Source organism: Actinokineospora globicatena, assembly GCF_024171945.1.
Classification (GTDB): domain Bacteria; phylum Actinomycetota; class Actinomycetes; order Mycobacteriales; family Pseudonocardiaceae; genus Actinokineospora; species Actinokineospora globicatena.
In genome coordinates this window covers 807,402-865,072 of record NZ_JAMTCR010000004.1, presented here as the reverse complement: position 1 = coordinate 865,072, position 57,671 = coordinate 807,402, and the positions used below count along the sequence as shown (strand labels likewise).

At 70.4% G+C, this 57,671-nt stretch carries 49 protein-coding genes and 2 pseudogenes (2 of these 51 cut by a window edge); 20 read left to right on the top strand and 31 right to left on the bottom strand.

All coding sequences use genetic code 11. From position 1 onward, the window contains the following. Both LV79_RS22785 and LV79_RS22780 read left to right on the top strand, forming a co-directional pair. Positions 1 to 411, top strand: the 3' portion of a protein-coding gene (locus LV79_RS22785) for a peroxidase family protein (RefSeq protein ID WP_253840213.1). The gene continues 1,284 nt to the left of window position 1, outside the view; only the last 411 of its 1,695 coding nucleotides appear in the window; its start codon lies off the left edge, out of view; it ends in the stop codon at positions 409 to 411. A gap of 231 nt (positions 412 to 642) precedes the next feature. Continuing rightward, on the top strand, positions 643 to 1,305 hold the full coding sequence (locus LV79_RS22780; protein ID WP_308208958.1) for a DNA alkylation repair protein: 663 nt from the start codon (positions 643 to 645) through the stop codon (positions 1,303 to 1,305). A gap of 1,124 nt (positions 1,306 to 2,429) precedes the next feature. On the opposite strand, the gene LV79_RS22775 is transcribed toward LV79_RS22780, so the two are convergent. Next, on the bottom strand, positions 2,430 to 5,213 hold the full coding sequence (locus tag LV79_RS22775) for a hypothetical protein (RefSeq protein WP_253840212.1): 2,784 nt from the start codon (positions 5,211 to 5,213) through the stop codon (positions 2,430 to 2,432). A 14-nt stretch (positions 5,214 to 5,227) separates the two neighbouring features. Then, the gene (locus tag LV79_RS22770; RefSeq protein ID WP_253840211.1) at positions 5,228 to 7,024 is read right to left on the bottom strand and encodes an HSP90 family protein; all 1,797 of its coding nucleotides are present in this window, start codon (positions 7,022 to 7,024) and stop codon (positions 5,228 to 5,230) included. 335 nt (positions 7,025 to 7,359) lie between these two features. On the opposite strand from LV79_RS22770, the gene pheS reads away from it, so the two are divergent. From pheS to LV79_RS22755, 3 genes are all read left to right on the top strand, one after another. Continuing rightward, positions 7,360 to 8,427 (top strand): phenylalanine--tRNA ligase subunit alpha, encoded by a 1,068-nt coding sequence (pheS, locus tag LV79_RS22765; protein ID WP_253840210.1) that lies wholly within the window; start codon positions 7,360 to 7,362, stop codon positions 8,425 to 8,427. Continuing rightward, positions 8,427 to 10,937, top strand: coding sequence for a phenylalanine--tRNA ligase subunit beta (gene pheT / locus LV79_RS22760; RefSeq protein ID WP_253840209.1), 2,511 nt, complete (start codon positions 8,427 to 8,429; stop codon positions 10,935 to 10,937). Before pheS ends, pheT begins: the two co-directional genes overlap by 1 nt. Positions 10,938 to 11,239: 302 nt before the next feature. Then, on the top strand, positions 11,240 to 12,862 hold the full coding sequence (locus tag LV79_RS22755) for an alpha/beta hydrolase (protein ID WP_253840208.1): 1,623 nt from the start codon (positions 11,240 to 11,242) through the stop codon (positions 12,860 to 12,862). Positions 12,863 to 12,927: 65 nt separating this feature from the next. On the opposite strand, the gene LV79_RS22750 is transcribed toward LV79_RS22755, so the two are convergent. The 15 genes from LV79_RS22750 to infC all read right to left on the bottom strand — a co-directional run bounded on the left by LV79_RS22750 (position 12,928) and on the right by infC (position 27,089). Next, positions 12,928 to 13,449: a GNAT family N-acetyltransferase gene (locus tag LV79_RS22750; protein ID WP_253840207.1), complete on the bottom strand. Its 522-nt coding sequence runs from the start codon at positions 13,447 to 13,449 to the stop codon at positions 12,928 to 12,930. Continuing rightward, positions 13,446 to 14,849: an ABC transporter ATP-binding protein gene (locus tag LV79_RS22745; protein WP_253840206.1), complete on the bottom strand. Its 1,404-nt coding sequence runs from the start codon at positions 14,847 to 14,849 to the stop codon at positions 13,446 to 13,448. The genes LV79_RS22750 and LV79_RS22745 overlap by 4 nt, the downstream gene beginning before the upstream one ends. Then, entirely contained in the window at positions 14,846 to 15,490 is a 645-nt protein-coding gene (locus LV79_RS22740) for an ABC transporter permease (RefSeq protein WP_253840204.1), read from the bottom strand. Before LV79_RS22740 ends, LV79_RS22745 begins: the two co-directional genes overlap by 4 nt. Positions 15,491 to 15,724: 234 nt before the next feature. Continuing rightward, entirely contained in the window at positions 15,725 to 16,678 is a 954-nt protein-coding gene (locus LV79_RS22735) for an ABC transporter permease (protein WP_253840203.1), read from the bottom strand. Further along, positions 16,666 to 18,201 (bottom strand): ABC transporter substrate-binding protein, encoded by a 1,536-nt coding sequence (locus LV79_RS22730; RefSeq protein ID WP_253840201.1) that lies wholly within the window; start codon positions 18,199 to 18,201, stop codon positions 16,666 to 16,668. Before LV79_RS22730 ends, LV79_RS22735 begins: the two co-directional genes overlap by 13 nt. Positions 18,202 to 18,217: 16 nt before the next feature. Continuing rightward, a complete protein-coding gene (locus LV79_RS22725) occupies positions 18,218 to 18,997 on the bottom strand; it encodes a class I SAM-dependent methyltransferase (protein ID WP_253840199.1) in 780 nt (259 codons plus the stop codon). Beyond that, positions 18,982 to 20,157 (bottom strand): MFS transporter, encoded by a 1,176-nt coding sequence (locus tag LV79_RS22720; RefSeq protein ID WP_253840197.1) that lies wholly within the window; start codon positions 20,155 to 20,157, stop codon positions 18,982 to 18,984. The genes LV79_RS22725 and LV79_RS22720 overlap by 16 nt, the downstream gene beginning before the upstream one ends. Further along, the gene (locus LV79_RS22715; protein ID WP_253840196.1) at positions 20,154 to 21,140 is read right to left on the bottom strand and encodes a dipeptide epimerase; all 987 of its coding nucleotides are present in this window, start codon (positions 21,138 to 21,140) and stop codon (positions 20,154 to 20,156) included. The genes LV79_RS22720 and LV79_RS22715 overlap by 4 nt, the downstream gene beginning before the upstream one ends. After that, positions 21,137 to 22,177 carry a PLP-dependent cysteine synthase family protein gene (locus tag LV79_RS22710; protein WP_253840194.1) on the bottom strand — a complete coding sequence of 347 codons (1,041 nt, stop codon included), beginning with the start codon at positions 22,175 to 22,177 and terminating at the stop codon, positions 21,137 to 21,139. Before LV79_RS22710 ends, LV79_RS22715 begins: the two co-directional genes overlap by 4 nt. Next, the gene (locus tag LV79_RS22705; RefSeq protein ID WP_253840193.1) at positions 22,174 to 22,971 is read right to left on the bottom strand and encodes a Rossmann-like domain-containing protein; all 798 of its coding nucleotides are present in this window, start codon (positions 22,969 to 22,971) and stop codon (positions 22,174 to 22,176) included. Before LV79_RS22705 ends, LV79_RS22710 begins: the two co-directional genes overlap by 4 nt. After that, entirely contained in the window at positions 22,968 to 24,218 is a 1,251-nt protein-coding gene (locus LV79_RS22700) for an ATP-grasp domain-containing protein (RefSeq protein ID WP_253840192.1), read from the bottom strand. Before LV79_RS22700 ends, LV79_RS22705 begins: the two co-directional genes overlap by 4 nt. 632 nt (positions 24,219 to 24,850) lie before the next feature. After that, on the bottom strand, positions 24,851 to 25,651 hold the full coding sequence (locus LV79_RS22695) for a TrmH family RNA methyltransferase (RefSeq protein ID WP_253840191.1): 801 nt from the start codon (positions 25,649 to 25,651) through the stop codon (positions 24,851 to 24,853). A 26-nt stretch (positions 25,652 to 25,677) separates the two neighbouring features. Beyond that, a complete protein-coding gene (rplT, locus tag LV79_RS22690) occupies positions 25,678 to 26,055 on the bottom strand; it encodes a 50S ribosomal protein L20 (RefSeq protein ID WP_253840190.1) in 378 nt (125 codons plus the stop codon). A gap of 63 nt (positions 26,056 to 26,118) precedes the next feature. Continuing rightward, positions 26,119 to 26,313, bottom strand: a complete 195-nt coding sequence (rpmI, locus tag LV79_RS22685) for a 50S ribosomal protein L35 (protein WP_253840189.1) — start codon at positions 26,311 to 26,313, stop codon at positions 26,119 to 26,121. Positions 26,314 to 26,405: 92 nt separating this feature from the next. Beyond that, positions 26,406 to 27,089, bottom strand: coding sequence for a translation initiation factor IF-3 (gene infC / locus LV79_RS22680; RefSeq protein WP_253840188.1), 684 nt, complete (start codon positions 27,087 to 27,089; stop codon positions 26,406 to 26,408). 317 nt (positions 27,090 to 27,406) lie between these two features. Here infC and LV79_RS22675 point away from each other — a divergent pair, with 317 nt between their 5' ends. From LV79_RS22675 to LV79_RS22665, 3 genes are all read left to right on the top strand, one after another. After that, positions 27,407 to 27,781 (top strand): DUF1844 domain-containing protein, encoded by a 375-nt coding sequence (locus LV79_RS22675; RefSeq protein ID WP_253840187.1) that lies wholly within the window; start codon positions 27,407 to 27,409, stop codon positions 27,779 to 27,781. Positions 27,782 to 27,862: 81 nt separating this feature from the next. Beyond that, complete coding sequence (locus LV79_RS22670; protein WP_253840186.1) at positions 27,863 to 29,281, top strand: cation:dicarboxylate symporter family transporter; 1,419 nt, start codon at positions 27,863 to 27,865, stop codon at positions 29,279 to 29,281. 115 nt (positions 29,282 to 29,396) lie between these two features. After that, a complete protein-coding gene (locus tag LV79_RS22665) occupies positions 29,397 to 30,599 on the top strand; it encodes a hypothetical protein (protein WP_253840185.1) in 1,203 nt (400 codons plus the stop codon). A 45-nt stretch (positions 30,600 to 30,644) separates the two neighbouring features. On the opposite strand, the gene LV79_RS22660 is transcribed toward LV79_RS22665, so the two are convergent. From LV79_RS22660 to uvrA, 4 genes are all read right to left on the bottom strand, one after another. Next, positions 30,645 to 31,886: a phytase gene (locus LV79_RS22660; protein WP_253840184.1), complete on the bottom strand. Its 1,242-nt coding sequence runs from the start codon at positions 31,884 to 31,886 to the stop codon at positions 30,645 to 30,647. A 47-nt stretch (positions 31,887 to 31,933) separates the two neighbouring features. After that, the gene (locus LV79_RS22655; protein ID WP_253840183.1) at positions 31,934 to 34,024 is read right to left on the bottom strand and encodes a TOMM precursor leader peptide-binding protein; all 2,091 of its coding nucleotides are present in this window, start codon (positions 34,022 to 34,024) and stop codon (positions 31,934 to 31,936) included. Next, positions 34,014 to 34,280, bottom strand: coding sequence for a hypothetical protein (locus tag LV79_RS22650; protein WP_253840182.1), 267 nt, complete (start codon positions 34,278 to 34,280; stop codon positions 34,014 to 34,016). Before LV79_RS22650 ends, LV79_RS22655 begins: the two co-directional genes overlap by 11 nt. A gap of 174 nt (positions 34,281 to 34,454) precedes the next feature. Beyond that, the gene (uvrA, locus tag LV79_RS22645) at positions 34,455 to 37,307 is read right to left on the bottom strand and encodes an excinuclease ABC subunit UvrA (RefSeq protein WP_253840181.1); all 2,853 of its coding nucleotides are present in this window, start codon (positions 37,305 to 37,307) and stop codon (positions 34,455 to 34,457) included. A 50-nt stretch (positions 37,308 to 37,357) separates the two neighbouring features. Between uvrA and LV79_RS22640 the strand changes: the two are divergent. Next, positions 37,358 to 38,371 (top strand): annotated as a pseudogene (locus LV79_RS22640) (maleylpyruvate isomerase N-terminal domain-containing protein); the annotation flags it as partial. Here the strand turns inward: LV79_RS22640 and LV79_RS22635 are convergent. Beyond that, positions 38,338 to 39,567, bottom strand: coding sequence for an acyltransferase family protein (locus LV79_RS22635; RefSeq protein WP_253840180.1), 1,230 nt, complete (start codon positions 39,565 to 39,567; stop codon positions 38,338 to 38,340). The pseudogene LV79_RS22640 and the gene LV79_RS22635 overlap by 34 nt on opposite strands. 103 nt (positions 39,568 to 39,670) lie before the next feature. On the opposite strand from LV79_RS22635, the gene LV79_RS22630 reads away from it, so the two are divergent. From LV79_RS22630 to LV79_RS22620, 3 genes are all read left to right on the top strand, one after another. Continuing rightward, entirely contained in the window at positions 39,671 to 40,348 is a 678-nt protein-coding gene (locus tag LV79_RS22630) for an MBL fold metallo-hydrolase (RefSeq protein WP_253840179.1), read from the top strand. Positions 40,349 to 40,624: 276 nt separating this feature from the next. Then, positions 40,625 to 41,461 (top strand): DUF4262 domain-containing protein, encoded by an 837-nt coding sequence (locus LV79_RS22625; RefSeq protein WP_253840178.1) that lies wholly within the window; start codon positions 40,625 to 40,627, stop codon positions 41,459 to 41,461. Beyond that, positions 41,437 to 42,708: an alpha/beta fold hydrolase gene (locus LV79_RS22620; protein ID WP_253840177.1), complete on the top strand. Its 1,272-nt coding sequence runs from the start codon at positions 41,437 to 41,439 to the stop codon at positions 42,706 to 42,708. The genes LV79_RS22625 and LV79_RS22620 overlap by 25 nt, the downstream gene beginning before the upstream one ends. On the opposite strand, the gene LV79_RS22615 is transcribed toward LV79_RS22620, so the two are convergent. Together LV79_RS22615 and LV79_RS22610 are read right to left on the bottom strand one after the other, a co-directional pair. Beyond that, the gene (locus LV79_RS22615; protein ID WP_253840176.1) at positions 42,674 to 43,711 is read right to left on the bottom strand and encodes a DUF4429 domain-containing protein; all 1,038 of its coding nucleotides are present in this window, start codon (positions 43,709 to 43,711) and stop codon (positions 42,674 to 42,676) included. The two genes, LV79_RS22620 and LV79_RS22615, sit on opposite strands and share 35 nt — an antisense overlap. A gap of 127 nt (positions 43,712 to 43,838) precedes the next feature. Then, positions 43,839 to 46,103: an ATP-binding cassette domain-containing protein gene (locus LV79_RS22610; protein ID WP_253840175.1), complete on the bottom strand. Its 2,265-nt coding sequence runs from the start codon at positions 46,101 to 46,103 to the stop codon at positions 43,839 to 43,841. Between the two features lie 64 nt (positions 46,104 to 46,167). Here LV79_RS22610 and LV79_RS22605 point away from each other — a divergent pair, with 64 nt between their 5' ends. Then, a complete protein-coding gene (locus LV79_RS22605; protein ID WP_253840174.1) occupies positions 46,168 to 46,932 on the top strand; it encodes a TetR/AcrR family transcriptional regulator C-terminal domain-containing protein in 765 nt (254 codons plus the stop codon). Here LV79_RS22605 and LV79_RS22600 read toward each other — a convergent pair. After that, the gene (locus tag LV79_RS22600; protein WP_253840414.1) at positions 46,919 to 48,013 is read right to left on the bottom strand and encodes a chromate transporter; all 1,095 of its coding nucleotides are present in this window, start codon (positions 48,011 to 48,013) and stop codon (positions 46,919 to 46,921) included. The genes LV79_RS22605 and LV79_RS22600 overlap by 14 nt on opposite strands. A 199-nt stretch (positions 48,014 to 48,212) precedes the next feature. On the opposite strand from LV79_RS22600, the gene LV79_RS22595 reads away from it, so the two are divergent. Genes LV79_RS22595 through LV79_RS22585 form a run of 3 tightly spaced genes read left to right on the top strand, consistent with a single transcriptional unit; the run spans position 48,213 to position 49,526 of the window. Then, the gene (locus LV79_RS22595; protein ID WP_308208957.1) at positions 48,213 to 48,713 is read left to right on the top strand and encodes a YdeI/OmpD-associated family protein; all 501 of its coding nucleotides are present in this window, start codon (positions 48,213 to 48,215) and stop codon (positions 48,711 to 48,713) included. 40 nt (positions 48,714 to 48,753) lie between these two features. Next, entirely contained in the window at positions 48,754 to 49,173 is a 420-nt protein-coding gene (locus tag LV79_RS22590; protein WP_253840173.1) for a helix-turn-helix domain-containing protein, read from the top strand. Then, positions 49,170 to 49,526 (top strand): DUF4180 domain-containing protein, encoded by a 357-nt coding sequence (locus tag LV79_RS22585; protein ID WP_253840172.1) that lies wholly within the window; start codon positions 49,170 to 49,172, stop codon positions 49,524 to 49,526. The genes LV79_RS22590 and LV79_RS22585 overlap by 4 nt, the downstream gene beginning before the upstream one ends. Before the next feature lie 37 nt (positions 49,527 to 49,563). Here LV79_RS22585 and LV79_RS34620 read toward each other — a convergent pair whose 3' ends face one another. The 4 genes and pseudogenes from LV79_RS34620 to LV79_RS22570 form a co-directional block, all read right to left on the bottom strand. Continuing rightward, entirely contained in the window at positions 49,564 to 50,352 is a 789-nt protein-coding gene (locus LV79_RS34620; protein WP_372495425.1) for an endonuclease I family protein, read from the bottom strand. Continuing rightward, positions 50,344 to 50,802, bottom strand: a pseudogene (locus tag LV79_RS34615) (DUF6359 domain-containing protein); the annotation flags it as partial. The pseudogene LV79_RS34615 and the gene LV79_RS34620, both read right to left, overlap by 9 nt. A gap of 298 nt (positions 50,803 to 51,100) precedes the next feature. Continuing rightward, the gene (locus LV79_RS22575) at positions 51,101 to 52,258 is read right to left on the bottom strand and encodes a sensor histidine kinase (protein WP_253840170.1); all 1,158 of its coding nucleotides are present in this window, start codon (positions 52,256 to 52,258) and stop codon (positions 51,101 to 51,103) included. Continuing rightward, positions 52,258 to 52,965, bottom strand: coding sequence for a response regulator transcription factor (locus LV79_RS22570; protein ID WP_253840169.1), 708 nt, complete (start codon positions 52,963 to 52,965; stop codon positions 52,258 to 52,260). Before LV79_RS22570 ends, LV79_RS22575 begins: the two co-directional genes overlap by 1 nt. A 153-nt stretch (positions 52,966 to 53,118) precedes the next feature. On the opposite strand from LV79_RS22570, the gene LV79_RS22565 reads away from it, so the two are divergent. Together LV79_RS22565 and LV79_RS22560 are read left to right on the top strand one after the other, a co-directional pair. Then, positions 53,119 to 53,826: a GAF and ANTAR domain-containing protein gene (locus LV79_RS22565; RefSeq protein WP_253840168.1), complete on the top strand. Its 708-nt coding sequence runs from the start codon at positions 53,119 to 53,121 to the stop codon at positions 53,824 to 53,826. 80 nt (positions 53,827 to 53,906) lie between these two features. Next, a complete protein-coding gene (locus tag LV79_RS22560; protein ID WP_253840167.1) occupies positions 53,907 to 54,281 on the top strand; it encodes an FKBP-type peptidyl-prolyl cis-trans isomerase in 375 nt (124 codons plus the stop codon). 64 nt (positions 54,282 to 54,345) lie between these two features. On the opposite strand, the gene LV79_RS22555 is transcribed toward LV79_RS22560, so the two are convergent. After that, positions 54,346 to 55,032: an alpha/beta fold hydrolase gene (locus LV79_RS22555; RefSeq protein ID WP_253840166.1), complete on the bottom strand. Its 687-nt coding sequence runs from the start codon at positions 55,030 to 55,032 to the stop codon at positions 54,346 to 54,348. Positions 55,033 to 55,481: 449 nt separating this feature from the next. Here LV79_RS22555 and LV79_RS22550 point away from each other — a divergent pair, with 449 nt between their 5' ends. Continuing rightward, positions 55,482 to 56,726 (top strand): helix-turn-helix domain-containing protein, encoded by a 1,245-nt coding sequence (locus LV79_RS22550; RefSeq protein ID WP_253840165.1) that lies wholly within the window; start codon positions 55,482 to 55,484, stop codon positions 56,724 to 56,726. A 26-nt stretch (positions 56,727 to 56,752) separates the two neighbouring features. Beyond that, positions 56,753 to 57,292 carry an NUDIX hydrolase gene (locus LV79_RS22545; protein ID WP_253840164.1) on the top strand — a complete coding sequence of 180 codons (540 nt, stop codon included), beginning with the start codon at positions 56,753 to 56,755 and terminating at the stop codon, positions 57,290 to 57,292. Positions 57,293 to 57,423: 131 nt separating this feature from the next. On the opposite strand, the gene LV79_RS22540 is transcribed toward LV79_RS22545, so the two are convergent. Continuing rightward, positions 57,424 to 57,671 carry the 3' portion of a helix-turn-helix domain-containing protein gene (locus LV79_RS22540; RefSeq protein WP_253840163.1) on the bottom strand. It continues 136 nt past the right edge of the window, so 248 of the gene's 384 nt are visible here — the last part of the coding sequence; its start codon lies beyond the right edge, outside the window — the gene reads right to left on this strand; its stop codon occupies positions 57,424 to 57,426.

Sequence of the window (57,671 nt, the reverse complement as noted above, 5' to 3'; positions counted from 1 at the left end):
GCCTTCCGGAACCTGACCAGGGCCAGCATGATCCGGCTCGCCTCCGGTCAACAGCTGGCGGCCCAGTTCGGCGTCACCCCGCTGACCTCCGAGCAGATCCTCACCGGCAGCGGCGGCGCGACCCTGGCGGGCCTGACCCCGCAGCAGCGCGCCTCCCTCGTCGCCGACACCCCGCTCTGGTTCTACGTCCTGCGTGAGGCGGAGCTCAACAACGGCCTCCTCGGCCAGGTCGGTGGGCGCATCGTCGCCGAGGTGTTCCACCGCGCCATCGAGGGCAGCAGGCACTCCATCGTCCGCGAACCCTGGTGGCGCCCCACCCTGGGCCCGGACAAGGCCACCTTCCGCATGACCGACCTCCTGCTGTTCGCCTTCGAGGGCAAGGCCGATCTCCTCAACCCGTTAGGCGACTGACAGCCCGTTCCCGCGACTGTGACAGGTCGATCGCGCACGGTCATCCACTCCGGTGGTTGGCCGTGCGCGGTGACCGGACCGCCTTCGGGGAGTGCTTGTGCGGTGACGGAAATGGGGGGTTGCTTTCTGCGTCTTGCAGGGAAGTCGAGAGGGAGGTGGTGCGTTCGAGGTCAGGCGGAAGTGGGTGGGTGCGCTGTCGGCGGGGAGCGTCGACAGCGGTAGCGTTCCCATGTGGACTTGGCAACTGTGGCCCGTGCGCGCCTCGCGGCAGCGGCGGACTCGACCCGCGCGCCGGATATGCAGCGCTACATGAAATCCGAGATGCCGTTCCACGGGGTTCCCAAACCCGCAAGGGATTCACTTGTCCGGCAACTGCCCGCCCTCACCTCCCGCGCGGAGTGGCTCGACGTCGTCGGCAGGCTCTGGCGCGAGGCCGATCACCGCGAGGAGCGGTACGTCGCCCTGGATCTGCTGCGCCGCTACCCGCGCTGGCAGGAACCCGATCTCCTCCCGCTGTACGAGGAGTTCATCACCACCGGCGCCTGGTGGGACTATGTGGACGAACTGGCCAGCCACCACGTCGGCCCGCTCCTGCTCGCCCACCGCGCCCTGGTGACCCCCGTCCTGCGCACCTGGTCCGTCTCCCCCGACCGCTGGAAACGCCGCGCCGCCATCATCTGCCAACTCTCCGCCAAGGGCGAGACAGACCTCACCCTCCTCACCCACGCCATCGAGGCCAACACCCAGGACCCAGACTTCTTCCTCCGCAAGGGAATAGGCTGGGCCCTCCGCCAACACGCCCGCGTCGACCCCGCTTGGGTGCGCGAGTTCGTGGACGCCCACCCGGACCTGTCGCCGCTTTCTCGGCGGGAGGCGTTGAAGCACCTCGCGTGAGTTGTTCGCGTGAGGTGCTGTTGTAGGTTGGATTCGGCGCGGGGGGTGGGTTGTCCACATGGGGCGGAGTTGTCCACAGGCTCGACTTTCAGCCTCTCTTGCCTTGCGCCCCCTTCGGTAGGCTGTGTATTCGGGGGACTTTGGGGCGGGTTGATCTTGCTGGCCTTGGTCGGCAGGGCGTTGAGCTGGGGGAAGTCCGGGTCTCGGGCCTCCGCTGCGCTGCGGTAGACGGCTCGCCTTCGGCATTGCAGTGAGGCGCGAGTTTCGAGCGAAGCTCGATGGGGCGAACTCATTTTGTGCGGGGCCCCGGGACCACCCTGGGAAGGGCTAAAAGCAGGGGGCCACAGAGCGGCTCTCCCCTGCCCCTGACGACGCTACGGGTGGTCCTCCCCCACACAAAACAAGTCCACCCCATCGAGCCAGCCTGGCACCAGCGCCTTCGCGGAGCGGTGGGCGGCCAACGTTGTCGGCGGGCGCTTGAGGGCCAACGTTGTGGGGTCTTCGCCAGTCGTGGCGGGTGGGCTGGGACTGGGCGTGGGGACTTTGTGGAGCGCTGGGGGCGATGCGCTCGGGGTTGGTGGGGCGTGGGCTGGGGGTGCGGGAAAGGGGGTGGGCGGGGTTGCGAATAGGGGGTTGAGGGGGGTGTGGGCGATTGCGTGGGGTTAAAGGTTGAAAGGAGGTAAAGGGCGGGAAATGTCATCCGTCCGGTGGCTGATGGTGGGGGGTGGGGGTGAGCCACGATGGGGAGGGAAACGGGTGTCCAAGTGAGGAGAGTTGAGTGAAGGTCGCGCGGGTTGGGGTGTTGGTGGGGGTCATGGTGTTGGCGTTGGCGGGGACGGCGGGAGCCGCGACAGGTAGTGCGGGCGGAGCCGGGACGCAGGCTGCAGGGGGAACCGAGGCGGCGGTTGTTTGGTATCCGAAGCATGTGAAGTCGACGGTTAGTGATGTGCGGGTGTTCACGTCGGCTACGGGGCAGAACATTTATGGGCTTTGGGGGGCGTGCACCAATTTCTACACCGATCGCAATGATGGTGGGCGGTATCACGTGTTGCTGACGGGGTCGGTGGATGCGTGGGTGACGGCGAGCAGTGCGTATGTGGCGGATGGGCACTGCTGAGGCAGGCTCAGTCCAGGTGCGTGGTGAGGGACTTCACCAGGGGGTCGGAGTCCACCGGTTTTCCCTGTTCCTCCAGGGTTCTGGCGAGGGTGCCCAGCACGACGCCGAGGGTTTGGGGGTTGGGTGGGGTGCCGAGGAGGGCGGCGGCGCGGCGGGCCTCGGATTCGGCGGTGTCGGGGTCGCCGATGTCCAGGTGGAGGTGGGCGGCGCGGCCCGCGAGGAAGGCCTGCCAGTCGGGGTTGCCCAGGCGCACGGCTAGTTCCTCGGCGGCGGCGTTGGCGGTGAGGGCCTGGGCGTAGTGCTCGTGGTGGGCCAGCAGGGCCACGCGGAAGCCGATGGTCTCGGCCAGTTGGTCGAGACCGTCCTCCGTCGACGCCGCGAGGGTCTCCGCCTCGTCCAAGTAGGACAGTCCGGCGGTGAGGTCGGCCATGCCCCTGGCGTGGGCGAGGCGGACCAGGGACTCGCTGGCCGCGATCGGGTTGTCCGCGGCGCGCCAGTGGGCGGCGGAGTGCTCGAACGCGGTCGCGGCATCCGGTAGCGCGCCCAAGTGCAGGCGGACGTCGCCGAGCTGGTGCAGCAGGTGGCCGAGCAGGGCGTCGTCTGTGGTGCCCGCGTCGATGACGGCGGTCAGGTGGGTCTCGGCGGTGGCGTGCTCGTCGAGGTCGCGGCAGGCCAGCGCCAGGCGGTAGTGGACCTTGGTGAGCAGGTCGGTCGCCGTGGGCGGGGTGAGCCGGAGGGCTTCCTCCAGGGTCTCCGCCGCCTCCAGCGCGCGGCCCGTGGCCAGGTACCCGGCGGACAGGTGCAGGCAGGCCTGGGCCGTGCCCACCGGCGGCAGGTACGCGCGGGCCGCCGCGGCGGCCTCCAGCAGGGTCGGCAGGTTCTCGGCCGCGAGCCCCGCGTGGTCGATGAGGACCGCGTACTGCATCAGCGAGTCGGCCAGCCACGGCCCCGGGCTCTTGCGGCACCGCGCCACCAGCTGGTCGAACCAGTGCGCGGACTCCTCGATCCGCCCCAGGTCCGCCAGCAGCCGCGCGCGGTGGTCCATCAGCCGCAGCGTCGTCAGCTCCGGCCAGGTGCTCACCCCGTCGAGCAGGCCCGCGACGATCGCCAACGCGCCGGGCACGTCGCCGGACGCGGCCAGCAACTCGGCCCGGACGTCGCGCACCGCCCCGAGGAACTGGGGTGCCGCCGCCGTCGCCACCTCCTCCGCGGTGTCCAGGGAGGCCGCGCCCGTGACGGGATCCAGGTCCACCAGCGCGAGATGGCCGTAGATCACCGCGAGAGCGTCGCCCAGCGTCGTGCCCTCGGCGACAGCGAGCCGTGCGTGGTCGTTGGCGCGGGCGGTCTGCCCGGCGTGCTGCCACAACCCGGCCAGCACGTGGTGCAGGCGCGCGGCGATGACCAGTTCCCCGGCGGCCAGCAGCCGCGACTGGCACTCCACCAACCGGGCCGCCGTCACCGCCGGGTCGTCGATGCGCTGGAACCGCTGCCGGTGCGCGGCCACCCTCGCCGCCAGCCCGTCGGGGAGGCCGACCGCCGAGACGTCCGCGAGCAGCCGGACGCCGGTGAGCGCCTGCCCCGCCTCGATCGCCGCGCACGCCGCCTCGGCCGCGTCGACCTGGTCGCGCGGCTCCCCCAGCACGGCGGTGTCGAGCTCGCCGGTGAACGACCCGACTTGCTCGGCCTGCGCCGCCGGGGGAACGGCCACCAGCACCGGTCCCACGTCGGCGAGGTCCAGCGTCGCGCGCACCCGCCCGCTGACCGCGTCCGTCCCGTTGCGCTGGTCGAACGCCACCGCCGTGGTCAACGCCTCCTCGGCGCAGAAGACGCGCAGCGCCTCCCCGTCCAGCTCGACCTCGCCGAGGGTGAACCGGCGGTCCGCGCGGTCGGGCACCCGGCTCAGCACCAGCGCGGCCGCCGCGGCGAACTCCAGCAGCACCTTGGGGCTCGGCGGATCGGTGAGGACGTCGATGTTGTCGGTGAGGATCTCCAGCCCGCGCCCGGCGTTGTCGGTGATGGCGCAGAACCGCAGGTGCGCGTGCAGCGCGGACCGACCCTGCGGGGTGCCGCGGACCACCCGGTAGGACACCAGGTGCGCCCGCGCGGCGTCCTCGAGCCTGCCGGTGGCCAGGTAGGCCTCGATCAGCGACGCCAGCACGCCGTGCGGCTGCTCCGCGCAGTCGGACGGCTCGTCGAGCACCGGCCTGGCCACCGCGATCGCCTCGGTGAACCGCTCCCGGGACACGAAGTAGCCGACCTGGCTGTCCACCACGCACGCCGGGCAGTCGCTCATGTCGTCGGGCTCGGCGCCGCGCCACGCGGTGAAGTGGGTGTCCGCCGCCTCGGTGTCCCCCACGTGGTGGGCCAGCGCGCGCCGCTTGTCGTGCACGGGGTGCAGCGAGTAGCCGTGCAGCCGGTAGCGCTGTTCGAGCTGGTCGACCAGGGCGGTGATCTGGTCCAGGGTGAACCGGGGGTCGCCGAGCAGCCCGGTGGCCAGCCACTTGTGCATCCAGGTGAACTGGTGCACCGCCCACTCGTCGAACGCCTCCGGGTGCCGGGTCTCGGTGGCGCGCAGCCAGGCGAACGGGGTGAGCATCAGGTCGTAGCGGCGGATCTCCCGGTAGGCGTTGACCAGGACCAGCCGCGACGCGACGCCCAGGTCGGGCAGCCCGGCGGCGTCGGCGGCGCGCGCGACCCGTTCCAGCGCCTCGCACTTGGCCGGACCGGCGGGCAGGTCGTCGGACTCGTGCAGCTGCCTGGCCAGGCGCTCACGCGGGTCGGGCTCGGGCACGTCGATCCTCCGGGTCAGTGTCCGATGGCGCGGTCGAGCAGGTCGAGGAACGACCCGGTGAGCGCGGCGGTGTCCTTGGGGCGCAGCGGCCGGTGCGACTGCAGCAGGGCGTTGACGTAGAGCGCGCGCACCGCCGACTCCAGCAGCGCGGTGTCGGCGACCTCGGCGAGCCGGGCCACCAGCGGGTTGCGGGTGTTGAGCACCAGCCGCTGCGCGGCGCCGGAACCCGAGTCGACCAAGTGCCCGAGCAGGTCGGCCCACAGCGGGTCGGCCTCGGCGCGGGCCTCCTCGGCGTCCTGCCTGCGCGCGCCCTCGGCGTCGGCGATGAGCAGCGCGGGCAGCGACACCGGGTCGAACTCGCGCAGCGTCGGTTCGCAGTCGTGGTCGTGCAGCACCGCACCGGCCACCCGGACGGTGTCGGCGAGCGCGGCCTCGGTCGCGGCGTCCGGTCGGCCGAGCGCGGCCAGCAGCTCCCTCGGGTCCACCCGGCGCGCGGTGTCGGGCCCGTCGCGCTCGGCGATGCGGCGCAGCAGGTCGGTGTCGTAGGCGTACCCGGCGTTGACCAGGCCGATGTCCTGGGCGGCGGCGACCGGGGCGAGCTGGCGGAACTCGTCGACGTCGGGGGTGTAGAGCACGGTGGGGTGGCTGCGCCGGAACTGCCGCAGCGGCATCGGGCCCCGGGTGGTCTCGTACGGCAGCCACCGCTCGGCCAGCCCCAGCAGCTCGTCGTCGACCAGGGCCAGCGACTTGATGCCCATGTGGTGCGCGGCCAGCAACGCGCCCGCGCGTTCCGGCTCGGTCGCGGCCAGGCGGACCAGCCAGTCCCGCACCCGCCCGCCGAGGGCGTCGCGCACGGCCAGCAGCGTCTCGTCCTCGTAGAGCGCCTCGCGGCTCGCGGTCGGCCGCAGCGCGGAGGTGTCCACAACGCACCGGACGAAGTAAGCCCAGTCCGGCAGCAGGCCCTCCACGGCAGTGCCAACCAGCATCCGCTTCAGGTAGACCCGGTGGGCTTGTCGGGCCCCTGGATGCGCGCCTTCAGGTAGTACGAACGCCACACCGGTCAGTCCAGCGGCTCCGACCTCTAGCGGCAACGCGTCGAACGGTTCGAAACCGAACACCGCGCGGCAGTACCCGGCGAGCCGCTCGCGGTGCTCCGCGCTGGTCTCCCCCTCGACCCGGGTCCACGGGAATCCACCCGATGTGACCACCGCGGTGTCGGTGGCGCCCACGACGCGCACCTCGTAAGGAAGCAGCGAGCCGAACTCGGCCGCCAGCGGCGCGACGGTGGCGTACTCGGTCCAGTGGTCGCAGTCGCGCCTGGGCAGCAGGGTCAGCGTGGTGCCGACCTCGTCGCGCGCGGAGTCGTCGACCTCCACCGTGTAGGTGCCGTCGTTGCGACCGGTCCAGCGCACCGCCGGGCCACCGCTGGCGGACCGGCTGACCAGCCGCACCTCGTCGGCCACCATGAAGCAGGACAGCAGCCCGACGCCGAACTGGCCGAGGAAGTCGCGCCTGGCGAACCCGAGGTCGTCGCGTTTGGACGTCCCGCCGAGGGTGGACAGCAGCGCGTGCACCTCGGCCTCGGCCAACCCGATGCCGGTGTCGCTCACCCGCAGCGTCCCGTCCCCGGTGTGCTCCGGGCACTCCAGGGTGATCCGGCGCGGCGCCCCCGGCTCCACCAGGCCCCGTGCGGTGACCGCGTCCACCGCGTTCTGCAGCACCTCGCGCACGTAGACCCGCGGGCTGCTGTAGAGGTGGTGACTGAGCAGGTCGATGACACCGCGAAGGTTGACACCGAATGTCTGGGCCAAGGTGGACCTCTGCGGGCTTCAGGGGGCGGGAGGGTGAACCGTGCGGGCGGGTTTGGGCGGGCGGATCACGTGCGGTGGACCGAACACGGGGCGGGCGGGGGTCGCCTGGGGCGAGTGCCCGGCCCAGGTCACAGTACAGGCGTCCTGTGACATCGGCCCGGCCTTCACCCGGCCGCGCGAACCCGCACCGCCACCCGGGGCAACCCCACCGGGCGGCACTGCGCCAACTCGGTGTCGGACCGCCCGGGCGATCACCTAGGATCGAGGCAGCTCACCCGTACCGCCGGGTGTGCGCGAAGTCCGCACCAGGACCCCCGGGGAGCTGTCCAGAAACCATGTCCGGAGCCAACGACCCGTACGACCCCAAGGAGGTCGCGGCGCTCACGCCCGACGTCCTCCAGGCCGCCGTGGAGAAGGCCCGCGAGGAGTTCGGCTCCGCCGCCGACCTCGACGCGCTCGCCGCGGTCAAGCCAGCCCACCTCGGGGACCGCTCGCCGTTGCTGCAGGCCCGCCGGGAGATCGGCGCGCTGCCCCCGCAGGCGCGCTCGGAGGCGGGCAAGCGGGTCAACGAGGCGCAGGCGCTGGTGAAGGCCGCCTACGAGGACCGCCTCGCCCGCCTGAAGGTGGAGCGCGACGAGCGGGTGCTGCGCGAGGAGGGCGTCGACGTCACCCTCCCGTGGGACCGGCGGCCGCGCGGTGCCCGCCACCCCATCACCACGCTCTCGGAGCGCATCGGCGACGTGTTCATCGGCATGGGCTACGAGATCGCCGAGGGCCCCGAACTCGAGGGCGAGTGGTTCAACTTCGACGCGCTGAACTTCAAGAAGGACCACCCGGCGCGCACCATGCAGGACACGTTCTACGCGGGCGAGGAGGGTTCCGGCCTGGTGCTGCGCACGCACACCTCGCCGGTGCAGGTCCGCGCGCTGGTGGGTCGTGAGCTGCCGGTCTACGTCGTGTGCCCGGGTCGCACCTTCCGCACCGACGAGCTCGACGCCACGCACACCCCGGTCTTCAACCAGGTCGAGGGCCTGGCGGTGGACAAGGGCCTGACGATGGCGCACCTCAAGGGCACGCTGGACGCCTTCGCCAAGGCCATCTTCGGCGACGAGGCGCACGTGCGGCTGCGGCCGTCGTTCTTCCCGTTCACCGAGCCCTCCGCCGAGCTGGACGTGTGGTTCACCGCCAAGAAGGGCGGCCCCGGCTGGGTCGAGTGGGGCGGCTGCGGCATGGTCAACCCGAACGTGCTGCGCGCGTGCGGTGTCGACCCCGACGTCTACTCGGGCTTCGCCTTCGGCATGGGCATCGAGCGGACGTTGCAGTTCCGCGACGGCATCCCCGACATGCGCGACATGGTCGAGGGCGACGTCCGGTTCACCCTTCCCTTCGGCACGGAGGCGTAGTGCGGATCCCCGTCAGCTGGCTCATCCAGCAGCTCGAACTCACCGAGGACCACCGCGACATCGGCGCTACCGAGATCGCCGCGGCGTTCATCCGGGTCGGCATCGAGGTCGAGGAAGTCCTGCCGCTTGGCCCGGTCACCGGCCCGGTCGTGGTCGGCCGGGTCGCGCAGATCGAGGAGCTCACCGGTTTCAAGAAGCCGATCCGGTACTGCACCGTGGAGATCGGCGAGCCGGAGGAGGACGGTGAGCAGCCGCTGACCACCCAGGTCGTGTGCGGTGCCACCAACTTCGTCGAGGGCGACGTGGTCGTGGTCGCGCTGCCCGGCGCGGTGCTGCCCGGCGACTTCACCATCGCCGAGCGCAAGACCTACGGCCGGGTCAGCCGCGGCATGATCTGCGCGGCCGACGAGCTGGGCCTGGGCGACGACCACTCCGGCATCCTGGTGCTGCCCGTGGACGACGACGTGGCCCCGGGTGACGACGCCATCGAGCTGCTCGGGCTCACCGACACGGTCATCGAGCTGGCGCCGACCCCCGACCGCGGCTACTGCCTGTCCATGCGCGGCCTGGCCAGGGAACTGGCCTGCGCGCTGGACCTGGGGTTCATCGACCCGGCGGCGATCGAGGTCCCCGCGGCGGAGAACCGGGCGATCGCGGTGGACCTGGTGGCCGAGGGCGCCTGCTCGCGGTTCGCGGTGCGCCGGGTGACCGGTGTGGACCCGACCGCGCCGACGCCGTGGCACATCCGCCGCACGCTGATGCTGGCCGGGATCCGGTCGATCTCGCTTGCGGTGGACGTCACCAACTTCGTGATGCTCGAGCTGGGCCAGCCGATGCACGCCTTCGACACCTCGCGGGTGCGCGGCGGGTTGACGGTGCGCCGGGCGGTCGCGGGCGAGAAGCTGGTCACCCTCGACGACGTCGAGCGGACCCTGGACCCGGACGACATCGTCATCAGCGACGAGTCCGGCCCGATCTCGCTGGCCGGGGTGATGGGCGGCGCGAGCACCGAGGTGCGCGCGGACAGCACCGACATCCTGCTGGAGGCCGCTGTCTGGGACCCGCCGTCGATCGCGCGGGCGGTGCGCAGGCACAAGCTGCCCAGTGAGGCGTCGCGCCGCTACGAGCGCGTCGTGGACCCGGCGCTGCCGCCGGTCGCGCTGGAGCGGGCCGCGCGGCTGCTGCGCCAGTACGGCGAGGGCAGCATCCAGCCCGGTCGCACCGACGAGGGCAGCCCGCACGCGCCCGCCCCGGTGGTCATGGCGATGGACCTGCCCGACAGGGTCGCCGGTGCCCGTTATGCGCGCGGTGTGACCGCGGCCCGGTTGCAGCAGATCGGCTGCCGGGTCGAGGTGGGCGCCGCCGAGGACGGCACGCCGGAGGTCACCGCGTTCCCGCCGAGCTGGCGCGCGGACCTGACCCAGCCAGCCGACCTGGTCGAGGAGGTCCTGCGGTTGCAGGGCTACGAGACCATCCCGTCGGTGCTGCCGACCGCGCCCGCCGGGCACGGGTTGACCCCGACCCAGCGCCGCCGCAGGCACGTCTCGCGGACGCTGGCCGAGCAGGGCTACGTCGAGGTGCTGCCGTTCCCGTTCGTCTCGCCGCAGGTGTGGGACGCGTTCGGGCTCGATGCGGACGACGTGCGCCGCCGCACGGTGCGGGTGCGCAACCCGCTGGAGTCCGACCGCGACCAGCTCGCGACCACGCTGCTGCCCGGGTTGCTCGACACCCTGGCGCGCAACGTATCGCGCGGCGCCAAGGACGTGGCGTTGTTCCACATCGGGCAGGTCGTGCTGCCGCACGCGGAAGCCAGGCCGATGCCGGATGTCGCGGTCACCGGTCGGCCGGACGACGAGCAGTTCGCGGCGTTGGCCGCCGCGCTGCCCGCGCAGCCCACCCACGTGGCCGTCGTGCTGGCGGGCAACCACCAGCGCGCGGGCTGGTGGGGTGGCGGCGAGGCGGCGTCGTGGGCGGACGCGGTGCGGGCCGCCCAGGTGGTCGCCGAGGCAGCGGGCGTCGAGCTGACGGTGAGTGCCGACGTGCTCGCTCCGTGGCACCCGGGTCGGTGCGCGCGGTTGAGCGTGGGCGGGTTCCCGGTCGGGCACGCGGGCGAGCTGCACCCGAAGGTCGTGGAGGCGCTCGGGTTGCCGAAGCGGACCTGCGCGATGGAGCTCGACCTGGACCTGTTGCCGGTGCGCCAGCGCAAGGTGGTGCCGGTCGTGTCGCCGTACCCGCCGGTGCTGCTCGACGTGGCGCTGGTGGTCGACGACGAGGTCCCGGCGGCGGAGCTGACCGACACCCTGCGCGGTGGCGGCGGCGACCTGCTGGAGGAGCTGAACCTGTTCGACGTGTTCAGCGGCACCCAGGTCGGCGAGGGCAAGCGGTCGCTGGCGTACTCGCTGCGCTTCCGCGCGACCGACCGCACGCTGACGGTGGAGGAGGCGACGGCGGCGCGCGACGCGGCGGTCGCGGCGGCCACCGAGCGGCACGGGGCGACCCTGCGCGGCTGACCAAGTGCTGTACGTGACGGGGGTGGACCCAACGGTCCGCCCCCGTTGTCGTTGCCTTGGGCGGTCGCGGTTGTCCGATGTCCCGGTCGTGCTCCCCCGGGCATTCGGGCCACGACGTCGCGCTCGGTCCGATGTGGAGAGTCCGGATTTTCCCGCATCGCCCGGTATCGTCGATCGACAATGCTTTCGCGTTAGCAAAAATCGGTGGTTGGCTATTCCCAACCGGACGCCGCTGGGGCAGCATCGGGCGGTCCGCGAACCACAACCCGGGTGCGGACGAAGCATGAGGGAAATGGGGCAATGTGAAGAAAATCGTGGCGGTCGTCGCCGCGGCAGGCTTCGTGGTTGGCGGTGCGGTGCTCGCACCGGTGGTCTCCGCGGCCCCGCAGGCCAAGCCCGCGCCCAACCAGGTCAGCTACGACCCCGCGCCGATCGCGTGGGGCACCTGCGCCAGCCCTGGGCTCGCCAGGCGCGGCGCGCAGTGCGGTTTCCTCGAGGTGCCGCTCGACTACGGCAAGCAGTCCGGCAAGAAGATCAAGATCGCGGTCTCCCGGATCGCGGCCAAGGTGCCAGCGGACAAGTACCAGGGCATCATGATCACCAACCCCGGTGGCCCCGGCGGCTCCGGCCTGACCCTGTCGGTGCTCGGCGAGTACGTGCCCAACGGCGCGGGCGAGGCCTACGACTGGATCGGCTTCGACCCGCGCGGTGTCGGGTCCAGCCAGCCCGCGCTGGCCTGCGACGGCGACTACTTCGCCTACAACCGGCCCTACTACGTGCCGGTGACCAGCAAGCTGGAGCAGACCTGGCTGACCAGGTCGAAGAACTACGCGAAGGCGTGCGACACCGCCGGTGGCGACCTGCTCGACAACGTCAAGACCACCGACACGGTCAACGACATCGACGTCCTGCGCAAGGCGCTCAAGCAGGAGAAGATCAACTTCTACGGCTTCTCCTACGGCACCTACCTGGGCCAGGTCTACGCGACCCTGTACCCGGAGCGGGTGCGCCGGATGGTGCTCGACGGCAACGTCGACGCGCGCAAGGTCTGGTACCAGGCCAACCTGGACCAGGACGTCGCGTTCGACCGCAACATCAAGGTCTACTTCGACTGGATCGCCAAGAACAACGCGACCTACAAGCTGGGCAAGTCCGGCCGCGAGGTCGAGGCGCTGTTCTACCGCGAGCAGCTGAAGTTCATCGCCAAGCCCGCGGGCGGCATCATCGGGCCCGACGAGTGGACCGACATCTTCCTGCAGGCCGGGTACTACGTGTTCGGCTGGGAGGACGTGGCCAACGCGTTCTCCGCGTGGGTCAACGACGGTGACTACTCGGGTCTGAAGGCGCTCTACGACGCGTCCAACGGCCAGGGCCCCGGCACCGACAACGGCTTCGCGATGTACCTGGCCACCCAGTGCACCGACGTCCAGTGGCCCACCTCGTGGACCAAGTGGAAGATCGACAACTGGATCACCCACATCCGCGCGCCGTTCGAGACCTGGGGCAACGCCTGGTTCAACGCGCCCTGCCTCAACTGGGGCGGCAAGACCGGCACGCCGGTCAAGGTCGACGGGTCCAAGGCCCCGCCGATCCTGCTGCTCAACGAGACGCTGGACGCCGCGACGCCGTACGAGGGCAGCCTCGAACTGCGGTCCCGGTTCCCCAAGGCCGTCCTGGTCGAGGGGGTCGGCGGCACGACCCACTCCGGTTCGCTGAACGGGGTCGCCTGCGTCGACGACAAGATCGCCGAGTACCTGGCCACCGGCAAGCTCCCGGCCCGGGTCGCGGGTCGTCGTTCGGACGCGCAGTGCGAGCCGCTGCCGCAGCCGAACCCCGCCGGTGCCACGCAGCGCAAGGCGAGCATCGCGGCGAACGACATCACCCGCGCTGACCTGCAGAAGCTCATCGTGGGCGCACGCGGCTGACGCTGGACACCTGTTAGATCCCTGAGGGGCGGATGCGATCGCATCCGCCCCTCAGGGCATGTCGGCTAGAACGGGATTTCGAAGTGGACGGTCTGGAAGTGTTGCGGGTCGCCGTTTCCAGCGTCGTGGACTTCCTTGGCCACAGACCGCCAGAACGGCGCTGCGCTGGGGACGCGGGCGTCGGTGTGCAGGTAGAGGACGTCGTAGCCGCCCTCCCCCGCCACGAAACGCGTTGCCTCCGCCACGAGTTTCCTGGCTAGGCCGTGGCGTCGGTGCTCGGCGCGGACGTAGACCCGGAACAGTTGTGCGGTACGGCCTTGCGGGTATCGGTCCACAAGCCACTGCGGGTGCGGCGGGCTCTGCGGGAGGACGGCGCGGACACCTGTCGTGGCAACCACTTCGTCGTCGAGCACGGCGACGAACAGGGCGTGGCGGGGGTCGCGCAGGTACACGGTTTCCGGGTCGATCACATCCTCGTGCCACGGCGGGTTGTAGCCGTAGCCCAGTTCCCGATAGAGGGTGTCGAGCATGACGGACCGCGCGCCGGGGACGTCAGCCGGTGTGGCGGGTCGGATGGTGTAGGTCACGGGGTCTCGCTTCTGGTTCGGGGAGCGCCCGCGGTGACGCGGCCCTCGTGGAGTGTGACGACGCGGTCGGCGAGGTGGTCGGCGACCGCGTGGTCGTGGGTGATCACGACCAGGGTGACGCCGTGGGTCTCGCGGAGCGCGGCGAGTCCCTTGAGGACACTCGCGCGGGTGACCGCGTCGAGGCCGGTGGTGATCTCGTCGCACACCAGGACCCTCGGCTGGGCCAGCAGGGCCCTGGCCAGGGCGGCGCGGTGCAGCTCGCCGCCGGAGAGGGTCGCCGGTCTTCGGCGGGCGGTCGACTCGTCCACCCGGACCTCGGCCAGCGCGGCGATGGCGGCGGCCACACTGTCCGCTGTGGACATACCACGGAGCAGGGCGGCGGTGCGGGCGACCTGGTCGAGCACCGGGCGGCGGTGGTCGAAGGAGGCGCGGGCGTCCTGGAAGACGTACTGGATCGCGGCGAGGTCGGCGCGGTCGCGGGACCGGAGGGTGCGGGCGAGGGGGCGACCGTCCAGCGCGACGGTGCCCGCGGTCGGGGGGTGGAGTCCGACCACGCACCGGGCCAGGGTGGTCTTGCCGCTGCCGGACCTGCCCATCACGGCCAGGCACTCCCCCGCCGACACCGCGAAGGAGACGTCGTCCAGCACAACGTTGCGACCGTGGTGCGCGGTGAGCCCTTCGATGCGGAGCCGCTCGGCGCCGTGCTCGCTTTCCGCGGCGGATCGCACCGGTTCGACCAACAGCGCACGGGTGTAGGGGTGCTTCGGGTTCAGCAGCACCTCGGCGGCCCGACCTGACTCGATGACCTTCCCGGCCCGCAGCACGACAACGTGGTCCGCGAGCGCCCGCACGACGTCCATGTCGTGGCTGAGCACCACCAGCGCAACCCCTCTGCCTGCCAGCCTAGCGAACTCGGCAACGACCTCGTCGCGCGTCCCTCGGTCCAGCCCGGTGGTCGGTTCATCGGCAACCACGACCGCCGGATCGCACAGCAGGGCCTGCGCCAACACGAGCCGCTGCTGCTGCCCACCGGAGAGCTGGTGCGGATACCGGCCGAGCAACGACCTGGGGAACCTCGCAACGTCCACCGCCCGCTCAACGTCCGCCACCGGCGCCAGCTCGCGCAGCACCGACCCCACCCGCCGGACCGGGTTGAGCACCGCCCCCGGGTGTTGCGGCACGAACCCCGCGCGCCCCTTCACCCGCACACGCCCGGATACCTCGGCCCCGGCCGGAACCTCCCCCAACAACGCCAGCCCGGTCGTCGTCTTCCCACTCCCCGAGGCGCCCACGAGCGCCACCACCTCGCCTGGCCCCAACCCGAACGACACCCCGTCGACCAGCGCCCGGCCGCCGACGAACACCCGCAGGCCCGCTACCTCCACCACCTGGTCGCTCACCGGCGAACCGCCCGGTCGAACACCAGGTTCACGCCGATCGACCACGCGATGATCAGAACGGCGGGGACCACGACGGCGGCGGGGACCAGGAAGAGCCCGGACTGGTTGCGGTCCACCATCACCGCCCAGTCAGCGGCATCCGGGGCGACACCGACCCCGAGGAAACTGGCCGAGGCGACCAGGTACAGCGCCGCCGTGATCCGCACACCGAGATCCGCCACCAGCGTCGGCGCCATCGCGGGCACGACGTACCCGATGGCGAGGCGCCACCGGGTCTCACCCTGGAGCCGCATCGCCTCCAACGCCGGTCGGCTGGCCACCTCCAACGCCGCCGCCCGCGCGACCCGCGCGATGTCCGGCACCGTCACCACAGCCACAACGACCACCACCGTGCCATACCCGTGCGGCGCGATCCCGGCCACGAGGATCAACACCAACAACGACGGCACCGCCAACACGACGTCCAACGGCCGCATCAACACCTCATCCAACCACCGCCGCCGCGCCATAGCCGCCGTCAACGCCAACGGCACCCCCACCGCGTACGACACCCCAGTCGCGATCACCGCCACCAAGACAACCGTCCGTCCGCCGAGCAGAACCTGCTGCAGCACGTCCCGCCCGACAAAATCCGTCCCCAACACCCCACTATCAACAAACGCCCTCCCGCGCCCCACCTCATCCGGCACGAACAAGGGCCCGAACACCGCAACAGCCAGTGGCACCACCAACAGCACCACCCCAACCCCCCGCCACCCCTTCACGCCACCTCCCAGTTGTCCACAACCCACCCCGCCGACACCCGCATCCCCTTCACACACCCCGGTAAGCTGTACATCGGGGGCTGCTCAGGCCGGTTCGATCTTCACAACCGCTCACGCGGCGCTCCCGGCGCGAGGGGCCAGGCGGAAGGCGATGATGTCGGCGGCCAGGTTGACCAGCACGGTTGTCACGCCGAAGAGCACCGCAAGCCCTTGCACCACCGGCATGTCCCGCCCCGCGACCGCGTCCACCAGCGACGTGCCCAGGCCGGGGAGCACGAACACCGCCTCCACGACGATCACCCCGCCGAGCAGCCAGTCGGTGGTGCGGGCGAGTTGTTGGACCGCCGGGGCCAGGGCGTTCGGGAGGGCGTGGGCGTAGTCGACGCGGGCGCGGGTCAGGCCGAGGCGGCGGGCGTGCCGGACGTAGTCGCTGGCGAGGGCGTCCACCATGGCCGCGCGCACCAGGCGGGTGACCGCGCACAGCGGGCGGGCGAGCAGCACCAGCACCGGCAGGACGAGCACCGCCGGGTCGGCGAGCGGATCGGCGCCGAGCGCGGTCGGGGGCAGCCACCCGAGTTCGACGCCGAACAGCGCGACCAGGACGATGGCGAGCGCGAACTCGGGGACCGCGTGCAGCCCGATGGTGGCTGCGGTGACCACCCGGTCGACCCGGCCACCCGCGCGCCGGGCCACGAACACCCCGAGCAGCACCGACGACGGCACCAACAGCAGCAACGTCACCCCGGCCAGCAGCAACGTTGTCGGAAGCCCGGCCGCGATGAACTCGGTGACCGGCCGGTCGGACACCAGTGACGACCCGAGGTCACCGCTGAGCAAACCGCCGAGCCAAGTCGCAAACCGCTGTGCGGCGGGGTTCTCCAAGCCCATCGCGGAGCGGATGGCGGCAACACGTGCGGGGTCTGGGTTGTCCCCGGCCAACGCGACCGCCGCGTCGCCAGGCAGCGCCTCGACGAGCAAGAACACCGCCACCAGCACCGCGAGCACCTGGACCGACCCGAGCAGCAGCCTCCGACAGGTGTACCGGCCCAGGGTCACCGCAGCCACACGCGGTCGAACCTGGCCCAGTCCAGCGTGTTCGCGGGCGCGGTGGCGACTCCATCGACGGCCTGCGCCGTGCCGACCACCCAGTCCGCGAAGCCCCACACCAGGTACCCACCCTCGGCGTGCAGGGTGCGCTGCATCTCCTGGTACACCCCGTCCCGCGCCGTTTCATCCACAGTGGACACAGCCTTGTCGTACAGCGCGTCGAACTCCGGACGCGCCCACTTGGTGACGTTGGTCGTCGACTTCGACAGCAACCGTTGCGAGACGTGCGACTCGATCGGCATCGCGCCGGAGCGGAAGCTGGACAGGGAGCCGTTCTTCAACGTGTCGGCCCAGAAAGTGTCCTTGTCGCCGACCGCGACCTCGATGGTGATGCCCGCCTGCTTGGCCTGGTCGGCGAACACGGTCGCCGCCTCCACAAACCCCGTTGCCGCCTCAGAGGTGTTCAGCGCGACCTTGAGCCCTTCCGCGCCCGCTCGCTTGATCAGGAACCGCGCCTTGTCCAGATCACGCTCCCGCTGCGGGATGCTCTCGGCGTAGTGGCGGTACCCCTTGCCGTACAGGTCGTTGGCCACCTGACCGGACCCCGACAGCACCGACTCGACCAACTGCGGCCGGTCGGCCAGCAGGAACATCGCCTCGCGCAGGTCTCGGTTGTCGAACGGCGGCCGATCGACCTTCATCGCGAACGCCTGGATCCCGCTGTTGGGCGACCGCACGATGCGCACCCGACCACCCGACTCGTGCGCGCGGGCGGTGACCGGTGACAGGTCGTGCGCGTACTCGACCTGCCCGGCCAGCAACGCGTTGACGCGAGCCGACTCCTCGTTGGCCAGCACGAACTCGACCTCGTCCAACCTCGCCGCACCGTCCCAGTGGTCGGCGTATCGCTTGAGCACAGTGGACCGACCGGGCGTGAACGACACGAACGAGAACGGCCCAGAGCCAACCGGTCGCGCGAAGTCCTCAGTAGACTCTGGGATGATGTGAGCAGAGAAGGTCGCCAGAGCATTGGGGAACTCGACATACGGCCGGGTGAGTACGAACTCGACGGTCCGGTCGTCCACCGCGCGACTGGAGGTCAGGTCGATCATCGCCAGGCTCGCCTTGGCCCGGAAGGCCTTCTTCGGGTCCAGGATCCGGGCATAGCTGGACAGGACGTCGGCGGCGCGCACTGGTCTACCGTCGTGGAAACTGGCCTGCCGCAACGTGATCCGCCAGGTGGTGGCGTCGGCGTTGGGTTCCCACTTCTCAGCGAGCCGGGGTACCGGGGTCAGATCAGACCCGAAGTCCGCGAGCTTGTCGTAGAGCGCCTTGGACCTGGCCGCCTCGACGAACAGGCTGGCCATGTGCGGGTCGAGCACCTCCTTGGCGCCACCACCGGCGAACGCCGCCCTCAACCGCCCGCCCGAACGCGGGGCTGACGACTCAGTCGCTTGGGTACCGGCGCACCCGGCGAGGGCGAGACCACCCGCCAGGGCAAGGAAACCGCGGCGGCGCAGGGTGGGGAACGGGTCGGTCATGACGATCCTCCCAGGATCAATGGGGACGGGTGCGGGCGACCAGGTGCAGCCGGTCGCCGGACAGCGCGGTGGACAGGGCGGCGTCCGGGGTCCACCGGGTGTCGGTGCGCGGGCCGGGCTCGTCGAACAGGGCGAGCACCTCGAACCCGGCGCACTCCAGGTGCGCGCGCAACTCCAGCGGGAACAGCAGCCGCCACGCGGTCTCCTCGACCACCGGATCCGCCACCTCGGCCCAGGTCCAGATCCGGTGGCGGCGCAAGAGCTGGTGGGCGTGGTCGATCCACAACCGCGTCCGAGCGGTGTAGGCCACGCCCTCCCACGCGACGGTGCGGACGGTGACCTCGTTGAGCAACTCCGTGTTGCCCAGGAAGAACGCACCGTTGCGCATCTCGGCGACGAGGAGCCCACCCGGTGCGAGGTGCGAGTGGCAGTTGCGGAGGAACGCGCGCAAGTCAGCATCGTTGTGGCAATAGAGCATGGTGCTGTCCAGGCAGGTGACGACGTCAACGGTGCGACCGATGTCGAACTCGCGCATGTCGGCGTGCTGGAAGTCGACGCCGGGGTGCCGGGCGGCGGCGAAGGCGATCATCGACGCGGACAGGTCGACCCCGGTGACCTTGTAGCCGAGGCCGGCCAGGTACCCGGCGTCGCGGCCGGTGCCGCACCCCACGTCCAGCACCCGGCTCCCGCCGTCGAAGCGGGTGATCACGTCGTGCACGAAGCGGGCGGCGCGGTGCTCGGGGTCGGGGAACCGGCGCTCGTAGAGAGCCGGGTTGTCGGTCAGGAAGTTGCCCATGTCGCCGTCCTCTCCGGAATCCGCATGCCCGCCGCGCACACCAGGCCGACGGCCGCGCACACCAGGCACGCCCACCAGCCACCCGCGTCGCTCACCCAGCCGACGACCACCGTCGTCACCGCCGCGGCGGCACCGGAGACGAGGTAGAAGACGCCGAAGTAGGTGCCGGTGACCCGCTCGGCGCCGAACGCGGGCACCAGCTCGTAGACGAACGGCTGGGCGATCATGGTCCCCACGGCCAGTCCCAACACCGCGACGACGACCGCCGGAACCGACAGCGCGGGCCACAGGTACGACGCGGCGGGAGCCAGGAAACCCAGCCCCATGACCAACAGACCCACCGCGATCGCACGTTTGCGGGACACGTCGCCGAGCGCCCGGGTGATCCGAACCTGGCCAACCAAGGTGACCACAGTGGACAGGACAAACACCCCGGCAACACTGCCTGCCCACCCCGTCGCACGGTTGGCCTCGAACGGCAGCACCAGATAGAGCTGATTCTGCAACGTGAACAAGCCCGCAGCCGCGACCGTGAACGCCATGAACGGCCGATTGGCCAGGCACGCCTTGATATCCGCGAGTACCGAGGTCGGCGCGGCGGGGACGGCGCGAGCGGGCAGCACGAGCGCCTGGATCACGGTCAGCAACACGAAGATCCCAGCCGCCACCGTTGCCGATAGCCGGAAGTCGACGAGCAACAGTGCGCTGCCCAACACCGGCCCGACCAGCGCCCCGGTCTGGGCGTACACCGTGAACAGCGCGAATGCCTCGGCTCGGCGGGGTGCCGGGGTCTCGACGGCGATGTAGGCGCGCACCGCCGGGTTGAACAACGCACCGGCGACCCCGCTCAGCACCGCCGCCGCGAGCAGCACGGCGGGCGAGTCACCGACGGCGAACAGGCCGAACCCGAACGCCCGGACCGCGCACCCGGTGATGATCACTCCGCGCACGCCGAGCCGGTCAGCCGCGGTGCCCCCCAGCAGGAACAGCCCCTGCTGGCTGAGGTTGCGCACCCCGAGCACCACCCCGACCAGCGCGGCGGAGAGCCCCAGGTCCTCGGTCATGTGCGTGGCCAGGTACGGGATGAGCAGGTAGAAGCCGGTGTTGACGCCGAACTGGTTGACCAGGAGCACGCGCACCGGGAGCGGGAACGTCCTCACCGCCGCTCCAGGCCCCACCCGGGGCCGCCGCGCAGCCGCAGCGTGCCGTCCGCGCCGCCGAGCCCGGTCCACGGGTCGTCGGCCAGCAGAAGGTGGCCGTCGAGGTCGAGCCAGCGCGCGTACCCGCTCAGGTGCACGGCGGGGGCGATGCCGAGCGAGCTGGACACGAGGCAGCCGAGCAGCACGTCCAGGCCCGCTGACCTGGCCTCCTCGATCGCCGCGAGCGCCTGCGTGGGGCCGCCGAACTTGGCCAGCTTGATGTTGACCCCGTCCACCACGCCCGCGAGTTCGGCCACGTCGGCGACCGTCTCGACGTCCTCGTCGGCGATGACCGGGACCATCGACCGCGCTGTGACCCAGGCCAGCCGCGCGCGTTGCCCCGGTGCGATCGGTTGCTCGACCACGTCGACCCGGGAGGGCTCCATCCGCTCCAAGAGCCGCACGGCCTCGTCTGGAGTCCAGCCGCCGTTGGGGTCGACCATGATCCGCGCGTCCGGCGCCGCCGAGCGCACCTCCGCGACCCGGGCGACGTCGTCCGACCCGCCCGCCTTGACCTTGACGACGGTGAAACCCTCTTCCACCAACGCCTTGGCCGACTCCCCCGCCGGTTCGCCGAGCCCGATCGTCCGCGCGGTGGCCACATCAGTCCACTGTGGATGTCCGAACAGCTCGTGCGCGGGCACTCCGGTGCGCACAGCGGCCAGTTCCCACAGCGCGGCGTCCACCCCGGCCCTCACACCGGGATGGAGGCCCGCGACCAAGTCGTCGTCGAGGTCGGGCAATGCGGCGGAAACCAGGTCCAACTGGCGTACGACCTCCTCGGCGTCGAGTCCGTAGTAGACACTGGTGACGATCTCGCCCCGACCTGCCGCGCCGTCGTCGGACAACGTCACCTCGATCGCCTCGCGCTCGCTCATCACCGAGCGGGAGATGCGCAACGGTTCGGCCAGGCGCAACGTTGCGCGGGTCCAGTCGAGCTTCATGCCGGGACTCCCAGCGGGTCGGTGACCACCGCGCAACGCGACCACCCGCTCAACGGCGCGGCGGCCGGGTCGGCGACCTCGACCGGGTGCCCGGACGGCGGCCCGAGCAGGCCGCGTGCCTCGCAGAACCGGTCGTCGAAGATGGTGTCCAGGTAGCGGTGCACGCCATCGGGGAACACGGTGACCACGACGGCGCCTGGTTCGACCCTGGCCACCCAGGCGGCGACCATGGCGACCGCGCCGGTGCTCCAGCCACCGCTGACGAACCCGTCGCGCGCCAGCCGCCTGCACGCCGCAACGACCTCGACCGGGCCGAGCCAGTGCACCTCGTCGAACTCGTGGTACGCAACGTTGCGCGGGTGGATGCTGCTGCCGAGCCCGCGCATCACCCTGGGCAGGGCGGGCTGCCCGAAGATCGTCGAGCCGACCGCGTCCACCCCGATCAGCCGCACCCCGGGGCGGTGCCTGCGCAGCTCACCGGCCACGCCCGCGCTGTGCCCGCCGGTGCCGACGCTGCACACCAGCACGTCGATGTGGTCGAGCGCGTCGAGCAGCTCCCTGGCCAGCGCCGCGTACCCCTTGGGGTTGGCCGGGTTGTTGTACTGGTCGGGCCAGTAGGCGCCGGGGATCTCGGCCAGCACCGCGCGCAGCCGGTCGAGCCGGGCGCGCTGCCAGCCGCCGGTGGGGTGCGGCTCGGGGACGATCTCCAAGTGGGCGCCGTGCGCGGTGAGCAACGCGCGCATGACGGGTTCGAGTTCGTCGTCGACCACGAGCACGACCGGGTGCCCCAGCGCCTGCCCGGCGAAGGCCAGGCCGAGGCCGAGGGTGCCGCTGGTCGACTCGACGACCGGGGCGCCGGGGGCGAGCCTGCCGTCGGTGCGGGCGGCCATCAGCATCGACACCGCCGCGCGCGCCTTCATCCCGCCCGCGCCGAGGCACTCGAGCTTCGCCCAGAACCCGGCGTGCCGGTGCGGCAGCGGGGTGGTGACCCTGGCCAGCGGGGTGCCGCCGACGAGGTCGAGCAGTTCCGGCCTCACCGGGCCTCCCGGTAGCGGTGCAGCACGGTCGGGCCGCCGTCGAGCCAGAAGAACGGGTACGGCTCCGCGCACACGGCGGTGACCCCCGCGCCGAGCAGCCGGGGCAGCACGGCGCTGCCGGTCTGGGCGAACATCACCAGCGGCACCCCCGCCTCGACGGCCGCGGCGCGCAACGTTTCGAAGGAGCCGTTGCCGAGGGTCATGCCGGTGGCCAGCACCGCATCACAGCCGGTGAGGTCCGCATCGTTGCTGATCGGCTCGCCCCATTCGGTCGTACCACCTCGGAGATCGCAAGGCCGGTAGTCGATGCCACGTTGCCGCAGGTGGTGCAACAGTGAGTTCACGACGCCGACCACGAGCACACGCTGGCCGCGTCCTGCACCGAGCAGGTCGACGACGTGCCCCGCGCGCAACAGTGACTTCTCCAGCGACGTGCCCGGGTCGATGGTGACGTTGTCGGTCGCGTGCTGTTCGTGCGGTCGGGCGGCCATCAGGAACGCATCGAGCGCGGCGACGCGCACGGCGAGCACCGGGTGGTCGAGCAGTGCGTCGACGGTCGCGCCGACGCAGTCGTAGACCAGGTCGTCGTCAACGGTGCCCGGCTCGACCGCGCACGACCCCACGGCGCGACCGACCCGCAGGCTCACCACGTGGTTGCGGTAACCGGTGCCCCTGGTGTCGTGCCGGACGCCTTGCCGGGTCATGAAGCCGACGCTGATGGTCTCCTCGGTCGCGGCGCGGCCGAACGCGCCCGCACGGACCTGGTCGACCAGGTCGGTCACCACGGCGCTCATTCGGCGTACCGGACCTTGAGCCCGGCCACCAACTCCTCGACCCTGGCGCGCGCGCCCGACCCGACCCGGTCGACGACCATCACGTGCCCGAGGTAGGCGTTGTTGCTGGTCGGGTCACCCGCGGTGTGCCCGGCCGGTTTGACCGACCACTCCACGACATCGGCGGCCCCGAGGGCGTCGACCCCGTCGATCTCCGCGACCACACCCCGGTGCGGCGGCAGCAAGAACCCGACGGCGGCACTGCGCGCGCCGGTCGGGGTCGGGGTGACCTCCGGGGTCTCGCCGAGGGCCAACTGGACGTGCAGCATCGGCAGGTCGATCCCGGTGGTCCTGCGCACCAGCTCGGTGATCCGGTTGCCCGCGGGCCTCGGGTTGACCTCCACGATGCGCGGCCCCTTCGCGGTCAGCTTGACCTCGGTGTGGCCGACCACCCGGTCCAACCCCAACGCCTCGATCGCCGCTTCCGCGACGGCGCTGACCTCGCTGGTTTCCTTGTCGGACAAGGCCGCCGGGAACATATGTCCACTCTCGACAAACCACGGGGCGCCCACGATGGACTTGTCGGTCACCCCGATCACGGTCGTCCGACCGTCCACTGTGACCGTTTCCACGCTGAACTCGGGGCCGTCGAGCAATTCCTCCAACAGGACAGCAGGATTGCGAACCTGCTGACGCGCGTTGACCGGGAAGCCCGCCAGGGCACGAACGGCGTCGCCCAGTTCGGTCTCGTTGCGCACCACCCGCACGAACATCCCCGCGCACAGGTCAACCGGCTTCACCACCAACGGAAACCCGATCCGCCGCGCCGCCTCGACCGCCTCATCCCACCCATTGGTCACGGCGAACCCCGGCCCCGGAACCCCGTGCGCCTGGAGCGCCGCCCTGGTCAGGTCCTTCCGACAAGCCCGCTCCACCGCCTCCGGCGACGGACCAGCCCACCCCAACCGCTCCGCAATCATTGCCACCGTCGGCAAGTAGTAGTCGCACGAGGTCACCACCCCGTCAAACCCAAGCGCCCGGTGCAACTTCTCCACCCGCCCGAGCAACGGCCCGACCTCATTGGTCTCCACCGTGAGCACGTTGTCCGCCGCGAGCAACGGATGCGGCCCCGGCCCAGGACTCGACCGCAGGTAGTGCTGCATGTCCCTGGTCAGGAAACTGAACCCGTGCCCAGCCTCCCGCACCGCCCTGGGCAACAACCCACTCATCGCCCCGACCCAGCTCTCCACCACCAACAGGTGCCCCACCAACACTCCTCACCCCGCCCAACCCACACCGGCCGCCAACGATAACCATTGTCGACAACCCCGTATAGATCAGATCCACGCATATGTCGCATGTAGACCCCCAGCGGGCCGGACTACTCCCCCAGCCCCGCGCTCCACCAAGTCCCCAAGCCCAGTCCCAGCCCACCCGCCAACAACTGGCCAAGACCCGACGACGTTGGCCCTCATACCCCCGCCGACGACGTTGCCCCACGCGCTCCACCACGGCGCTGGTGCCAGGCCGGCTCGATGGGGTGGACTTGTTTTGTGTGGGGGGACGGTGCCCGTAGCGTCGTTCAGCGGACAGGGCCATGCTTTTGGGCCCCTGCTTTGCGGTCCTGCCACGGGTGTCGTAGGGGCCCCGCGCAAAACAAGTTCGCCCCATCGAGCTCTGCTCGAAAATCGCGCCTGTTCGATGCCGCAGGCGAGGCGTTTCCCGCAGCGAAGCGGAGGCCACGAGAGCCGGAGATCCCCCAGCTCAACGCCCACTAAACCACGGCCGCCAAGATCATCCCGACCCAAAGACCCCCGAATACACAGCCTACCCAAGGGGAAGCAAGGCCAGAGAGGCCGAAGTTCCACCCTGTGGATACCTCACCCCCCTGTGGATAACCTCAAACCCCCCGCAAAGCCCGGGCGCTCGCATAAAGGCACACCGCGGCGGCAGTGGCCAGGTTCAAGCTCTCCGCGCGCCCATGCAGCGGCACCTTCACCACGTCGTCCACAAGCGACAGCACATCCGCTGACAACCCATGAGCCTCACTGCCGAAAACCCAAGCAGTAGGCACAGCAAGAGAGCCGCTGTCAGTAGCAGCGTCCAGATCCAGGCTGGCGTGCCCATCAGCCGCCACCAAACGCAGGCCGGCGGTGCGGCAGGCGGTGAGGACGGTGGCTGTGTCGCGGGAGCGGGCGATCGGCAAGTGGAAGACGCTGCCGGTGGAGGAGCGGACGCATTTGCCGTTGTGGGGGTCGACGGTGTCGCCTGCGAAGAGGACGGCTCCGGCGCCTGCGGCGTCGGCTACTCGGGTGACGGTGCCCGCGTTGCCCGGGTCGGACACCCCTACCAGGACGGCCACCAGTGGGGGGCGGGCGGCGAGGGCGGACTCGAGTGGTTGGTCCACAAGCGAGCAGACGGCCACCAGGCCCTGAGGGGTCACGGTTTCCGACAGCGCGGTCGCGGCCTTGTCGGTGATCTCCGAGACGGGGACGCCCGCGGCGGTGGCCTGGGTGAGGAGGTCCGCGTTGCGGGCGGCCGCGGTGGCGGTGGTGAACAGCTCGTGGACCTCACCGAACGCCAGGGCCTCGCGGATGGCTTGGGCGCCTTCGGCGAGGAAGCGGCGGGCCTTGTCGCGGCCCTGGCGGCGGGTCAGGGCCCGAGCGGCAACGACCCGGGGTGTGCGTTCGGTGAACGGCACTGCCCCGGGTCGTTGGTCGTGCGTGCTCAGGAAGCGGCCTTGCCCTGGGTGCCCGCGTTGACGCGGGCGATCTCGACCAGCGCGGTGAACGCGGTCGGGTCGCTGACCGCCAGCTCAGCGAGGATCTTGCGGTCGACGTCGACGCCGCCGACGCGCAGGCCCTCGATGAAGCGGTTGTAGCTCATGCCGTTCTGCCGGGCCGCGGCGTTGATCCGCTGGATCCACAGCTTGCGGAAGTCGCCCTTGCGGGCGCGACGGTCCCGGTAGGCGTAGTTGAGCGAGTGGAGCACCTGCTCCTTGGCCTTGCGGTACAGCCGCGAGCGCTGGCCGCGGTAGCCGCTGGCGAGCTCGAGGGTGGTCCGGCGCTTCTTTTGGGCGTTGACCGCCCGCTTGACGCGTGCCACGGGGTCCGTCCTGTCGATCTAGTGGGCGCCGAGGCGCCCGGTGGTCAAGGGGGTGGGGTCGGCCTAGCGGGCCAGCAGCCGGTTGAGGCGGCGCACGTCGGGCTTGGCGACCTCTTCGGTGCCGGAGAGCCTGCGGGTCAGCGCGCTGGACTTCTTCTCCAGCTTGTGGCGCAGACCGGCCTGCTGGCGGCGCAGCTTGCCCTTGCCGGTGACCCGCACGCGCTTGGCGGTACCGGAGTGGGTCTTCATCTTCGGCATGTTCGATCCTCGTCGTCGTGCCGCCCGCGGGCGGTGAAAGCTCGCGGGCGGCCTTCGGGGGGTTAACGCTGACCGGTCGTCCCGGTCGGGGCCTACTCCTGGGTGACGCCCTCGGCCGGGGCCTCGACCACGGTCTCGGTGGTCTCCACGGTCTCGACCGGCTCGTCGGTGCCGACGTCGTCGGAGTTCGCCGAGGTCGACTTCGGCTTCGGCTTCAGGTTCTTGTGCGGCGCCAACACCATGATCATGTTGCGGCCGTCCTGCTTGGCCGACGACTCGACGAAGCCGAGTTCCTCCACGTCCTCGGCGAGCCGCTTGAGCAGTCGGAAGCCCAACTCGGGGCGGGACTGCTCGCGGCCGCGGAACATGATGGTGACCTTGACCTTGTTCCCGTGCTCGAGGAAGCGAACGACGTTGCGCTTCTTGGTCTCGTAGTCGTGGGAGTCGATCTTCGGCCGGAGCTTCTGCTCCTTGATGACGGTGAGCACCTGGTTGCGCCGGGACTCGCGGGCCTTCTGCGCGCTCTCGTACTTGAACTTGCCGAAGTCCATGAGCTTGCAGACCGGCGGGCGCGCCGTGGGGGCGACCTCGACGAGATCAAGATCCGCTTCCTGCGCCAGGCGGAGCGCGTCCTCGATGCGGACGATCCCGACCTGTTCGCCGTTGGGTCCGACGAGTCGGACCTCCGGCACGCGGATGCGGTCGTTGATGCGTGTCTCCGTGCTGATGGGGCCTCCTTGGTCCGGTAATGCTGTCCGGCGGGGCCACCCGATCACCTCGGGGCACCCTGCCGGTTGCGTTCCCCGCCCGCCCGGGTGGGCGGACGCGGCACGTCCGTCTCGCGACGTGCACGGCACGTGAGGTCCCCAAAAACAGCTCGGACCCCGTGGTGCCAGGTGGCACGCCGGGGCCCGCTTCCAACCGATTGCCCGACGACAGGCGTCAGGACACACCACAGGACCACCAGGTGAGAACCCGATGGTCCGCGGCAACCGGACCCGGACACCTCGCGGTGGCCTGGGTGGGAGCGGGGGCTCCACTTTGCCGCCCCCGCGCTGACGGGGGCTGGTCGCACGTGCAAGGGTAGCAGACCGTGAACGACGCTTCCGCCACACCCGGCCCCGCCACCTCGGACGACACCCTGGACAACCTGCGCGAGCTGGCTGACATTCCCAGCGTCGAGGTGATCAGCCGAGCCGCCGTCATGCTGATGTCCGCCGCCGCCGAGCGCCTCGGCCTCGCCGACGAGGACCCGACCACCAGCCCGCGCCGCGACCTGGACGAGGCCCGCAGGCTGATCACCGCGCTCGCCGGGCTGGTGACCGCCTCGGTCGAGTACCTCGGCCCGCACGCCGCGCCGATCCGCGACGGCCTGCAGTCGCTGCAGAAGGCCTTCCGCGAGTACTCCGCGTTCCCGGACGAGCCGGGCCAGGGCCCCGGTGAGAAGTTCACCGGACCGGTCTACTGATCGCGAACTTTACGACCACAAGCGTGACCGCGGCCACACCGGGGAGGAAGGTGGAACGACCCGATCCCCTGGGAGGCAGCGATGCCCGGTTCCCCACCACCACCCGAGACAGACAGCGCTAACCCGCCGCGCCGACGCGACCGCACGCACCTGCTCTATGTAGCGGTGATCGTGGCGGTCGTGCTCGGCGTCGCAGTCGGTCTGCTGTTCCCGGGCGCCGCGAAGGGCTTGGCGCCGCTCGGAACGGCGTTCGTGGGGCTGGTGAAGATGATGATCAGTCCGATCATCTTCTGCACGATCGTGCTCGGCGTCGGGTCCGTGGCCAGGGCGAGCCGCGTCGGCCGGGTCGGCGGGCTGGCGCTGGGCTACTTCCTGGTGATGTCGACGGTGGCGCTGGCCATCGGGCTGCTGGTGGGCAACCTGCTGCACCCCGGGGACGGGCTGCGGCTGACCGAGGCGCTGCGGGCCAGCGGCGAGGCGCAGGCGGCCAAGGGCGGCGAGTCGACGACGGAGTTCCTGCTGGGGCTCATCCCGACGTCGCTGCTGTCGTCGCTCACCGAGGGGCAGGTGCTGCAAACCCTGCTGGTGGCGCTGCTGGTCGGGTTCGCGCTGCAGCTGATGGGGCCCTCCGGCGAGCCGGTGCTGCGCGGGGTGGGGCACGTGCAGCGGTTGGTGTTCCGGATCCTGGCCATGATCATGTGGGCCGCGCCGATCGGCGCGTTCGGGGCGATAGCCGCGGTGGTTGGCGCTACCGGGGCCGGTGCGCTCAAGAGCCTCGCCGTCATCATGTTGGGTTTCTACGCCACATGCGTGCTGTTCGTCGTAGTGGTGCTGGGTTTGCTCTTGTGGGCGGTGACGCGGCTCAACGTCTTCTCCTTGCTGCGCTACCTAGGCAGGGAGTTCCTCTTGATCCTGTCGACGTCGTCGTCGGAGGTAGCGCTGCCTCGGCTGATCGCAAAGATGGAGCATCTTGGTGTCAGCAAGCCGGTTGTGGGCATCGCCGTGCCCACGGGGTACTCGTTCAACCTCGACGGGACCGCGATCTACCTGACGATGGCGACGTTGTTCGTGGCCAACGCGACCGGGTCGCCGCTGTCGCTCGGCGAGCAGTTCTCCTTGCTGGTGTTCATGGTCGTGGCCGCGAAGGGCGCCGCCGGGGTGAGCGGGGCCGGGCTGGCGACGCTGGCGGGCGGGCTGCAGTCGCACCGGCCGGACCTGGTGGACGGCGTCGGGTTGATCGTGGGCATCGACCGGTTCATGTCGGAAGCCCGGGCGCTGACCAACTTCGCGGGCAACGCGGTGGCGACCGTGGTGATCGGCGCGTGGACCCGGGAGCTTGATCACGATCGGGCCGTCGCGGTGCTCTCCGGCCGCCAACCGTTTGACGAGGAGACCCAACTGGACGCAGGCGGCGGTGACGCTACGCGGGGGTCACCGCCGCCTGCGGCGCCGGACTCGTCCGCACGGGCGAACGCACGGGAAAGCGCTCGTGAGGCGTAGCCTGGCCGCGCTGTCGTTCGTTGTACCGCGTGAGCCGCCCGCGACCGATGCCCCCGGTGCGGGCGGTTCGGCGTAGCGGCCCCCGACCTCCGTCGTGCGCTGTACGGTGGCGATCATGACCTCTCGGTGGGCCTTCGTCGCCGCCCTCGCCACCACCGGCGCGCTGCTGCTGCGCCACCCCGCGCCGCCGGGGGCCGTGGGCGGCTGGGGCTGGTTGGTCCTGGTCGCCGCGACCGCCGCGCTGGTCGCGCTGTGGCGGTTCCCCGGCCGCGCGTGGCCGTGGGTGCTCGTCGTCGGTGGCGCGTTGAGCACGGCGGACGCGGTGTTGTGGGTGGACAACTGGCCGCTGCCGCCGGAGACCAGCGCGGCGGTCCGGCTCCAGGTGGTGTCGGTGATCACCTCGGTCGCCGCGGTGCTGCTGCTCCTCGGTGCCCTCGGGGGTGCCGGGCGGCTGCTCGCGGTGGAGCACCGGGCGCATGGCGCGGCGCTGGCCGGGATCGCGGTCGGCGCGTTCACCGCGAGCGGGCCGCTGGCCAGGTCCCGGTTCGAGCCCTCGATCTGGGACCTGGTGCCGTTCGTGGCCGCCGGTCTCGCGGTGGCGGGTGGCGCTGCCGCCGTGCTGGTGAGCAGGCGGGATTCCCGGACGACGGCAGGCCCGCCGTGGGTGCTCGCGGCTGGCGTGCTCGCTGTGGCCGCTAGCGCACTACCTGAGCTGGATGACCGTCTGCGACTGGTATCGGTGATCGCGCTGGTCGGACTGGCAGCGCTAACAGCGGTGCGGGCGACCCTTGAGACTACGGCGCTGGTGGTCGTCGCGGTGGTGGGGATCGCGTTGGTGCGGGCGGGGATTCGGCTCGATGGCCACCCGGTGGGAGCGCGGCCGAGCGTGTTGGCGTGGTTGGCATTGGTGGGCGGCGTGTTGGTGTTCGCCGCGTTTGCGCTGACTGCGGTGCGCGCGCTGCTATTCACCGTCACGGCTACCGCGGCGGGGTTGGTGCTACCGGTGTTCGTCGACGATGGCAGCGGGTATGCGATGGCACTACTCGGAGTTGGCGCAGGACTAGTGGTCCTCGCAGGCAGCGTTGTCGCTGAGCGATGCGGCGACTCACCGCTGGTGGTGGTCGTGCTCGGGTTGGCCGGGGCCTCAGCAGGACCGTTGGGAGATCTGGGCCTGGGCAACGGGGTCTTACTCGACAACAACCACCCCACGTGGTGGGTGACCCTGGCCCTAGTTGCTGCCGCCGCACTTGTCGCTACCGGCGCGGCGATGGAGCGCTACGGCACGCGTTCGCCGATCACCGCCGAACTGAGCGCCTAGTCGCGACCTCCCGCGCGGGAGGTCACGACTAGAGGCAATCGAGGTCTAGCGGATCGAGCCGGGCACTCGGTCCCAGCGGACGAACTTGAAGTTGGTGCTCTCGCGGTCTCCCGGGGTGTTCTCACCGTCGTGGAGGACCAAGAGGCCGTGGGGGTAGTCGCGGCCAAGCGGGGTGGTGACCACTGCGGCGCCGTCGCTGTGCTGGACGCCGTCCACTGTGGAGCTAGAGGCGACGGTGAAGCCACCGGTGTGCTTAGGGTTGCCGCGCGTGATGTCGTAGGTGACGAAGGTGCTGTCCCCCTGGCTAGAGGCCAGTAGCTGTTTTTCGCCCCTCTTGCCGTAGGCGATGGTGAGACCCTCGGCGTCGGCGGTGAGGTAGCGGCCTGCGGCGGGCGAAGGCGGGCCAGTGAAGCTGCACTCCTCGGTAGCGTCGTCGTACACGGCAGGCCTACCGAACTCGCGCACCTTGTCGACCAAAGCGGGCTTGCCGAATCGGCCGTGGCGCAGCGAGATTCGCCAGATGCCCACGTCTTCCTGAGCGGCATAGAGCGTGCCGTCGGTCGGGTCGAAGACCATGCCTTCGACCTGCGGCCCCTCCCCCGGCTCCGCACACGGCGACCAGTTGCCGCCCGGCACGGCAAACGTCGCAGGTAGGTCAACTGTGTCGACACGGCGGTAGGTGATACGGCCAGCACCGTCGTCGGCGAGCCGGAACACGCCGAGGCGGGTCTCGTGCCTCCTGCTCACCACGACCCAGGGCGCGCCACCGTCCGGGTCCGGCACCACGGTGAGGCCGTAGGCGGTGCGCTGCTCGTCGACCTCCGTCTCGGTGGCGCTGAACGCGCGCGGCGGCGTGGCGGTGGTGACATCGGTGAGCACACCGGCGCGGTCGATCGCGTAGACCCGGATGCGGTCGCGGCCCCGGTCGGAGACGACGGCGAGGTCGAGCGTGCGGCGGCCGACGCGGGCGCCCTGCACGATGTCGACGTTGTTGAACCGGCCCGCCTCGGCCTCCGGGGTGGGCGCCGGTGGGGTCGGGAAGTGCTGGACCTGGGTGCCGCCCAGGTCGAACACGGCGAGCCCGCCGTTCTTGAGGGTGCCGACGACGCGGCTGCGGTCCGAGCGCGCGTGGTTGACCCAGATGGCCGGGTCGTCGGCGTCGGCGCCCTCGTCGTCGTAGTTGGGCTGGGTCTCGACCGTCGCCCTGACCTGCGGGAGGTCGGCGGCGGCGGGTGAGGCGAGGAGGGGGAGCAAGACCAGGGAGCCGAGGACGGCCGCGGTGCGCATACGCGGTGATCCTGCCCACCGGCGCTGTCCACCCGGTGAACTCCGGGTCACCAGATCGGGTGCACCAGCCTGCGGATCGGGACGCCGCGGTGGCGCAACCGGGCGACCGGGGCGCGGTGCACGCCGTGGCCGTAGCTGATCGGCTGCAGGTCGGGGCTGACCGCGCGGACCACCCGGAACGGGCTGGTAGCCACGTCCGCGCTGGTCACGTCGACCACCGCGACCCGGATGCCCGCCGTGCCCAGCTGGCCCGCCAGGTCGGCGACCGAGGTGTCGAAGGCGGGTTCGGGCAGGTCGGCCAGCCGGGAGGTGCCGCCGCAGCGCAGCCGGTCGAAGGCCTCCATGCGGCCGAGCGGGAAGTAGAACGCGGCGTGGTCGAGCATCTCCCTGACCTCACCGGCGTGCCGGGGCGCGCGGTGGCCGTCGCGCAGCAGGGCGGCCAGGTGCGGCGCGGTCTGGGCCAGTTCGAGGACGGCGGCGCGGATGGCGGCGCGGGGCGAGCGGTCGGCGCCGAGGCCGAGGGAGATCGCGGGCCAGCGCCTGCCGTCGCCGATCGCGAGCGCGACGGCGGTGGTGCCGTAGGCGGAGGTCGGCAGCACGTACACCTCGACCGAGGGGCCCGCTTCGCGCAGCGCGTCGACGACGTCGGTGACCTCGATGTCGAGCGTGTCGTCCAGTTCGACGAACCGGCCCTTGGCGCCGGAGAGCCACGCGCACATCATGGCGTCGCGCTCGACCAGTTCCAGGGTCGCGCACACGGCAGCGCTATCGGCGTCCGCGCCCGCAGCGAGACCGTTAGACGTACCTTGGCTGATCAGGTGCTCTGGCAGGAGGCCCATCGCCAAGTAGCTGAAGACGGCGGGCACCCAGACGCTCTTGTCCGTGCCGAGCCAGTTGCCGCGCACCCACGGGTGGTCGATGCGCCGGTCGTAGGGGACGTAAGGGAAGCCGCGGGTCGCGTACTGCTCGGGCTCATAGAGGGGGAACTCGCGTGGGTCGAGCACCTCGCCCTCTAAGTCGGCCGCGCGCGCCCACACCACCCTGCCCGGGTCCGGTAGCGATGCCGAGTACCGCTCGATCGCTTCCCCTACCGCGGAGACGATCGCCGCGTGGCGGGTCATGCCCTTACCCCACCCGATCGGCATAGAGCGAACCTCGCGGCCGACCACTAGATGCGGCGGAGCTGCCGTGCCCACGAAGGGGCCACCTGTCAGCGGTTCGCTTACCGACACCCACGGGATGACACCGGTAAGAGGGTCGACCCAGCCCGCTAGCGCTTGGAGTAGCGCCTCGGGATCGTCTTCGTCTTCGGGGATGCCGACGGTGGCGATACCGTCCGCGCCGCCGCACAGGTCGCAGTCGGGCATGGGGATCACCTTGTGCCACAAGGGCTCACCCGCGCCGATCTCCACGACGTACCCGGCCAGCGCCTTGTCACCCTCCACGGCGGCCCGCACCATCTGGTCCAAGGCGGCGACCGCCTCGGCCGGGATCTCCCGGTCACGCACGACTTCCGTGGCGTCGGGGTCGCGCTCATCCGCCGTCGCGGCGGCAGCCCCAACCCGACGAGCCCTGGCGCACGCGGCGCACCCCGGCTCCCCCGGCACCGCCAACGGCCCTAGCTCGATAACACCGTCCACAACAGTCACGGTCAACGCGCGAGTCTTCGCCAACCGCGCTCTACGTTCGAACCCCGGGTCCTCGCCCCGCACGACCGCGAGCCGCGCGCCCTGAACCAATGGCTCACCGGACACCGTGACCTTCGACCCGAACTCCCGGCGCAGGCAGTCCCGCAGGTGCCGGTCCCACTCCCGGGACCGCACCGCGCGGGCGCGCGGCTCAGCCCTGGGTTCGAGCACCGGGACGACCACCATCTTGGTCGTCTCATCCCCCGGCAACGGGTCTCCCCCGGCCCGTCCAGCGTCCCCGACCCGCCCAGCGTCCGCGGCGCGCCCGTCGACCGCGGCGACGACACTCGCCGCGACCGCGCTCGAGGTGGCCTGCGTCGGGTCGTCCGCGCCCAGCACGACGGCCCGCGAGGTCACCTGGGTCGGTTCGTCGACGGCGGCCCCCGCCGCGACCCGCCCCGGGGTCACACGCGTGGGGTCGTCGACGCCGTTGCCCGTGTCACCCGGCACGCACTGGCCCCCGCTGGTCGGCCCCCGCCCGCACCGGGGCCATCCGCAGGCACTGCTCGCCGCGGCCCTGCCCGAGACCCGCCGCGGGCGCGCGGTGGCGGCCGCGCTCGAGCAGGCGGAACTCGGCGGGCGCGGTGATGCCCTTGCGGTCATCCCACGCGCGCACGCCCGCGCCGCCGTCGATGAGGGCGAGCGAGGCTGCGGTGACCCGGTGCGGCTTCACGACTCTGGCCTCGAGTTCCGTTGTCTCGAACACTGACGTCCTCCTCGCGCGACCCGCGAACTGTCGCGGCTACGAGGTAGGAGTCAGCATCCGCGACCGGGATACACCATGTCCAGATGTCGTTTCCGCTGGTTACCGCACGTCTCCGAGCGAACTCCGGCGGTAGTCGCCGCCGGTGACCCAGGCCACCGGCGGCGCCCCATCCGGTCACATCACGTGCGCGAGGAACTCCCCGGTGTAGCTGCCGTCGGCCTTGACGACGTCCTCCGGTGTGCCCTCCGCCACCACCATGCCGCCGCCGGAGCCGCCCTCGGGTCCCATGTCGACGATCCAGTCCGAGCCCTTGATGACGTCCAGGTTGTGCTCGATGACGATCACCGAGTTGCCCTTGTCGACCAGGCCGTTGATCACGCCGAGCAGCTTGCGGATGTCCTCGAAGTGCAGGCCGGTGGTCGGCTCGTCGAGGATGTAGACGGTGCGGCCGGTCGAGCGCTTCTGCAGCTCGCTGGCCAGCTTCACCCGCTGCGCCTCGCCGCCGGACAACGTCGGTGCGGGCTGGCCCAGCCGGACGTAGCCGAGGCCGACGTCGACCAGGGTGGCCAGGTGCCGGTGGATCGCCTTGATCGGCTCGAAGAAGGCGGCGGCCTCCTCGATCGGCATGTCCAGGATCTCGGCGATCGTCTTGCCCTTGTAGTGCACCTCCAGGGTCTCCCGGTTGTACCGGGCGCCCTTGCACACCTCGCACGGCACGTACACGTCCGGCAGGAAGTTCATCTCGATCTTGATGGTGCCGTCGCCCGCGCACGCCTCGCAGCGGCCGCCCTTGACGTTGAAGGAGAACCGGCCCGGCTGGTAGCCGCGCACCTTCGCCTCGGTCGTGGACGCGAACAGCTTGCGCATGTGGTCGAACACGCCGGTGTAGGTGGCGGCGTTGGAGCGCGGCGTGCGGCCGATCGGCGACTGGTCGACCTGCACCAGCTTGTCGACGTGCTCCAGGCCCTTGATCCGGGTGTGCCTGCCGGGCACCTGGCGGGCGCCGTTGAGCTTGTTCGCCAGCACCGTGGCCAGGATGTCGTTCACCAGCGTGCTCTTGCCCGACCCGGAGACACCGGTGACCGACACGAGCGCGCCCAGCGGGAAGGACACGTCGATACCGCGCAGGTTGTGCTCACGGGCACCGACCACCGTCAGCTGCCGCTTCTTGTCGATCGCGCGGCGGAGCGCGGGCATCGGGATCTCGCTGCGGCCCGACAGGTACGCGCCGGTCAGCGACTCCTTGTTCTTGAGCAGCTCCTTGAAGGTGCCGCTGTGCACGACCTTGCCGCCGTGCTCGCCCGCGCCGGGTCCGATGTCGACCACCCAGTCCGAGGCGCGGATGGTGTCCTCGTCGTGCTCGACCACGATCAGCGTGTTGCCCAGGTCGCGCAGCCGGGTCAGCGTCTCGATGAGCCGGTGGTTGTCGCGCTGGTGCAGGCCGATCGACGGCTCGTCGAGCACGTAGAGCACCCCGACCAGGCCGGACCCGATCTGCGTCGCCAACCGGATGCGCTGCGCCTCGCCGCCGGAGAGCGTGCCGGAGGCCCGGTCCAGGGAGAGGTAGTCGAGGCCGACGTCGAGCAGGAACCGCAGCCGCGCCTGGATCTCCTTGAGCACGGCGCCCGCGATCATCGTCTCGCGCTTGCCCAGCTTCAGGCCGTCGAGGAACGCCGAGCACTCGCCGATGGACATGTTGGACACCTCGGCGATGGACTTGTCGCCCTCGGTGCCGTGCGCCAGCGTGACCGCCAGGATCTCGGGCTTGAGCCGCGACCCCCGGCACGCGGGGCACGGCACCTCCCGCATGTACCCCTCGTACTTCTCGCGCATGTACTCGGAGTCGGTCTGCTCCTGGCGCCGCTCAAGGAACGGGATCACGCCCTCGTAGGCGGCGTAGTACGAGCGCTCGCGGCCGTAGCGGTTCTTGTAGCGGACGTGCACCTGGTCGCTCACCCCGTGCAGCACGGCCTTCTGCGCCTTCGCGCTCAGCCGCCGCCACGGGACGTCCATCCGGAACCCGATGGTCTCGGCGAGCGAGGTGAGCAGCCGCACGAAGTACTCCGCGGTCTGCCCGCCCGCCCACGGCGCGATGGCGCCGTCGGCCAGCGACAGCTCGTCGTCGGGGACGACCAGCTCCGGGTCGACCTCCTTCTTCACGCCGATGCCGGTGCACTCCGGGCACGCGCCGTAGGGCGAGTTGAAGGAGAACGACCGGGGTTCGAGGTCCTCGACGCCGAGCGGGTGGCCGTTGGGGCAGGCCAGGTGCTCGGAGAAGCCGCGGACGCGGTGCGGGTCGTTGTCGGGCAGGTCGACGAACTCCAGCTCGACCAGGCCGTCGGCCAGCCGCAGCGCGGTCTCCACCGAGTCGGTCAGCCGCTGCTTGGAACTCGCCTTCACCGCCAACCGGTCGATGATCACCGAGATGTGGTGCTTCTCCTGCTTCTTGAGCTTCGGCGGCTCGGTCAGCTGGTGCACCGCGCCGTCGACCAGCGCGCGCGAGTAGCCCTGGGTCTGCAGGTTCGCGAACAGGTCCAGGTACTCGCCCTTGCGGCCGCGCACGACCGGCGCCAGCACCTGGAAGCGGACCCCGGACTCCATCGCCAGCACCTGGTCGACGATCTGCTGCGGGGTCTGCTTGCTGATCGGCTCACCGCAGGTCGGGCAGTGCGGCTTGCCCGCGCGCGCGTAGAGCAGGCGCAGGTAGTCGTAGACCTCGGTGATGGTGCCGACCGTGGAACGCGGGTTGCGGCTGGTGGACTTCTGGTCGATGGACACCGCGGGCGAGAGGCCCTCGATGAAGTCGACGTCCGGCTTGTCCATCTGGCCGAGGAACTGCCTGGCGTAGGCCGAGAGCGACTCGACGTAGCGGCGCTGGCCCTCGGCGAAGATCGTGTCGAACGCGAGGCTGGACTTGCCCGAGCCGGAGAGCCCGGTGAACACCACGAGGCTGTCGCGGGGCAGGTCGATGTCCACGCCGCGCAGGTTGTGCTCCCGGGCGCCGCGAACGACGAGGCGGTCGGCCACTGAGGTCCCTTCGGTAGTGCTGAGCGGCGATCGCTCGGACCGCACTGCTCATGGGTCAACTGCTGGTGGGTGTGTCCAAATCTGGGTGCGCCGCCCCCCGCCGCCGCGGGCCCGGGGTACCCGCGGTGGTCGCGGCCGACGCCACCCGGTGGCGTGGGGCACCGGGCGCGGACCGTGCTCGACCTGCGGAACGACCTCGTGGCGATGGCTGCGGGAGTGGCGTTGGGGATGCTAGACGGGGGCACCGACAATTCTCGCCGACCGACCCCGGCCGTGCACCCGCGGAGCGGTACCCGCGAGTAGCCGAACCGGCCTACGCTGGTGGTGGGAGCGCGTTGCTCCGATCACACCAGCAGCACCAGTCGGGGGTGGGTATGAGCGTGTCCGACACGTCCACGAGCACGACCGATACGGCAACATCATCCCCCGGACTCCCTGGTCAGCGCCGCTCCGACGGGGAGAGCAGGGCCGGGGCCGCGCACCAGGCGGTGCGCGAGGCGTGGGTCGTGCTGCACCGGGTGGTCGCCGACCTGCCGGACCCGGCGTTCCGCGAGCCGAGCCTGCTCCCCGGCTGGTCGCGGGCGCACGTGGTCAGCCACCTCGCGCGCAACGCCGACGCGCTGGTCAACCTGCTGACCTGGGCGCGGACCGAGGTCGAGCACCCGGCGTACACCAGTCGGGCCGACCGCGACGCCGACATCGAGGACGGCGCGGGCCGCGAGGCGCGGGTGATCCGCGAGGACCTCTACGCCGCGTGTGACCGATTCCACACTGCTATCGCTCGGCTGGGTGAGAGCGAGTGGACGGCGACGGTCACGCACCCGTCCGGCCGCGCGCTGCCCGCCGCCGAGATCCCGGAGCTCGCGCTGTTCGAGGCGTGGAACCACCTGGTCGACCTGGACGCGGGCACCGGCTACGCCGACATCCCGGTGGCGCACCTGGACCGGCTGCTCGACCTCGCGGTCCGGCCGCACCGGGCGCGCGCCGACGGGCTGCCGCTGCGGCTGGTCGCGGACCTGCCCGACGGGCGTCAGCGCACCTGGGAGCTGGCCATCGCGACCCACTCCAGCTCGCGGGAGCTGACCGGACCGGCGCCGGTGGTACTCGGGTGGCTGGCAGGCAGGGGCGACGGGGCCGGGCTGACCGGGACGCCGCCGGAGTTGGGCGCCTGGGGCTGACGCTCGACCTTCGACCGCAGCCAGGCCCACGCGGTCGGGCCGTGCGCGGTCAGCCAGGCGTGCGCCGGGCGCTCCACGAGCCTGGTGATCGCCCAGCCGAGCAGCAGCGCCATCGCCACGCAGGCCAGCAGCCGACCCCAGGGGCCGATGCCCTTGTCGAGCAGGTACCTGGCCAGCACGAAGCCGAGTTCCTGGTGCACCAGGTAGACGCCAAAGGAGATCCCGGCCAGCCAGCGGATCGGCCGAGTCAGCCCGCGCAGCACCGCCCAGTCCGGTCCCCCGGCCGCGGCGACGATGCCGACGAGCACCACACCGAAGGCGATGGTGGACGGGGTGTCGGCGAAGTAGGAGTGCGCGTCCTGGGCGACCAGCACGGCGACCCCGTAGAGGGCCAGGTGCGGGCCGGACATCCGGTGCCTGGTCCACAGCCAGATCGCCACGCCGACGCCGAAGAGCGCGACCCGGTGCAGCGCCAGCCCGTCGAACAGCGACTTGACCCACTGCGCGGCGTCGTCGTGGCGCCAAACGAAGCGGATCACGACCGGCGCGACCACGAGGGTCCACAGGGTGATCGGGATGGCCTTGCCGCGCATCAGGCCCCTCGGCCAGATCAGGGCGGCGAGCACGAAGGACATGAGCTGCACGGGCAGCGTCCAGTACGAGGCGTCGACCCAGTGGAAGTCCGGCGCCCACGCCTGGATGAGTAAGAGGTTCGCCAGCAGGTCGGTGTGTGTGGGCAGGTACCAGCCGAAGGACGTGGCCACGGCGCGCGACACCGCGTAGGTCACGACTACCGCGACGAGGTAGGCCGGGAGTAGCCGGGCGACCCGGTTCCACAACCAGCGCTTGGGCGCTCCGCGGCGTACGGTCACGCAGACGAAGAACGCGGAGATCACCAACAGCGTGCTCGCGCCGAACTGCAACGGGAGCACGAAGGGGTACGGCCCGAGTTCCGCGTGGTTGATCGGCGACTGGTGGGTGATGTGCTGCACGACGACCGTGTACACGGCGACGACGCGCAGCACGTCCCAGCTGATCTTGCGCGGGGACCGCTTCTGGTTCGCTGTCTGGGGTGTCAGCACGAGCTCACAGGTGTCCGGCGACAGGGGTCGGTTTCATGTCACGCTCTGATAACAGGATAAGGGGCCGCACCGGGGGCCGCCGGAGGAGGTACCGTCGGCGCCCGTGGACCTCGTCGACGACTACACCGGGCACGTCGAACCCGGCGGTGCAGCCACCAGGCGCACCCTCCCCGCGCTGACCATCACCAAGGTCTCGGTCGGCCCGATGGACAACAACGCCTACCTCCTCACCTGCCGCGCCACCCGCGAGGGCCTGCTGGTCGACGCGGCCAACGACCCCGAGCGGCTCTCCGACCTCGTCGGCCACGGCCAAGACCGCCCGACGCTGCGCACCATCGTCACCACCCACCAGCACGCCGATCACTGGCAGGGCCTCGGCGCCACCGCGGGCGCCTTCGGAGCCAACACCATCGCCCACCCCCTCGACGCCGACCCCCTGCCAGTACCACCGGACGTCCTCGTCGAACACGGCGACACCATCAACGTGGGCGAGGTCACCCTCGAGGTCATCCACCTGCGCGGCCACACCCCCGGCTCCATCGCCCTGCTCTACCGCGACCCCACCGGCACCCCCCACCTCTTCACCGGCGACTCCCTCTTCCCGGGCGGCGTCGGCAAGACCTCCTCCCCGGAGAACTTCACCTCCCTCCTCGACGACGTCCAATCCCGAATCTTCGACGTCCTCCCCGACCCCACCTGGTTCTACCCAGGCCACGGCGACGACTCCACCCTCGGCGAACAACGCCCCCACCTAGCGGAGTGGCGCACCCGAGGCTGGTGACCCGCCTACCCTCGCTCCCCAGAGGCCGCCCACACCCCGTGGGCGGCCTCTTCCGTTGCGGCAACCCTCTCCGACGTCAGCTGTCCGGGTACTACGAATCATCGCTGGTCACGAAGTGTCGACGAGCGACAGGTCGCTGCCGTCAGCAGACCACTGGCGCGCGTTGAGCTGTAAAAGCGCGGATCCGCGCGTGCCGGATCGTCAAAAGCTGGCGACAGTAGGGAAATGGCAAGCGGGAACGGTCGGGGGGGTGGGGTGGGTGGGTACAGTCCGGGCGTGAGCTGTCGGTGTCAGTTGTGTGGTGGGGAACGGGATGAGTCGTTCTCCGGGGTGTTGGGCGCTGTGGAGCGGTTGGGGTGGGGGGTTGTCGGGGTCGCGGGGGCTCGGTTCGACATCGCGCACACTGTGGGGTTGTGGCACAGCTCGGGGGTGCCTGAGGTGGCGATGTTCGGGCTCGGCGGGGAGGACATGCTGGAGTGGTTGGGCCGGTGTGTGCGGCGGGGGCTCGACCAGGGGTGGCCGGAGGCGGGGGTGGCGTTCGGTGGGGTGATCGACGGGGCCGAGACGCGGTTGCGGGTGATGGACGGGTCGTGGTTCGGCGGGTTGTTCGGGGCGGCGCGGCACTTCTACGGGGAGGTGGTGCCGGTGTCGCAACTGGTGTGGCCGGATGACGCCGGGCGCTGGCCGTGGGACGACGACGCGGCCGCGGACGTGCGGGAGTCGCAGCCGCGCGGGTGGGCGCCGGTGGCCGAGCAGCCCGCCGGGTCGTGGCGGTTGATCGGCGAACTCGGGGCGGACTACCCGTTCCCGGTCAGCCCGGACGCGCTGGCGCTGACCAGCAGGTCCATTGTGGACGGAGCGAGGTCGCCCGTGCTCGTCGCCAGGGGTGAGGGCCTCTACGACGTGCTCGACGAGCGCGGCTACCAGGCCGAAGACCTCACCCTCGCCCACCTCGGCGACATCACCACCCGCCACCCGGGACTAACCGGAGCGGCCTACCTGGGCGACGACGAAGCAGCGCTAGTCGCGGACGGCACCTGGACCCGCGTACCCAGGACCCCCGAACAGCTGGAAGCCAGCGTCACCGCGTGGCAGCGCGTGAGCACGGCATGATCGACCACACCTTCACGGTCCCGCTGGACCACTCGGACCCCACCGGACCGACCATCGAGGTCTACGCGCGAGAGGTCACAAGAGGCCGCACAGACCTCCCCTACCTCCTCTATCTCAACGGCGGCCCCGGATTCCCCTCACCGCGTCCCATAGGCGGCGAAGGATGGATCCGACGCGCTACCGCCGACTACCGCCTCTTGCTGCTAGACCAGCGCGGCACCGGTAGGTCTACCCCAGTCACCCGCCATTCCCTTGCCCAGCAAGGTGATCCGCAACAGCAGGCGGCCTACCTCAAGCACTTCCGCGCGGACTCCATCGTCAAGGACTCCGAGTTCATCCGCCAGGCTCTTACCGGCGGTGACAAGTGGAGCGTGCTCGGCCAGAGCTTCGGCGGCTACTGCGCCGTCACCTACCTCTCGTTCGCGCCAGAGGGTCTATCGGAGGTCTACGTCACCGGTGGCCTCCCGCCTCTAGAGTCCACAGCGGACGACATCTACCGCGCTCTCTACAAGACAGTCCTGGGTAAGAACGCCGCCCACTACGAGCGCTACCCGGAGGACGTCGAGCGAGCCGCCGCAGTCGCCCGGTTCCTGAGCAACAACCACGTCCTACTCCCCACCGGCCGCGCATTGACCGTAGAGACGTTCCAGGCGCTAGGAAACCTCTTAGGCGCCTCAACCGGCAGCGCCCGTCTGCACTACCTGCTGGAAGCCCCGTTCGACGGCGGCCACCTCGCGGACACCTTCTTGTTCGATGTCGAACGCGAGCTCTCTTGGGCCTCCACAGCGCCCTTGTACTTCCTGCTGCACGAGCCCTCTTACGCGCGCGGGCCCGGCGCGACGCAGTGGTCAGCGCAACGGGTCCGCGCGGAGTTCCCCGAGTTCAACAGCGTCGACCCGGTGCTGTTCACCGGCGAGATGGTCTACCCCGCGCAGTTCGACACCGACCCCGCGCTGGCCCCGTTCCGCGACACGGCCCACCTCATCGCGCGGGACGACGCCTGGTCGCCGCTCTACGACATCGACCGGCTCAAGGCGAACGAGGTCCCCGTCGCGGCGGCCGTGTACAACGACGACATGTACGTCGCGCGCGAGTTCTCGCTGGACACCGCGCGCACGATCGCGGGCACCCGGTCCTGGCTGACCGCCGAGTACGAGCACGACGGCCTGCGGGTCAGCGACGGCGCGGTGCTGGACCGGCTGATCACCATGCTCAGGCGCGAAGAAGGCCCCGGACACGCTGGATGAACTCGTCCGGCAGCTCCTCAGGCGGGGTGAGCAGCGCCTTGCCCTCCACCGCGATGGCGTTGCCGACGAGCACCACATCGGCGTGGCACGGCAGGCCCGCCTCCTCCAGCGGGCCGACCAGCGGCCGGAACCGCCCCGAGGTCTGCCTGCCCAGCTCGCCGATGTCGCGGCCGTCCACCCGCAGCGCCACGACCACACTGGTCGACCGGGGACCGGCGCGCTCGACCAAGTGCAGGCTGGCCACCACGAGAGCCTTGCCCGGCAGGTACGCCGAGGCCATCAGCGGCACCAGCACGTCGAGGTGCTCGCTCTCCCTGGTCAGCTGGAACGGCCGACCGGGCGGGAGGTGCGGGACGAGCGGGTCGACGGTGTTGAGCGGCAACGCGAACTCGGGCTCGGCGAGGTCGAGCGCGACCGAACAGGCGAACTCGGGGTGCTCCTTAGTCCACCACAACCGAACATCGCAGCGCCCGGAGCCACCGATCAGCTCTAACGGGACCCGGTAGGCGTCAGCGGCCGCACTCGGCAATGTGCCGACAGCGTGCCCTTCGACTAAGACCTGCACGTGGTCGTCACGCAGCCGTAGCTCTGCCTGCGAGACCCTCTCCCCCGTCGGCTCTGGACCCGAGATCGCGCGCACAACCGCCGTTTGCTCTACCACCGGCACACAGAAGAACCCGCGCCCCCGCAACGGTGGCGCTAGATCCGCCGCCCGGGGCAACGGAACCTGCGGCCCCCGCCGCGCGGCGAGAATGCCTTGCAGGCGGGCGAAATCATCTTGGTGCGCGCGGGTGAACGCCAGTTGGTAGCTACGGCCGTCACGCAGTCTTAGGTCTAGCCGCCCGTTGCGCAGCGGCCCGGCCTCGTGCACCGTCACGGCAGCGATATCGCGCAGGTCGACGGTCAACGGCCCACCGCCCAAGGCAAGTCTGCCGACGGCGTTGGTCGGGGTGACCCACAAGTGGCCACCGTCGAGCGTCACGGAGATGCCGATGCCGTCCACGCACGCGCCTCCTCACCCCGGCCCCATGCCCTCCTCCGATGTTACGCACCGGGTCCAGACCAGCGGCAGCCTCCGCGCACGGTCCACAAGCCCCTGACGTCAGGGGCTCGCGGACCCGCGCGGTCGGTCAGGACGCCACGTACTCCCGCAGGTGCTGGGCCGTGCGGGTGTCCCCGCGCTGGACCAGGTCCGCCGGGGTGCCGGTGAACACGACCCGGCCGCCGTCGTGGCCCGCGCCCGGCCCCAGGTCGATGATCCAGTCCGCGTGCGCCATCACCGCCTGGTGGTGCTCGATGACGACCACGGTGTTGCCGTCGTCGACCAGCCGGTCGAGCAGGCCGAGAAGCTGGTCGACGTCGGCCAGGTGCAGGCCGGTGGTCGGCTCGTCGAGCACGTAGGTGGATCCCTTCTCCGCCATGCGGATCGCGAGCTTGAGCCGCTGCCGCTCACCGCCGGACAGGGTGGTCAGCGGCTGCCCGAGGCTCAGGTAGCCGAGACCGACGTCGACGAGCCGGTCGAGGATCTTGCGGCCCGCCGGGACCTTGAGGAAGTCGTGCGCCTCGGCGACCGACATGGCCAGGACCTCGCTGATGGAGCGCCCGTCGAGCTTGTGCGCCAACACCTGCGGGGTGAAGCGCTTGCCCTCGCAGTCCTCGCACACCGAGGCCACCCCGGCCATCATCGCCAGGTCCGTGTAGACCAACCCGATGCCCTTGCAGGTCGGGCAGGCGCCCTCGGAGTTGGCGCTGAACAACGCGGGCTTGACCCCGTTGGCCTTGGCGAAGGCGGTTCGGATCGGGTCGAGCAGGCCGGTGTAGGTGGCCGGGTTGCTGCGCCGGGAGCCGCGGATGGCGGACTGGTCCACCACAACTACCCCGGACCGCTTCGACAGGGAGCCGTGGATCAGCGAGCTCTTGCCCGACCCGGCGACCCCGGTGACGACGGTCAGCACACCCAGCGGGACGTCCACGTCGACGTTGTCCAGGTTGTGGGTGTTGGCGCCGCGGATGGGGATCTGGCCGGTCGCGGTGCGCGGCTGGGGCCGCAGGCGCGCGCGGTGCCCGAGGTGGCGGCCGGTGAGGGTGTCGGAGGCGGTGAGACCGGCGAAGTCGCCGCTGTAGCAGAGGCGGCCGCCGTGGCTGCCCGCGCCGGGACCGAGGTCGACGACGTGGTCGGCGATCCGGATGACCTCGGGCTTGTGCTCGACGACCAGCACCGTGTTGCCCTTGTCGCGCAACCGGAGCAGCAGGTCGTTCATCCGCGCGATGTCGTGCGGGTGCAGGCCGACGGTGGGCTCGTCGAACACGTAGGTGACGTCGGTGAGGCTGGACCCCAGGTGCCGCACCATCTTGACCCGCTGCGACTCGCCGCCGGAGAGGGTTCCCGATTCACGATCCAGGCTCAGGTAGCCCAACCCGATCTCCACCAGCGAGTCGAGCGTGCCGCGTAGCACCGAAAGCAGGGGGCCGACCGACGGGTCCTCTATCTTGCCGACGAACGCGGCGAGGTCGCTGATCTGCATCGCGGCGCAGTCGGCGATGGTGTGGCCGTCGATGGTCACCGAGAGCGCGGCGCGGTTGAGCCGCGCGCCCTCGCACGCGCCGCAGGTGGCGAAGGTGACCGCGCGGTCGACGAACGTCCGGATGTGCGACTGCATCGAGTCACGCTCCTTGCTCAGGTACAGCCGCTGGACCTTGACCACCAGGCCCTCGTAGCTGAGGTTCATCGTGCCGACCTTGATCTTCGTGAGCGGCTTGTGCAGGAAGTCGGCCAGCTCGACCTCGGTGTAGTCGCGGATCTTCTTGTCCGGGTCGAGCAGGCCGGACTGGGCGAAGGCCTGCCAGTACCAGGAGTCCACGGCGAAGTTCGGCGCCGTGATGGCGCCCTCGTTGAGCGACCGGTCCCGGTCGACCAGCTCGTCGACGTCGACCGCCGAGACCCGGCCGAGGCCCTCGCACTCCGGGCACATGCCCTCGGGGCCGTTGAAGCTGAACGCGCCCGCGCCGCCGATGTGCGGGGTGCCCAGCCGGGAGAACAGGATGCGCACCATGGTGAACGCGTCGGTCGCGGTGCCGACGGTGGAGCGGGCGTTGGCACCCATCCGCTCCTGGTCGACGATGATCGCGGCGCTGAGGTTGTGCAGTGCGTCCACGTCCGGCCTGCTCTGGGCGGGCATGAAGGACTGGACGAACGCGGTGTAGGTCTCGTTGATCATGCGCTGGGACTCCGCGGCGATGGTGCCGAAGACCAGCGAGGACTTGCCGGAGCCGGACACGCCGGTGAACACGGTGAGCCTGCGCTTGGGCAGGTCGAGGGAGATGTCGGCCAGGTTGTTCTCCCTGGCCCCCCTGACCTGGATGACGTCGTGGGAGTCCGCGGGGTGAAGCTGCATGGGTGATTCCTTACAGGGTAAACTGACCTCGGCCCGGTCACTTTACGCTATAAGGAGATGGTGCGTGGTGGTGTTCGCCGCCCAGGGCGACCCCCGTCGGACGATGGCCCTGCTCTGGCGCGGCCCGGACGCCGCGCAGGCGCGCCCGGGGCCGCGGCCGACGCTGAGCGTGGCCGCGATCATCGAGGCCGCCGTGGCGGTCGCCGACGCCGAGGGCATGGCCGGGTTGTCGATGCGCGCGGTCGGCGAGGCGCTCGGCCGCACCGCGATGGCGCTCTACACCTACGTCGCGGACAAGGCGGAGCTGCTCGACCTGATGTACGACCACGTCCACGGCGAACTGGTCGCGGACGCGCTCGACGACTGGCGGGCCGGGGTCACCGCGTGGGCGTGGGAGCGGTGGGAGTTCTACCTGCGCCACCCGTGGGTCCTGCACGTGTCGATGGCGCGGCCGGTGCTCGGGCCCAAGGAGCTCGACTCGGCCGAGCGGCTGCTGCGCGTGCTGCGGCCCGCGGGGCTGCCCGCGCCGGTGGTGGTCGGCGTGATGAGCGAGCTGACCTACCTGGTGCAGGGCGCGGCGGCTGTGGTCAACGACTCGCGCCGGGCCGCGCGCGAGACCGGGCAGTCCGACGAAGAGTGGTGGTACGCGCGCTCAGCGGAGTTGATCGAGGTCGCGCCCGGGTTCGGGGAGCGGTACCCGTTGCTGACGTGGGTGCAGAGCAACAAGGAGATCAACGAGTCCGAGCCGTACATGGAGCAGGAGGCGCGGGTGAGCTTTGAGGTCGGCCTCGGGGTGTTGCTGGACGGGATCGCGGTCAGAGCAAACTGATCAAAGCGCCCGCAACACCAGCGCCGACCAACGTTGCGACCACACCCCACCGCAAGCACACCGTTGCGATGGCGAGCATGACGAACTGCCACCAGTGCGTCAGCGTGAGCATCAGTGGGATGACGGTCCCCGCGATTGCGCCGATCGCCGCCGCCCCCGCACCGGTGAGGAACGCCTGGGCACGTTTGTTGTCTCGCAGCCGGTCCAGGCGCGGGCCACCCAAGAGGACGAACACGAACGACGGCGCGAACGCGATGGTCGCCGCGAGGAGACCGCCCGCCAACCCGGCGGCCGCGTACCCGACAACGGCGATGGTTTGCACTACCGGCCCCGGGGTGATCTGCCCGAGCGCGACAGCGTTAAGGAACTCGGCGTCGGTCATCCACCCGTGGACGTCGACGGCGTCCTCGCGCATCAACGGGATGATCACGAACCCGCCGCCGTAGGACAGGGCCCCGACCTTGGCCGCGACCCACACCAGTCCCCCACTGGCGGGCAACCCGGCGAGCACCGGCCAGGCCATCTGGTTGGCCGACGGCACCCGCACGGACATCTCCACCGCGCCCGCCACGACCAGGACGACCACAACCCAGGGCCCCGTCACCGCCGCCGCGACAATGCCCGCCGCGAGGTAGGCGATCCACCTGGCCCGCGCCGCCCGCTCAACGCCCGCCCGCTTCCAACTGCCGGGAATGAGCCCCCACGCGGCATGGGCGGCCACGGCGGGCACCGCGGCTCCAGCCCCGGCGGCAGCACCAAGCACCCAGGCAGGCGCGTGCTCGGCGAGAACCAGCGCGGCGAGGGCGAGGATCAGCACCAACCCCGGCACGATGAAACACAACCCACCGACGATCGCCCCCGCCGCCCCCCGCAACCGCCAAGCGCAGAGAATCGCCAACTGGGTCGACGCGGGCCCCGGCAACAGATTCGTCACCGCGACCCCATCCTCGAACTCCCCCTCACTCATCCACCCCCGCTTGGCAACCACCAACCCCCTCAACAACGCCACATGCGCAGGCGGCCCCCCAAACCCCAGACACCCAATCCGCCCCCACTCCCACGCGATGGTCCGCAACCCCACATCCACCCCCGAATCCTCGCGCACCCCCCGCAACACCAAGACATCCGCCTGATGAACACCACCCCTGAGCCCGGACGACCACCCAGGTCGCGGCCGCCAACTGGTCGACGGGGCGAAGTCAACGTGGATGGTTGGGAGATAGCCGTGGAGGACGCCGTGCGTGACGCTTGCGGCTAGGTGACCGGGGTCCAGCCGGGCCATGGGCGTGGCCGTGAAAGCGTCCTTAGTGGACGAGAGGTGCGGGAGGGGGATACTGCCGGGTATGCGATTTGAGACGACGGTGGAGTTGAGTGGGAAGTCGGCTACTGGTCTTCGGGTGCCGGAGGAGGTGTTGGCGGCTCTAGGGCCGAAGAAGCGAGTGCCGGTGAAGGTGACGATCGGGAGTTACACGTACCGGACGACCACGGGGCCGCATGATGGGGGTTACTTTGTGCCGCTCAGTGGCGAGAACCGGACGGCTGCGGGAGTGGCGGCTGGGGACACGGTGCAGGTGGACATAGAGGTAGACACCGAGCCGCGGGTGGTTGAGGTGCCGGGGGATTTGGCGGAGGCGCTTGAGGCAGGTGGCGCGCGGGGGGCGTTCGACAAGTTGTCCTACTCGCATCAGCGGGCGCATGTGCTGTCTGTGACGGACGCCAAGACCGAGGCGACGAGGCAGCGGAGAGTCGAGAAGGTTGTTGCTGCGCTCACCACTCCGTAAAGTTCCCCATTACACCGAACGATAGGGTACTTTGGGGAACATGGAGTGGTTGTCGGTCGAGCAGGTCGCCGATGAGCTGGGGTTGCATGTCCGGACGGTGCGGAACTACGTGCGGGACGGGAAGCTCAAGGCCGTTCGGATCGGGAAGCAGTACCGGATCGCGCGGGAGGATCTCGACGCGGTGACGGGGGCGCCTCCCGTGCGCAGGCACCGGCACGTGGAGGTGGCGACCACGGTCCGGGTCGACGCCATCAGTCGCGGCGACATGGACCGGGTGGCGACGTTGCTGACCGCGGCCGCCGGGTCGGGGACCGGTGGGCAGGTCCGCGTGCAGCTGTCCTACGACGAGGAGCGCGCGAGCATGACCGTGATGCTGCTCGGGGGCCTGGTCACGACCGCCGAACTGCTCCGGTTGATCGACGTGGTAACCGACCGAGGAAGCGCGGGAGCAGACCGATGACCATCACCCAGTACGGCGCGGAGACGGTGCTGCACTGCCCGGCGGAGGGCCCGGTGCTGACCGGGGAGCAGGACGCGCTCGACCTGATCGGCGAGGCGTGGGGCGCGCAGGCCAGTGCCGTGGTGCTCCCGGCGGGCAGGCTGGACCCGAGCTTCTTCGTGTTGAGCAGCGGGTTCGCGGGCGCCTTCGTCGGCAAGTTCGTGAACTACCGGATGGTGCTGGTCGTGGTCGGCGACATCTCCGCGCACCTGGAGCGCAGCGAGCCGTTGCGCGCGTTCCGGCGGGAGACCAACCAGGGCAAGCAGTTCTGGTTGCTCGACACCGCCGACGAGGTCGCCGCGAAGTTCGAGTGAAGGGCCGCCCCGCGACCGGGGGCGGCCCTTCGACCGGCTAGCCCCAGATCGAGGCCACCCACTCCGGGTGGTCGATGAACGGGTTGCGGTTGTGCTGGTAGCTGTCGTAGATCACCTGGTTGCGGCGCCGCTCGAAGGCGTCCGGCGGGTCCTGGGCGTGCCAGCGCAGCAGGGTGGAGAGCTTGCCGTGGTACGGGGCGGTGCCGTTGTTGACGCTGTCGTTGACGTCCAGGTCGACATACCCGTCGCCGCCCTCGTAGCGGACGTCCATGTACAGGATCATCCTGGCGACGTCGCCCTTGACCGCGTCGCGCGGTTCCCAGGAGTCGCTGTCGGTCAGGTTGCCCGGCGCCTCGGCGGCGGGCGAGCCGCCGGTGTCGAAGTCCTTGTTGCCGCGGTTGGAGTTGACCGAGACGTCCTCGGGGCGCAGGTGGTGCAGGTCGGTGCCGGGGCCCGTGGCGGTGCCGAAGTCACCGTGCGACTTGGCCCAGACGTGCTCGCGGTTCCAGTCGTTGGCGCCGCCGCCGTTGGTCGACTTGCTCTGCGAGCGCCCGCTGTAGAGCAGGATGACGTTGTTCGGGTTGGCCGGGTCCTGGTCGGTGGCCTTGAGCGCGGTCCAGACCTGGTCGTAGTTCAGCTTGTCGCCGACCCGGATGATCTGGTTGAGCGCCGTCTTGAGCTGCGGCCCGGTCTTGCCGATCGCCGCCTGGTAGTAGTCGTCGGTCGACGTCGGGGGCGCGGTCGTCGTGGGCGGCGTTGTGGTGGGCGGGGTAGTCGTCGTGGTGGGCGGGGTGCCGACCCGGGCGAACGCGGTGGTGGACGTCAGCCCGGCGTGGCTGAAGTACGCGCTCAGCGACCCGGTGACGTCGAGTTGGGCGCCGAGCAGCGACGGGTTCGTCTTGAGCCCGTAGGCCGCCCGGAACGACGTGGTGATCTGCACGTAGACCATGCGCGTGTGGTTCGTCTCGGCGGCCGAGTCGGCCAGCGCGAGCGCGTAGTCGGACGGGTAGTTCGACCGGACCACGGTGGTGGTCGCGGTGGGCTGGCCGACGACGTAACCGCGGACGGTGGCCGACGACCCGTTCTGGGCGCCGACGGCGGCCGAGACGGTGATCGGCGCGGCGGCCGCCGTGGATGATCCCGCAGCCTCGGTGAATGATCCCGCGGCCTCGGTGGATGATCCCGCGGCCTCCGCGGGTGACCCGACCTGCGGTGCCACCACGGCGGTGGTGACGCAGGCCAGCAGGGCTAACAGGGACCAGCGACTGGCTCGCATGGGCGATGTCCTCTCCCCGACGGTGACCAAAGTCGACAGAGCGTGACTCTGGTTTCACTTTCGAGTGAAGACTGCCATGAATCAACCAACTAAAGCATGAACGTGGTGGAGCTTCCCGATGGCCACGTGATGGCAGTGCGCGGCGCTCGGGCACCGCGGCGCAGGGGCCGGGAAAGGAAGAAGCGGCCCTGCCGTCGGGGGGTGACAGGGCCGCGATGGTGTAGTCGCCGCAGGCCGGGTGGGTGTTACCGACTGGAGTGGACGCGGCGCGGGCGACCGCGTTCCGCAGTGGACTGTGTCACCCGAACAGCGGAAGCCGGACCACGAACCGGGCGCCGGTCCCCGGTCCGTCGCTGTGCGCTGTCACCGTGCCGCCGTGCACGGCGACCACCCCGCGCACGATGGCCAGGCCCAACCCGAGTCCGCCGACCCGGGGATCGGCCACCCGGGTGAACCCCTCGAACAGCGTGGCCGCCACCGCCGGGTCGAAGCCGATCCCGGTGTCGGCCACGGTGAGCTCGGCGGTGCCGGGCTCCACCACCAGCCCCACCCGCACCACCGTCCCCGCCGCGCTGTAGCGGACCGCGTTGGACAGCAGGTTGTTGACGGCCTGCCCCAGCCGCACCCGGTCGCCGACCACCACGACCGGCTCGGCGGGCACCGAGACGAGCACCTCGCGGCCGTGCAGCCCCGGCGGCCCCACCGCGTCGGCGACCACCTCACCCAGGTCGACCGGCACCCGGTCCACCCGCAGCCCGCCGGTGATCACCCGGCCCGCGTCGAGCAGGTCGTCGGCCATCCGGCTCAGCGCGGTGACCTGGCGGTCGAGCACCCCGAGCGCCGGGTGCTGGGCGACGTCGAGCGCGAGCAGCTCGGTGGCGACCCGCAGCGCGCTCAGCGGGGTGCGCAACTCGTGCGCGACCGCGGCGAAGAACCCGTCCTTGACCTCGTGCTCGCGCCGCAGCGCCGCCCCCGCCTCGGCGAGCCGGTCGTTGGCCGCCTTGAGCTCGCGGGAGCGGACGAACAGGTCGATCTCCAGGCGCTGCAACCGCTCGTCGGTCGGCCGGTCGACGACCAGGTCGGTGACGTCCTCGACCCGGTGCAGGATGTAGCCGATCGCGCCGTCGGGGCCGATCAGCGGGGTGTTGACCGGGCTCCAGTGCCGCTCCTCGAACACGCCGTCGCCGACCTCGATGTCGTAGCGCTGGATCGGCATGGTGTCGGGCTGCCCGGTCGCCAGGACGGTTTCCAGCGAACGGCGCAGGTTGCGCACCCCGTCCGGGGCGAGCAGATCGGGATTGTCCGGGAACGCGGTGAAGATGTGCGTGCCGATCAGGTCCGCGCGATTCTTGCCGGTCGCGCGCGCGTACGCGGGATTCACCTCGACGATGACCAGATCGGGGCCGAGCACCAGGTAGTGCGACGGCGTGGCGGTGAACAACAACTCGAAGTCCATCACGGGTCCAGCCGGTAGCCGAATCCGCGCACGGTCGTGATCCGGGGTTCGGTCACCCCGGCGGCGACGAGTTTGCGGCGCACCCGGTAGACGTGTTCGTCCACTGTGGTCGGTGCCTGCCAGCGCGACGAGGAGCCCCACACGTGGTCGAGCAGCTGCTCGCGGGAGAAGGTCTGCCCGGGGGCGCTGGCGAGGAACTCCACCAGCGCGTACTCGCGCGGGGTGAGGGCGATCGGGGTGCCCGCCCTGCGCACCTCGCGGGCGCCGGTGTCGATCACCAGCCCACCCACCCGGATCGCGGTGGCCGGGGGTGGCGGCGCGCCGCTGCGGCGCAGCACGGCGCGGATGCGCGCGGCCAGTTCCCGTGGGGAGTAGGGCTTCACGACGTAGTCGTCGGCGCCGAGCTCCAACCCGACGACCCGGTCGGCCTCCTCGCCGCGGCCGGTCACGACGATCACCGGCAGCGGGTTGTCGCGCCCGCGCACCGCGCGCAGCAGGTCGAGCCCGTTGCCGTCGGGTAAGCCGAGGTCGAGCACGACGAGGTCGACGCGGTCGGTCTCCAGCAGCCGCAGCCCGGTCCGCACGTCGGCGGCGAGCAGCACCTGGAACCCCTCGCGGACCAGGAAGTCCCTGGCCATCGCGGCGAGGTCGGGCTCGTCCTCGACGAGCACGACCGCCGGGCGGTCGGATCGGGTCTCGGATTCCACTTCCCGCCCCGTTGACGAAATGTTGAACTCCCGCAGACAGCGTGGCCAAGGCAGGACGGTATCACTGTGAGAACACACCCACCGCCGCACGGGTGACCACCACTCGGGCAATACCTGAGACCTTTTCGACAATTGCGAGCGAGGCGCGAACCCATGGCTACGCGAGCACGGCTTGCCGATGTGCTGATCGACCTTTCCGACACGCTGGGACCCGATTTCGAGTTGGTGTCCTACCTGCGACGACTCACCGACCACTGCGCCGCGCTCGCGGCGGCGGACAGCGCGGCGGTGCTCCTCGCCGACAGCGACGGCTCCCTCCGGTCGACGGACCCCCACGCGGGCGAGAGCCGGGTGGCGGCGCTGTTCGACCGGCACCACGAGCACGGCCCTGGCAGCACCGCGTTCGCGACCGCGGCGGCCAACGGCGGTCCGGTCACCCGGTGGCCCGCGATCACCGGGGTCGCGACCCTGGCCGGGTTCGCGCACGCGCACGCCGTCCCGATGCGACTGCGCGGCACGCCGCTGGGCGCGGTCTGCCTCTACCGGGTGGCCGACCAGGCCTTCGACGCCGAGCAGGTCGCCGCCGTGCAGGCGGTCGCCGACATCGCCGCGATCGGGATCAACGCCGAGCGCGCGGTCCGGCAGCGCCAGACCCTCACCGACCAGCTGCAGTCCGCGCTGGAGAGCCGGGTGCTGATCGAGCAGGCCAAGGGCGTGCTCGCCGAGCGGCACCACCAGTCGGCGTCGGAGTCGTTCCAGGAGCTGCGGTCGCTGTCGCGCTCGCACAACCTCAAGATCGCCCAGGTCGCCGCCGAGGTCGTGCGCAGCGCCGCGCACGTCCGGCTCGCCGCGCGCGGCTGAGCACGGCGGGGTCGTCGCGCAGGCCGGGACCGGTCAGGAGAGGATTGCCGGGACCGAGCAGTCGAGTACGAGGAGCACGCATGGCTCTGCAGAAGCCCGAGGTCGACCCGATCGAGGGTGCCGCCCCCACTGAGCTGGCGGTGCAGGACATCACCGTCGGTGACGGCCCCGAGGCCACCCCCGGCCAACTGGTGTCGGTGCACTACGTCGGTGTCGCCCACTCGACCGGCGAGGAGTTCGACGCCTCCTGGAACCGGGGCGAGGCCTTCGCCTTCCCGCTCGGCGCGGGCCGGGTCATCGCGGGCTGGGACCAGGGCGTGGCGGGCATGCGCGTGGGCGGCAGGCGCAGGCTGGTCATCCCGCCGAGCCTGGGCTACGGCGAACGCGGCGCGGGCGCGTTGATCAAGCCGGGCGAGACCCTGATCTTCGTCGTGGACCTGCTCGGCGTGAACTAGGCGCCCCAGCACCACCCCGTCCGGCACCGGATCGCCACCACGGTGCCGGACGGGGGATCCACCGCTAGCGCAAGTACTCCAGCAGGACCGCCGTCGCGGCCGGGTCCTCCACGTGCGCGTTGTGCCCGACGTCGGGCAGCACGACCGGGTTCGGCACGAGGGTCCGCAGCTGCTCGACCGGCGACATCGTGTCCCGCTCCCCCGCCGCCAGCGTCACCCTGGCCCGCGCGGCCGCGAGCAGCCCCGGCAGGTCCGGCCGCCCGACGGCGAACGCCCTCGGGTCCACCGCCGCGCGCCACCCGCCGCCGAACTCCGTGACCGGCCCGGACGGCAGACCGGCGAGCCTGCCCGCCCACGCCTCGGCCTCGGCGCGGGTCTCGAACACCTTCGGCGGCTTCGCCCCCAGCGCCCGGCCCTTGGCCAACTCGTCGGGCGACCAGCTGAGCTTCACCCCGAGCGCGACGACCGAGGTGACCCGGACGCCGAACCAGCCCGACGCCAGCGCCAGGGCCACCACCCCGCCGAGGGAGTGGCCGAGCACCGCGACGGGCTGGTCGGGGTCGAGCGCGGCGGCGACGCGGGCGGCCAGCGCGCCGAAGCTGTAGCGCTCCAGCGGGGTGGCGGCGCCGTGACCCGCGAGGTCGGGGGCCACGACCGGGCCGTCCCACTGGGAAGCGGCGTCCAAGCCGTCCCACAGCGCTCCGCTGCCTGCGAGGCCGTGCAACAGGACCAGGGTCGGGTGTTCAGTCACGACCCCGATCTTGCCCCACGGGGTCAGCAGCCGCCGCAGTTGTAGAACGTGACGTCCCAGTGATTGCTCTCCGTCAAGCTGCATACAACACGGAGTGTGAGCGACACGCCGCCCTGCGTCGGATGTACGCTGGTCAGAGGGGGTTCACACCAGCCTATGGCAGGCAGGTTGAGTTCTGCGTCACAGCAGGACGACGTCAACGCAGGGGAGGTAGCGAGGTGGCTCACGGGGGTGGAGAGGAGCGCGGGGTCAGCCTCCCCGCGCAGGGCATCCCGGCGGGGGCAGGGCGGACATGCCCGAATTGCGGGTCAGCGCTTGCGGCAGACAACACCGCAACCCTGTGCGTTAGGTGTCACAGGGAGTTGCGCGACCAACTCCGCACCCCACCCCTTTACTCTCACGAGTTCTTCGACACTGGCGAGTTCCGCGCCGCGTTCGACAGTCAACACATGGGCAAGGCGTTCCGGGCCTACCGGAACCACCCACACCACCTCAGACTCTTTGGCAAGCCACTCAATCAGGAACTCCTGGGCCGCTGGCTAGGTCTGACACAGGCACAGGTCAGCAAAGCCGAGAAGGGCAAGCCCGAACTAAATCTGGAAGTTCTCCGAAGGTACGCGCTAGTCCTGCAAATACCGAAAGACCTTCTCTGGTTTGACTTTCCGGGCGAAAAGCGGCGGACCAGCGCCACGACTCTGGGCAGCGCGACCATGGACAGCGCGACCACAATCGCCGCGACACTCGAACTCCCCCAAAAAGTGGTGCCATGGTCGCCCTCGAACTTGTTGAATGAAGATCCGACCACACACGTGGAGCGCTTGATTTCGGCCCGAGAACATTTTGAGCAGATGTATAGAAGTTCGGGTGGCCTCACCACCGGCAATCGCATCGATATGTACTTGGCAAGGCAAACACTGCCGCTGCTGACTGGGATGGCCGGAGACGGCAATATGGGCCTTAAGTCGCAACGAGCCATGGGCGGCCTCGTCGCACTTGCGGGCGTGTGCGCATATGACTCAGAAGATTGGTCAGTTGCGTACTCCCGATTCTCGCACGCGCTATTGATCGCAGAGGCAGCCCGTGACTACGGGTTTCACGCATACGTACTCGCGTTGATGGTCAATCAAGCGCTAGCTCTGGAAGACTACAAGTCAGCATTGCAACTCGCCGAGGTTGGGCTACGTTCGTCCGAGAAGGTGCCACCGTCGCCCTTGCTGATCGACCTGCAAACGATGAAAGCCAAGGCTTTGGCCTTCATGGGTGACCGCTCGGAAGCGATGGCCATGATTCGGGAGATCGAGAACACAGCCGGTCGACTCGCTGGAAGTCACGACATCGCTGAAGCGAGTTACGCCCAAGAGGGTCATCTACATGCGCAACTTGCCGAAGCTTTGGCGAGCCTGAGGGAGTTTCACGCCGCTGGCCACTACGCGGAACAGGCGCTGGTCAGCGATGGGCATCCCAGAGGGAAGGTAAACAGGCTCGCATCGATGGCGACCCTCGAAATGGCTATGGGAGATATCGAGCGAGCTTCCTCTCTGGCGTGTCAAATGGTCGATACGGCTAGGGGGATGGACTCGCGACGCCTTAGCAGCAGATTCGCCAAGCTCAGAGCCGAGTTCGCAAGCCAGCCGACCACAACCAGCAGAGAAGCAATAGCTAGAATTGACAGCGCTATCGCCGTGATTCTGTAAGCACCAACGAGAGGGATATCGCCAAGATGAAATGGAAGAACCACGGCGAAGAGGACGTCTACAAGAATGACTGGTTCAAGGTAAAGCTTGCAGACGTTGAGTTGCCAGACGGTCGACATCTTTCCCACTTCGTCATTCGCCAACGACCAGTGGCACTTACGGCGGCGCTCAACGAAAACAAAGAAGTCTTGTTGTTGTGGCGCCATCGCTTCATAACAGACACCTGGGGCTGGGAGTTGCCAGCCGGCGTAGTCGAGGATGACGAGACGATCGAACAAGCCGCAGCGCGTGAAATGCTAGAAGAAACCGGCTGGCGAGCGGGACCTTTGCAGAAGTTGATTACAATGGAACCCGCAAATGGACTTTCCGACTCTTTGCATCACGTGTATTGGGCAGACGGCGCGGAATATGTGGGTTATCCCGAAGACGACTTCGAATCCGGTCGACGCGAATGGGTAGCCCTTAGTCGGGTTCATGACCTTATCAGCAAGGGCGATGTCCGGAGCGCAAATGCTATCGCAGCGTTGTTGCTACTGCACGACAAGCTAATCGCCTCGCAGAAGTAGGCGCTATCCGAGGTGCCTCACCCCATAGGCGCCCAGTTGCCTGGCAAGCTTTAGAAACCACACAACCATGCAGAGGGCCAGCCCTGTCGGGGCTGGCTTCTCAGCGATTCGCGACCGCCAAGGTTCGGGCTTTAGTCACGATCGGGATGCCCGCACTGGCAGCCGCGAAGTCCCTCAACCTTCTCCAGAATCAAGCCGACTTGCTTTTCAATTCTTTCCAGCTTTGCAAGTTCTGTTTCCTCTACGTAATCTACGGGCAAGGGTTCGATTCCCAGGCTGACACTCTTGAGATGATCTGGGTGCAGTCCCAGCGCTACAGAAAGTGCCTCAAGAGTTCGGCGGCTTCTCCTGCGTTCGTTGGTGTTATATTGGAGTTCAC

Excerpts from the sequence above, each read along its gene's own strand:
- LV79_RS22660 (WP_253840184.1), bottom strand. The coding sequence starts at position 31,886 with ATGCGCACCGCGGCCGTCCTCGGCTCCCTGGTCTTGCTCCCCCTCCTC.
- LV79_RS22730 (WP_253840201.1), bottom strand. The coding sequence starts at position 18,201 with ATGACCGACCCGTTCCCCACCCTGCGCCGCCGCGGTTTCCTTGCCCTG.
- LV79_RS22550 (WP_253840165.1), top strand. The coding sequence starts at position 55,482 with ATGGGCAAGGCGTTCCGGGCCTACCGGAACCACCCACACCACCTCAGA.
- LV79_RS22590 (WP_253840173.1), top strand. The coding sequence starts at position 48,754 with ATGGAGTGGTTGTCGGTCGAGCAGGTCGCCGATGAGCTGGGGTTGCAT.
- LV79_RS22585 (WP_253840172.1), top strand. The coding sequence starts at position 49,170 with ATGACCATCACCCAGTACGGCGCGGAGACGGTGCTGCACTGCCCGGCG.
- LV79_RS22670 (WP_253840186.1), top strand. The coding sequence starts at position 27,863 with ATGCCCGGTTCCCCACCACCACCCGAGACAGACAGCGCTAACCCGCCG.
- LV79_RS22545 (WP_253840164.1), top strand. The coding sequence starts at position 56,753 with ATGAAATGGAAGAACCACGGCGAAGAGGACGTCTACAAGAATGACTGG.
- LV79_RS22725 (WP_253840199.1), bottom strand. The coding sequence starts at position 18,997 with ATGGGCAACTTCCTGACCGACAACCCGGCTCTCTACGAGCGCCGGTTC.
- LV79_RS22665 (WP_253840185.1), top strand. The coding sequence starts at position 29,397 with ATGACCTCTCGGTGGGCCTTCGTCGCCGCCCTCGCCACCACCGGCGCG.
- pheS (WP_253840210.1), top strand. The coding sequence starts at position 7,360 with ATGTCCGGAGCCAACGACCCGTACGACCCCAAGGAGGTCGCGGCGCTC.
- LV79_RS22610 (WP_253840175.1), bottom strand. The coding sequence starts at position 46,103 with ATGCAGCTTCACCCCGCGGACTCCCACGACGTCATCCAGGTCAGGGGG.
- LV79_RS22595 (WP_308208957.1), top strand. The coding sequence starts at position 48,213 with ATGGGCGTGGCCGTGAAAGCGTCCTTAGTGGACGAGAGGTGCGGGAGG.
- LV79_RS22565 (WP_253840168.1), top strand. The coding sequence starts at position 53,119 with ATGGCTACGCGAGCACGGCTTGCCGATGTGCTGATCGACCTTTCCGAC.
- rpmI (WP_253840189.1), bottom strand. The coding sequence starts at position 26,313 with ATGCCGAAGATGAAGACCCACTCCGGTACCGCCAAGCGCGTGCGGGTC.
- LV79_RS22575 (WP_253840170.1), bottom strand. The coding sequence starts at position 52,258 with ATGGACTTCGAGTTGTTGTTCACCGCCACGCCGTCGCACTACCTGGTG.
- LV79_RS22705 (WP_253840193.1), bottom strand. The coding sequence starts at position 22,971 with ATGAGCGCCGTGGTGACCGACCTGGTCGACCAGGTCCGTGCGGGCGCG.
- LV79_RS22560 (WP_253840167.1), top strand. The coding sequence starts at position 53,907 with ATGGCTCTGCAGAAGCCCGAGGTCGACCCGATCGAGGGTGCCGCCCCC.
- LV79_RS22715 (WP_253840196.1), bottom strand. The coding sequence starts at position 21,140 with ATGAAGCTCGACTGGACCCGCGCAACGTTGCGCCTGGCCGAACCGTTG.